Source organism: Pseudomonas sp. Con_6, assembly GCF_059379395.1.
Map to the genome: position 1 here is coordinate 6,058,121 of NZ_CM182011.1, position 55,310 is coordinate 6,113,430.

Annotated in this window: 53 protein-coding genes and 1 pseudogene (2 of these 54 running past the window's edge); 19 read left to right on the forward strand and 35 right to left on the reverse strand. The window is 63.9% G+C overall.

Annotation, left to right across the window (positions count from 1 at the left end):
• Positions 1–842, reverse strand: the 5' portion of a protein-coding gene (locus AC5QPF_RS27385; RefSeq protein WP_494960755.1) for an AEC family transporter. The gene continues 85 nt to the left of window position 1, outside the view; the window shows 842 of its 927 coding nt (coding positions 1–842); the start codon lies at positions 840–842; the stop codon falls past the left edge of the window.
• Positions 843–931: 89 nt separating this feature from the next.
• Positions 932–1,816, reverse strand: coding sequence for a LysR substrate-binding domain-containing protein (locus tag AC5QPF_RS27390; RefSeq protein ID WP_494960756.1), 885 nt, complete (start codon positions 1,814–1,816; stop codon positions 932–934).
• Between the two features lie 216 nt (positions 1,817–2,032).
• Here AC5QPF_RS27390 and AC5QPF_RS27395 point away from each other — a divergent pair, with 216 nt between their 5' ends.
• Positions 2,033–2,422, forward strand: a complete 390-nt coding sequence (locus AC5QPF_RS27395) for an NUDIX domain-containing protein (protein ID WP_494960757.1) — start codon at positions 2,033–2,035, stop codon at positions 2,420–2,422.
• A 253-nt stretch (positions 2,423–2,675) separates the two neighbouring features.
• A complete protein-coding gene (locus tag AC5QPF_RS27400) occupies positions 2,676–2,954 on the forward strand; it encodes a DUF6555 family protein (protein WP_494960758.1) in 279 nt (92 codons plus the stop codon).
• 39 nt (positions 2,955–2,993) lie between these two features.
• On the opposite strand, the gene AC5QPF_RS27405 is transcribed toward AC5QPF_RS27400, so the two are convergent.
• Positions 2,994–3,485, reverse strand: a complete 492-nt coding sequence (locus AC5QPF_RS27405; protein WP_494960759.1) for a GNAT family N-acetyltransferase — start codon at positions 3,483–3,485, stop codon at positions 2,994–2,996.
• 278 nt (positions 3,486–3,763) lie between these two features.
• Here AC5QPF_RS27405 and AC5QPF_RS27410 point away from each other — a divergent pair, with 278 nt between their 5' ends.
• Positions 3,764–4,648, forward strand: a complete 885-nt coding sequence (locus tag AC5QPF_RS27410) for an EamA family transporter (protein ID WP_494964260.1) — start codon at positions 3,764–3,766, stop codon at positions 4,646–4,648.
• A gap of 198 nt (positions 4,649–4,846) precedes the next feature.
• On the opposite strand, the gene AC5QPF_RS27415 is transcribed toward AC5QPF_RS27410, so the two are convergent.
• Positions 4,847–5,941, reverse strand: coding sequence for a hypothetical protein (locus AC5QPF_RS27415; RefSeq protein WP_494960760.1), 1,095 nt, complete (start codon positions 5,939–5,941; stop codon positions 4,847–4,849).
• Between the two features lie 63 nt (positions 5,942–6,004).
• A complete protein-coding gene (locus tag AC5QPF_RS27420) occupies positions 6,005–6,880 on the reverse strand; it encodes a LysR substrate-binding domain-containing protein (RefSeq protein ID WP_494960761.1) in 876 nt (291 codons plus the stop codon).
• A 107-nt stretch (positions 6,881–6,987) separates the two neighbouring features.
• Between AC5QPF_RS27420 and AC5QPF_RS27425 the strand changes: the two genes are divergently transcribed.
• Positions 6,988–7,431: a PACE efflux transporter gene (locus AC5QPF_RS27425; RefSeq protein ID WP_494960762.1), complete on the forward strand. Its 444-nt coding sequence runs from the start codon at positions 6,988–6,990 to the stop codon at positions 7,429–7,431.
• 487 nt (positions 7,432–7,918) lie between these two features.
• Here the strand turns inward: AC5QPF_RS27425 and AC5QPF_RS27430 are convergent, their stop codons facing one another.
• The 4 genes from AC5QPF_RS27430 to AC5QPF_RS27445 form a co-directional block, all read right to left on the reverse strand.
• Entirely contained in the window at positions 7,919–8,614 is a 696-nt protein-coding gene (locus AC5QPF_RS27430; RefSeq protein ID WP_494960763.1) for an ATP-binding protein, read from the reverse strand.
• On the reverse strand, positions 8,614–10,221 hold the full coding sequence (locus AC5QPF_RS27435; protein ID WP_494960764.1) for a response regulator: 1,608 nt from the start codon (positions 10,219–10,221) through the stop codon (positions 8,614–8,616). The genes AC5QPF_RS27430 and AC5QPF_RS27435 overlap by 1 nt, the downstream gene beginning before the upstream one ends.
• Positions 10,222–10,302: 81 nt before the next feature.
• Complete coding sequence (locus tag AC5QPF_RS27440; protein WP_494960765.1) at positions 10,303–11,388, reverse strand: diguanylate cyclase domain-containing protein; 1,086 nt, start codon at positions 11,386–11,388, stop codon at positions 10,303–10,305.
• An 86-nt stretch (positions 11,389–11,474) separates the two neighbouring features.
• Positions 11,475–12,677, reverse strand: a complete 1,203-nt coding sequence (locus tag AC5QPF_RS27445; RefSeq protein WP_494960766.1) for a benzoate/H(+) symporter BenE family transporter — start codon at positions 12,675–12,677, stop codon at positions 11,475–11,477.
• 199 nt (positions 12,678–12,876) lie between these two features.
• Between AC5QPF_RS27445 and AC5QPF_RS27450 the strand changes: the two genes are divergently transcribed.
• Positions 12,877–14,274: an aminotransferase class I/II-fold pyridoxal phosphate-dependent enzyme gene (locus AC5QPF_RS27450; protein ID WP_494960767.1), complete on the forward strand. Its 1,398-nt coding sequence runs from the start codon at positions 12,877–12,879 to the stop codon at positions 14,272–14,274.
• Between the two features lie 18 nt (positions 14,275–14,292).
• On the opposite strand, the gene AC5QPF_RS27455 is transcribed toward AC5QPF_RS27450, so the two are convergent.
• The 6 genes from AC5QPF_RS27455 to peaA form a co-directional block, all read right to left on the reverse strand.
• Positions 14,293–14,733 (reverse strand): type II toxin-antitoxin system YafO family toxin, encoded by a 441-nt coding sequence (locus tag AC5QPF_RS27455; RefSeq protein WP_494960768.1) that lies wholly within the window; start codon positions 14,731–14,733, stop codon positions 14,293–14,295.
• Positions 14,734–14,741: 8 nt separating this feature from the next.
• Positions 14,742–15,254 (reverse strand): hypothetical protein, encoded by a 513-nt coding sequence (locus AC5QPF_RS27460; RefSeq protein ID WP_494960769.1) that lies wholly within the window; start codon positions 15,252–15,254, stop codon positions 14,742–14,744.
• A 259-nt stretch (positions 15,255–15,513) separates the two neighbouring features.
• Entirely contained in the window at positions 15,514–16,635 is a 1,122-nt protein-coding gene (gene peaD, locus AC5QPF_RS27465) for a quinohemoprotein amine dehydrogenase subunit beta (protein ID WP_494960770.1), read from the reverse strand.
• Positions 16,636–16,667: 32 nt separating this feature from the next.
• Positions 16,668–16,991, reverse strand: coding sequence for a quinohemoprotein amine dehydrogenase subunit gamma (qhpC, locus tag AC5QPF_RS27470; RefSeq protein WP_494960771.1), 324 nt, complete (start codon positions 16,989–16,991; stop codon positions 16,668–16,670).
• A 1-nt stretch (position 16,992) separates the two neighbouring features.
• Positions 16,993–18,423 (reverse strand): quinohemoprotein amine dehydrogenase maturation protein, encoded by a 1,431-nt coding sequence (peaB, locus tag AC5QPF_RS27475; RefSeq protein WP_494960772.1) that lies wholly within the window; start codon positions 18,421–18,423, stop codon positions 16,993–16,995.
• Between the two features lie 46 nt (positions 18,424–18,469).
• Positions 18,470–20,047, reverse strand: a complete 1,578-nt coding sequence (gene peaA, locus AC5QPF_RS27480) for a quinohemoprotein amine dehydrogenase subunit alpha (RefSeq protein WP_494960773.1) — start codon at positions 20,045–20,047, stop codon at positions 18,470–18,472.
• Positions 20,048–20,447: 400 nt separating this feature from the next.
• Between peaA and AC5QPF_RS27485 the strand changes: the two genes are divergently transcribed.
• The gene (locus AC5QPF_RS27485) at positions 20,448–21,941 is read left to right on the forward strand and encodes an aldehyde dehydrogenase family protein (protein WP_494960774.1); all 1,494 of its coding nucleotides are present in this window, start codon (positions 20,448–20,450) and stop codon (positions 21,939–21,941) included.
• Between the two features lie 108 nt (positions 21,942–22,049).
• Here AC5QPF_RS27485 and qhpG read toward each other — a convergent pair whose 3' ends face one another.
• The 9 genes from qhpG to AC5QPF_RS27530 all read right to left on the reverse strand — a co-directional run bounded on the left by qhpG (position 22,050) and on the right by AC5QPF_RS27530 (position 36,813).
• On the reverse strand, positions 22,050–23,357 hold the full coding sequence (gene qhpG / locus AC5QPF_RS27490) for a flavin-dependent monooxygenase QhpG (protein ID WP_494960775.1): 1,308 nt from the start codon (positions 23,355–23,357) through the stop codon (positions 22,050–22,052).
• Complete coding sequence (gene qhpE / locus AC5QPF_RS27495) at positions 23,354–24,019, reverse strand: subtilisin-like serine protease QhpE (RefSeq protein ID WP_494960776.1); 666 nt, start codon at positions 24,017–24,019, stop codon at positions 23,354–23,356. The genes qhpG and qhpE overlap by 4 nt, the downstream gene beginning before the upstream one ends.
• Positions 24,012–25,727: an ABC transporter transmembrane domain-containing protein gene (locus AC5QPF_RS27500; protein ID WP_494964261.1), complete on the reverse strand. Its 1,716-nt coding sequence runs from the start codon at positions 25,725–25,727 to the stop codon at positions 24,012–24,014. The genes qhpE and AC5QPF_RS27500 overlap by 8 nt, the downstream gene beginning before the upstream one ends.
• Complete coding sequence (locus AC5QPF_RS27505) at positions 25,727–27,628, reverse strand: sigma 54-interacting transcriptional regulator (RefSeq protein WP_494960777.1); 1,902 nt, start codon at positions 27,626–27,628, stop codon at positions 25,727–25,729. Before AC5QPF_RS27505 ends, AC5QPF_RS27500 begins: the two co-directional genes overlap by 1 nt.
• A 163-nt stretch (positions 27,629–27,791) precedes the next feature.
• Positions 27,792–30,497, reverse strand: coding sequence for a winged helix-turn-helix domain-containing protein (locus tag AC5QPF_RS27510; RefSeq protein ID WP_494960778.1), 2,706 nt, complete (start codon positions 30,495–30,497; stop codon positions 27,792–27,794).
• 270 nt (positions 30,498–30,767) lie between these two features.
• Complete coding sequence (locus tag AC5QPF_RS27515) at positions 30,768–32,132, reverse strand: DUF1329 domain-containing protein (protein WP_494964262.1); 1,365 nt, start codon at positions 32,130–32,132, stop codon at positions 30,768–30,770.
• A gap of 29 nt (positions 32,133–32,161) precedes the next feature.
• Positions 32,162–34,039: a DUF1302 family protein gene (locus tag AC5QPF_RS27520; RefSeq protein ID WP_494960779.1), complete on the reverse strand. Its 1,878-nt coding sequence runs from the start codon at positions 34,037–34,039 to the stop codon at positions 32,162–32,164.
• A gap of 323 nt (positions 34,040–34,362) precedes the next feature.
• Positions 34,363–36,045: a long-chain-fatty-acid--CoA ligase gene (locus tag AC5QPF_RS27525; protein WP_494960780.1), complete on the reverse strand. Its 1,683-nt coding sequence runs from the start codon at positions 36,043–36,045 to the stop codon at positions 34,363–34,365.
• A 138-nt stretch (positions 36,046–36,183) separates the two neighbouring features.
• Positions 36,184–36,813 (reverse strand): LysE family transporter, encoded by a 630-nt coding sequence (locus AC5QPF_RS27530; RefSeq protein WP_494960781.1) that lies wholly within the window; start codon positions 36,811–36,813, stop codon positions 36,184–36,186.
• A 167-nt stretch (positions 36,814–36,980) separates the two neighbouring features.
• Here AC5QPF_RS27530 and AC5QPF_RS27535 point away from each other — a divergent pair, with 167 nt between their 5' ends.
• From AC5QPF_RS27535 to AC5QPF_RS27555, 5 genes are all read left to right on the forward strand, one after another.
• Positions 36,981–37,556 carry an NAD(P)H-dependent oxidoreductase gene (locus tag AC5QPF_RS27535; protein WP_494960782.1) on the forward strand — a complete coding sequence of 192 codons (576 nt, stop codon included), beginning with the start codon at positions 36,981–36,983 and terminating at the stop codon, positions 37,554–37,556.
• 12 nt (positions 37,557–37,568) lie between these two features.
• Positions 37,569–37,925, forward strand: coding sequence for a MerR family transcriptional regulator (locus tag AC5QPF_RS27540; RefSeq protein WP_494960783.1), 357 nt, complete (start codon positions 37,569–37,571; stop codon positions 37,923–37,925).
• A 19-nt stretch (positions 37,926–37,944) separates the two neighbouring features.
• Complete coding sequence (locus AC5QPF_RS27545; protein ID WP_494960784.1) at positions 37,945–38,901, forward strand: 2-hydroxyacid dehydrogenase; 957 nt, start codon at positions 37,945–37,947, stop codon at positions 38,899–38,901.
• A 53-nt stretch (positions 38,902–38,954) separates the two neighbouring features.
• Entirely contained in the window at positions 38,955–39,953 is a 999-nt protein-coding gene (locus tag AC5QPF_RS27550; protein WP_494960785.1) for a methyltransferase, read from the forward strand.
• 253 nt (positions 39,954–40,206) lie between these two features.
• Positions 40,207–40,791, forward strand: a complete 585-nt coding sequence (locus AC5QPF_RS27555) for a TMEM165/GDT1 family protein (protein WP_494964263.1) — start codon at positions 40,207–40,209, stop codon at positions 40,789–40,791.
• Between the two features lie 77 nt (positions 40,792–40,868).
• On the opposite strand, the gene AC5QPF_RS27560 is transcribed toward AC5QPF_RS27555, so the two are convergent.
• Positions 40,869–41,687: a M48 family metalloprotease gene (locus AC5QPF_RS27560; protein ID WP_494960786.1), complete on the reverse strand. Its 819-nt coding sequence runs from the start codon at positions 41,685–41,687 to the stop codon at positions 40,869–40,871.
• A gap of 1,337 nt (positions 41,688–43,024) precedes the next feature.
• Here AC5QPF_RS27560 and AC5QPF_RS27565 point away from each other — a divergent pair.
• Positions 43,025–43,081, forward strand: a pseudogene (locus AC5QPF_RS27565) (hypothetical protein); the annotation flags it as partial.
• Positions 43,082–43,282: 201 nt separating this feature from the next.
• Complete coding sequence (locus tag AC5QPF_RS27570) at positions 43,283–43,987, forward strand: methyl-accepting chemotaxis protein (protein WP_494964264.1); 705 nt, start codon at positions 43,283–43,285, stop codon at positions 43,985–43,987.
• A gap of 29 nt (positions 43,988–44,016) precedes the next feature.
• On the opposite strand, the gene AC5QPF_RS27575 is transcribed toward AC5QPF_RS27570, so the two are convergent.
• From AC5QPF_RS27575 to AC5QPF_RS27585, 3 genes are read right to left on the reverse strand one after another with little or no spacing between them, the layout of a single operon-like run.
• Entirely contained in the window at positions 44,017–44,637 is a 621-nt protein-coding gene (locus AC5QPF_RS27575; RefSeq protein WP_494960787.1) for an SOS response-associated peptidase family protein, read from the reverse strand.
• 10 nt (positions 44,638–44,647) lie between these two features.
• Positions 44,648–44,908 carry a putative signal transducing protein gene (locus AC5QPF_RS27580; RefSeq protein WP_494960788.1) on the reverse strand — a complete coding sequence of 87 codons (261 nt, stop codon included), beginning with the start codon at positions 44,906–44,908 and terminating at the stop codon, positions 44,648–44,650.
• Positions 44,908–45,090 (reverse strand): CPXCG motif-containing cysteine-rich protein, encoded by a 183-nt coding sequence (locus AC5QPF_RS27585; RefSeq protein ID WP_489016154.1) that lies wholly within the window; start codon positions 45,088–45,090, stop codon positions 44,908–44,910. Before AC5QPF_RS27585 ends, AC5QPF_RS27580 begins: the two co-directional genes overlap by 1 nt.
• 110 nt (positions 45,091–45,200) lie before the next feature.
• Here AC5QPF_RS27585 and AC5QPF_RS27590 point away from each other — a divergent pair, with 110 nt between their 5' ends.
• Entirely contained in the window at positions 45,201–46,367 is a 1,167-nt protein-coding gene (locus AC5QPF_RS27590) for a 1-acyl-sn-glycerol-3-phosphate acyltransferase (RefSeq protein WP_494960789.1), read from the forward strand.
• A 51-nt stretch (positions 46,368–46,418) separates the two neighbouring features.
• On the opposite strand, the gene AC5QPF_RS27595 is transcribed toward AC5QPF_RS27590, so the two are convergent.
• Positions 46,419–46,679: a hypothetical protein gene (locus AC5QPF_RS27595; RefSeq protein ID WP_494960790.1), complete on the reverse strand. Its 261-nt coding sequence runs from the start codon at positions 46,677–46,679 to the stop codon at positions 46,419–46,421.
• A gap of 153 nt (positions 46,680–46,832) precedes the next feature.
• Between AC5QPF_RS27595 and AC5QPF_RS27600 the strand changes: the two genes are divergently transcribed.
• Positions 46,833–47,039, forward strand: coding sequence for a hypothetical protein (locus AC5QPF_RS27600; RefSeq protein WP_494960791.1), 207 nt, complete (start codon positions 46,833–46,835; stop codon positions 47,037–47,039).
• 92 nt (positions 47,040–47,131) lie between these two features.
• Here the strand turns inward: AC5QPF_RS27600 and AC5QPF_RS27605 are convergent, their stop codons facing one another.
• Positions 47,132–47,716: a YajG family lipoprotein gene (locus AC5QPF_RS27605; RefSeq protein WP_494960792.1), complete on the reverse strand. Its 585-nt coding sequence runs from the start codon at positions 47,714–47,716 to the stop codon at positions 47,132–47,134.
• A gap of 174 nt (positions 47,717–47,890) precedes the next feature.
• On the opposite strand from AC5QPF_RS27605, the gene AC5QPF_RS27610 reads away from it, so the two are divergent.
• Positions 47,891–48,121 carry a hypothetical protein gene (locus AC5QPF_RS27610; RefSeq protein WP_494960793.1) on the forward strand — a complete coding sequence of 77 codons (231 nt, stop codon included), beginning with the start codon at positions 47,891–47,893 and terminating at the stop codon, positions 48,119–48,121.
• Positions 48,122–48,726: 605 nt separating this feature from the next.
• Positions 48,727–50,232: a malate dehydrogenase (quinone) gene (gene mqo / locus AC5QPF_RS27615; RefSeq protein ID WP_494960794.1), complete on the forward strand. Its 1,506-nt coding sequence runs from the start codon at positions 48,727–48,729 to the stop codon at positions 50,230–50,232.
• 97 nt (positions 50,233–50,329) lie between these two features.
• On the opposite strand, the gene AC5QPF_RS27620 is transcribed toward mqo, so the two are convergent.
• The 4 genes from AC5QPF_RS27620 to AC5QPF_RS27635 form a co-directional block, all read right to left on the reverse strand.
• Entirely contained in the window at positions 50,330–50,620 is a 291-nt protein-coding gene (locus AC5QPF_RS27620) for a PA4642 family protein (RefSeq protein WP_494960795.1), read from the reverse strand.
• Between the two features lie 72 nt (positions 50,621–50,692).
• Positions 50,693–51,160 carry a hypothetical protein gene (locus tag AC5QPF_RS27625; RefSeq protein ID WP_494960796.1) on the reverse strand — a complete coding sequence of 156 codons (468 nt, stop codon included), beginning with the start codon at positions 51,158–51,160 and terminating at the stop codon, positions 50,693–50,695.
• 78 nt (positions 51,161–51,238) lie between these two features.
• A complete protein-coding gene (locus tag AC5QPF_RS27630; protein ID WP_494960797.1) occupies positions 51,239–51,712 on the reverse strand; it encodes a WbuC family cupin fold metalloprotein in 474 nt (157 codons plus the stop codon).
• A 3-nt stretch (positions 51,713–51,715) separates the two neighbouring features.
• Complete coding sequence (locus AC5QPF_RS27635) at positions 51,716–52,273, reverse strand: hypoxanthine-guanine phosphoribosyltransferase (RefSeq protein WP_458979091.1); 558 nt, start codon at positions 52,271–52,273, stop codon at positions 51,716–51,718.
• Between the two features lie 167 nt (positions 52,274–52,440).
• Here AC5QPF_RS27635 and upp point away from each other — a divergent pair, with 167 nt between their 5' ends.
• Both upp and AC5QPF_RS27645 read left to right on the forward strand, forming a co-directional pair.
• Complete coding sequence (gene upp, locus AC5QPF_RS27640; RefSeq protein WP_330073818.1) at positions 52,441–53,079, forward strand: uracil phosphoribosyltransferase; 639 nt, start codon at positions 52,441–52,443, stop codon at positions 53,077–53,079.
• 2 nt (positions 53,080–53,081) lie between these two features.
• Positions 53,082–54,356 (forward strand): solute carrier family 23 protein, encoded by a 1,275-nt coding sequence (locus AC5QPF_RS27645; protein WP_494960798.1) that lies wholly within the window; start codon positions 53,082–53,084, stop codon positions 54,354–54,356.
• A gap of 57 nt (positions 54,357–54,413) precedes the next feature.
• Here the strand turns inward: AC5QPF_RS27645 and hemH are convergent, their stop codons facing one another.
• On the reverse strand, positions 54,414–55,310 hold the 3' portion of the coding sequence (hemH, locus tag AC5QPF_RS27650; protein WP_494960799.1) for a ferrochelatase. 117 nt of this gene lie beyond the right edge of the window; the window shows 897 of its 1,014 coding nt (coding positions 118–1,014); its start codon lies beyond the right edge, outside the window — the gene reads right to left on this strand; the stop codon is at positions 54,414–54,416.

Genomic DNA, 55,310 nt, shown 5'->3' on the forward strand with positions numbered 1-55,310 from the left:
AACGGCGCATCCCCACCCAGCTGCCGGGCCATGATGTAGGACGACGACGCGGTGGGCAGCGCCTGGAACAACAGCGCAGCAATCGCCGCCTCGCCCTTGAGGCCGAACAGGTGACAGGCTGCCAGGGTGATCAGCGGCATGACGACGAACTTCGCCACCGACGACAACCCGACCGGCCGCAGCCAGCTGCGCGCCGCCTTCAGGTCCAGCGCCGCCCCCACGCACAGCAGGCCCAACGGCAGCGACGCCTGCCCCAGCGCTTTCAACAACGGCTCGACTCCCGGCGGCAGCCCCAGTCCAGCAACGTGCAGCAGGATCCCGAAGGCGCAGGCCATCAACAGCGGATTGAACGCCATCTGCCGGGCCACGCCTTTCCAGGTCATGCGCCCCGCCGAGCCATAACGGGCGAACACCAGCACGCAGAGGATATTCACCGTCGGCACGATGGCCGCATTCGCCACCGCCGCCAGCGCGATGCCCTGGGCACCGAACAAGCCCGCCGCCGCCGAGACACCAACATAGTTGTTGAAGCGGACACCGCCCTGGAACACCGACGTGAACGCAGCATCGCCCACGCCGAAGCAGCGTCGTGAAAGCACCAGCAATACCGCCACCAGCACCGTGGACGACACCAGGGCCAGCGCCATGCCGAGCACCGGTACACCGTCAAGTTTCGCGGTGGCCAGGCCGTGCACGAACAGCGCCGGCAGCAGCACGTAGTAACCCAGCCGCTCGGCCTGCGGCCAGAAAGCGTCGGCGAGGAACTGGCTGTGGCGCAGCCAGGTGCCCAGGGCGATCAGCAAGGCGATGGGGACGAGGGCGAGGAGCAGGGAAAGCGTCATGACAGGTCCGGGCGGGTGACTGATGGAGGTCACGATAAAGACCCGCACGCTTGATTAAAAACGATGAATTATTGAGCCAGCCTCAAGTTTTACTCATCGGTCAGCGTCGCCTGCCGCTGTATCGCCTGGGCCAGGGCCGCCGCCAGGCGTCCTCGCGGACGGTCCTCACGTTCGATCAGCACCACCCGGCGAGTGCGCTGCGGGTCACCGAACGGCAGGTGCGCCAGTGCGCCCAAACGCTGCAGGTTGCGTGGAGACGACGGCACCACGGACACACCGAGGCCGCTGGCGACCATCTGCACGATCGCCTCCTGGCTATCCAGCTCCATGGTGGTACGGACCCGCAGGCGCATGCGCCGCAGCTCACGCTCGATGGTGCGCCCGGCCCAGGCGCGACGATCGAAGCGGATGAAGGGTTGCTCCTGCAAAAGACGGCGTGGCTCGACCCCGGCCAGAGGCTGCGGAGCAATCACCCAGAAGCCCTCCTCATACAGCACGGTGCTGACCAGGCCATAAGGGTGCGGCTTGACCGGCTCGGTGGTGACTGCCGCATCCAGCTCACCGGCCTCGACCCGGGTCGCCAGCTCCGCCGACATACCCGAGGCCACGTTGACCCGCAGGTGCGGATGCTCGGCCCCCAGCGCGGCCAGGGCGGCCGGCAGTATTCCGGCCAGTGCCGTGTGGATCGCACCGACCCGCAGGCGACCGCGCAACTCGCCATCCTCGCCCAGTTCGAGGGCGATGCCGTCGTACAGGGCGAGGATTTCACGGGCCCGCTCCAGCGCCACGTGCCCGGCCTCGGTGAGCACCGGCAGGCGCCGCGAGCGGTCGAACAGGGGGGCGTTGAATTCCTCTTCCAGGCCGCGGATATGCAGGCTCACGGCCGACTGAGTGAGATGCACGGCCTCGGCGGCACGGGCAAAGGAGCCGTGCTGGGCGATGGCGACCAGAGTGCGCAGGGCGCGTAGGGACATGGGCAAGGGTCCGGAGAAACCGTCGTTCTTCAGGACCTCATCGCTGGCAAGCCAGCGATGAGGTCCTGACATTCAGCAACTGACCAAGAGCCTAACCGATAGCCATCAAACTGCTACGTTTAATTGAACCTGACTGGAATTGCGCAAGTCTCTCGGGAGACAGGCGGTGTGTTTTAAACACGGCGTTTATGGAATCCGAACCACAGGATCTACCCGATGTCAGGAAAAAGCCGCAGATACAAGGCAAGAGCCACCATCATCTGCCTGCGCAGTGGCAAGGTACTTCTCGTGCGCAAGAAAGGCGGCAAATGGAATTTCCCCGGCGGCACCATCGAAGCTGGGGAAAACCCGGTTCAGGCCGCCGCCCGCGAACTGGAGGAGGAAACCCGCTTGCGTTGCGTGGGACTGCTGCAGCTATGCACCCTCGAAGTGGGTAATGTCGTCCACCATGTCTTCACCACCCATTGCGACGACTTCACCGACGCCATCGCGGATAACGAAATCGCCGCCTGCAAATGGGTGAAGCGCGAGCAACTGAGTGCCGACCTGCTCACCCCGACCGCTGCCGCCCTGATGACCCGCCGATTACCCGCGCTCAGCGTCTGAGGACCCCGCGCTTTGCACGGTGGCCAAGCGCCCGATCATGCAAGTTGCAATCGGCCTCGACCACCGCACATCAACATTTCCCTGATTTTGCTGGGGCAGAACAGACTCCAGGATTCGGCACGGCTTTCGCAACGAAACCCTGGACAGCCCCGCACCCGCGCGGGGCGCGAGCGTTTTCGCCGCCGACTCAATCCGAATGAATTTTTTCATACCCTCTCGCTCAATAGGCGTGGACGGAACGGAGGGGATTCCAATGGCAGGACAACAATTGTACGTAATCGAATACGAGCTTCAGGGACAGCACCGCACCTTCATCATCCGCCTCGACCGCATGGACAACACCGAGGCCTGGCACTGGGCGAGTTGCGATGCGGGGGTGGGCGTGATTCCGCGATTTGGTCAGCACAAGATCAAGAAAGTCAGCCGCCCCATGGCCGAGCGCTATGGCATCTCCAATGTGCGCTGGCGGATCTCCGGGCAGGGGCCGGAGTTCGTGCCGATGCCGATCGATACGGGCAAGTTCGCAGAGTAGCGGCGTAGTCAGGGCCTGCTTTGCAGGCCCCACTACACCTCAACCCAGCACCTTCGCCATCTCCGCCGTCGCCTTCCACCCCAACCCCGCATACACCGGCCGCCCCGCCTCGGTCGCATGCAACACCGCAAAGCCCAGTCCGCGCCGCGCAAACTCCGCCTCGCCCAGCAGCATCAATTTCGACGCCAGCCCCCGCCGCCGATACTCCGGCTCGACATACACATTCAGCACATACCCGCGCTGATCCCGCTCCGGATGAGCCGGATGCGGCGGCCAGTCGATGCTCATCAGGCCGATCGCCGCCGCCACCTGCCCGCCCTCCTCCAGCACGAAACCATAGTAACGCCCATCCACCAGACGCGGTTGCAGCCAGGGCCGAAAATGCTCGGTCATCTGTCGAAGGGTCGCCGGGTCACCGTCGGCCTCGAGAAACATCGCCTCGCGGTGGCGGCAGATCATCTCGTCATCCCCAGGTCGCAGCCTGCGCACCTTCAGCTCCGCAAAGTCCAGATCACCCGGAATATCGCTCATCGCACTCATACCTTGGTTGGAGAAGTCGATGCTAGATCCGTTGCGGATGCCACGTTAGACACAGATCCGCTTTGCGCTCGCCATACAGATGCCAGAGCCTTTTTGCATCGCTGACAGGGACTACGACCAAAGCAGCAAGCTGTCACGACAAAGAAAAACTTCTTTGCCGGCGCAGACAATGCCCTCTATGAATTGCACAAGACGCCTTGATGAGCGTAATTCGATGCAATCAGCGCAATCAAGGCCACAAAGCTTTTCTACACATGGGCAACGTTGAGATGAACAACCACAAGACGACGGGCTCTGCCTCTCTCCCCGCACCCACCACCTGGATCGGCCCTGCAGCCTTCGCCCTGCTGGCGTTCGCGGCCAACTCGATCTTCTGCCGCATGGCGTTGGTCCATGGCGATATCGATGCGCACGCCTTCACTGCGGTGCGCCTGCTGAGCGGGACGCTGTTCCTGTTCTGCCTGCTCAGGTTGCGCCAGCCCGGCAAAGATGTGGGCGGCACTTGGAAAGGCGGGCTGGCGCTGTTCCTGTATGCCTGGCTGTTTTCCATCGCTTATGTGCAGCTGGGTGCCGGTGTGGGTGCGCTGATCCTGTTCGGCGCGGTGCAGATCACCATGTTCGCCTTCTCCTGGTTCAAGGGCGATCGCATCCAGGCACGGGTGCTGGCGGGCATGCTCATCGCTTTTGCCGGACTGGTCGCCCTGCTAGTGCCCGGCGCCAATGCCCCCGCACCGCTGGGTGCGTTGTTCATGGTGATTTCCGGTATCGCCTGGGGCGCCTATTCGCTGATCGGCAAGGGCTCGGCCAATCCGCTGGCGGACACCGCCGGCAATTTCCTGCGCAGCCTGCCGCTGCTGGCGGCGCCCCTGTTGCTGGTGCTGTTCTCGGATGAGTTGCGCATCACCGGCCACGGTCTGCTCTATGCTCTCGGATCGGGCGTGCTCGCCTCCGGTGCGGGCTATGCAGTGTGGTATGGCGTGCTCGGGCAGGTCAGCGCGCAGCAGGCAGCGACGATGCAACTGAGCGTGCCGGTGATCGCCGCGCTGGGCGGCGTGCTGCTGTTGAGCGAGCCGTTGTCGCTGCGCCTGATGGTAATTTCGGCGGTGGTGCTGGGTGGGGTGGGAATGGCGCTGAGCGCACGCAAGGCGAGGTAGGCCTAGGCTTGCCTCCGTCGTTGTGGTTTGACGACCGGCTTTGACAGGCCGATCAATAGTGAATCCTCAGCGCCATCCCCGATGCCGGAGCATTTCATGTCCGGATAACGGCTTATGGCGGCTGTGCGTGGGGCGCACTCGCTGCGCGCCGGGTTCCTCTATTCTCGGTCTGTCAACCCACGTACAGCTGCCACCCGCTTACACCTGACCGAAAAGAAACAGCCTGCCAAGGATGTCCCGCTTGCCTTCCGGCATTTTCTGACTGATCCAGCCGATGGTCAGCAGTCCCCTGGACTTGTGTGATTCCAGTGACTCACTGTATTCCTCGTCATCGACCAATGCCTGCAAGTCGTTCTGATTGCGAATCTCTCCAAGATGGGAAAAGGCGCGGATCGTGAGTGCCTTGGCAAGGTCGTCATGCGCTTGGCGCCAGTCCCAGAACGACCATACCGCAGCGACGAAATAGATCTGTTCCAGACTGCGCTCGTTGCCGAGTTCGTAAGCATCCCAGGTCGGGGAGTGGCCACAGAAATAGTCGGGCAGCCCGGAAGTTTGCTGAAAGAACTTCGCCCCCAATGCCACCGCGTCCTGCACTGCCCTGGCAAAGTAAGGCTGATGCTGGCGAGCAGTTGCGCGCAGGTTTTGCATATAGGCCAGTTCTATTTTTACTTGCTCGATCTCCACTGGACTGTAACTTGCGACAAACTGCCGAATATTGCCCAGGCGGGCCTCGCCATCGACGAGCTGCACGTCGTTGACCTTGAACTCATCAAGCGTGGCAATCAGCTGACGATAGTGATTGGTCATCGACTTTGGAAAGTATCGGGCTGCGATGATGGTCCCGATCGAAGACCCCAATAGATCCGCCTCGATCATTTCCTTGGTGTAGGTCTCGACCTGAAAACCTAACTTACCTGCACTGGTGATCTGTTGCGCCAGAGTCGCAGTCGGAACGGTGGTGTAGAAGCCAATGAAGCCTTTGCAGTCCCAGGCGATGATTCGCTCGATGATCCCGGACTCCTTGTCGTGGGGCACGGGCTTGTCGCTATGCGCATAATGCTTGCAACTGACCAGCCAACGAGCCCCAGAAGCATCCACAACGCCGAGGTCGATACCTTGGTCAGGACCATTCGAAACGCTCTTGAAAATCTTCATCTTCCTCACGGAAGTAAAGAACTCCTGGGCAAATAACTCGAAGTCATCGACCGAGGTAGATTGTCCCAAAGGCAGTGCTTGTGAAGTGTTATAGGCTCTGTTCGCCGAAGCGATTTCCCGAAAATCCAACAATGGCATTACGGCTGTCCCTTGAAAAATAGTCCTTGAGCGGGATACGACGAGGGTCCCGCACACGCCCTCTCAAACTTGCGTATGCAACCAATCCAGAAACGCCCTGACACTGGCATGCCGCTCCTTCCCAGGCGCACAAAGGGCGATGTAGCACTTGCCAGGCAACAGGGTCTCGCCCCGGTACGGCGCCAGCGCTCCCTCCCTGACACTGCCGGCCGCCAGCACACGACTGGCGAGCACGTAGCCCTGCCCTGAAATCGCCGCCTGCAGCGCCAGGTGCTCGTTGTAGTAATCGAGCATCTCCTTGCCCAGCCATGCCTGCAGGCCGGTCTGGCCGCACCAGTCCGCCCAGGAGATCGGCGCGCTGGCATTGGCATTCCAGGACAGGTCGATCAACCGCGGCGGATCGTCTCCCGCCCGGGCCAGCAGCTCCGGGGCGGCGAACACGCCGAAGCGCTCGTCGAGCAATGTTTCCTGGTAGAGCTCCGGATAATCCTGGCTGGTGGCGCGAATGGCGACATGCACATCGTGGTTGCGCAGCAGGTCGACCACTTCGGTGTCGGGCACGACACGGATGCGGATGCCCGGATGGCGCCGGTAGAAATCCTCCAGGCGCGGCACCAGCCACAGGGCGGCGAACTCCGGCGTGGTGGTGACGTTGAGGGTGTCGACGTCCTTGTTCCGGCGCTGCGTGTTCAGCACGACGGACAGTTCGTACAGCATCGTGTGCGCCGACCTGAAGACGGTTTCCCCCGCAGCGGTCAGCACCAGCCCACTGGACGTTCGCTTGAAAACGGTGGTGCCCAGCCATTCCTCAAGGCTCTTCACTTGCAGCGACACCGCCGACGATGTCACCGACAGCTCCACAGCTGCACGCTTGAGGCTGCCCAGCCGGGCAACCGCTTCGAAGTACCTCAGCGCATTCAACGGCAAGTGATTGAACATGGCACCCTGTCAATTCAGCTCTGCTCAAGGGCGTTGAGTATAGGGAAATTGAGCACCGCCCCGATATGCCGTTCCATGCGCTGAACGACCCACACACAGGTGCAACCATGCAGGGCCTGAAACGCAAGATCTTCCAGGCTGCGGCCTACGAACTGGTGGCGGTGTTCTTCATCGCCCCGGCCTTCACCCTCTTCTACGACAGCGGGCTCGCACACTCCACCGCACTGTCCCTGCTCATCTCGACCATCGCGGTGAGCTGGAACATGCTCTACAACCATGTCTTCGAACGGATCGAGCGCACCCTGGCGAACCGCGAGCGTACCTTCGGCCGACGTGTGATCCATTCGGTCGGCTTCGAAGGTGGCTTGACCCTCCTCCTGGTGCCGCTGGTCAGCTACTGGCTGGACATCAGCCTGCTCCAAGGGCTGATGACCAACCTGGGGCTGTTCGTGTTCTTCTTTTTCTATGCGTTCGCCTTTCAGTGGGGCTTCGACAAACTGTTCGATGTGCCCGACTCGGCGAAACCGGTGCAGTGCCCGGATGCAGGTTGAAGGCTTCGGACCGGCTCCCTCCACTACTGTTCCGGTAGTGGAACCCGTGCGGGAGTGACGGGCGCGACAGGTTTTGGCACGTCACCACCGGCCAACATGCCGTTGCTGTTGCTCAGCTTCGACACGCTGCCCAGCGTCCAGGTGGAGGTGATCATCTCGCCACCAAGGCCCGACGTTTCGTCGCACACGGTCACCAAAGTGCAGACCCCCTTCGGTGACTGTGTCGAATCATGCAACGAACACGTGCGGTAGGCGGAAGACTCCCTCCACCTGGCGTCGCATTCCGCGTCTGCAGCGCTGGCATGGGCAGAAACCGTCAGGGCAAAGAGAACGGCGATAGCGCTGTGTTGCAGGCATGGGCCTGCGGGTAAATGGGCCATTTCGGATACTCCCGAATCAGGAAGATCGAACGTGCACCACTCACACCGCACACTGCCACGCTCACCTTGATCGCAAGCCCCGTCAATCCCCGGAAGTGATTAATACTTCAGGGCAGGTACAACCTGAACAGCCCGCCCCCCAGCGCCCCGCCATTGGCGATCTCGATACGCCCCGGTACCCCGTTGCGCGCGTGCAGTGCGGCGATGCGTGCGGCGAAATACAGCCCCAGTCCGGTACTCGCCGTACTGTGCTCGATACCCTGCACGTACTCATCCTGCTGGGCGATCATCGCTGCGGGGAAGCCGGCGCCGTCGTCGTTGACGCTGATCACCAGCGCTTCGTTTTCCTCGCACACGGTCACCAGCAAGGCATGCCCGGCATAGCGGGTGGCGTTGTTGATGATGTTGGAAATCACCGACCCCACCAGCTCGCGGTCGAAGAACCCCAGCGGCGTGGCTTCGTCGATCTCGTAGCGGGCGATGATGCCGCGGCTGTCGAGGATCTCCTGGTAGCCGGCGAGCAGGCCGCCGATGAAGTCGTCGAGGTCGTGGTAGTCGGGCAGCATCGGCAACTGGTTGATCCCCAGTTTGTACAGGCCGAGCAGTTGCACCAGCATGCCGTTGAGGTGGACGAACTCGTGCTCGATCACCACCTGCTCCGGCGCCTGCTGATGCCCCTCTGGCAGGCGCGCCAGCCATTGGCTGTGAGCCTGCATGAGCATGGCCAGCGAGTTCTTCATGTCGTGCACGGTGGAGGCGATCACCGTGGAAAAATCCAGCCCCGATTCCTTGTCCCTGGACATCATGACCCCACAGCGCGAATGCGCAGTTTGCGGTAGCGCTCATAGCGCGGATCGGTGTCGGGAATCCCGGCCACCTTGGCCAGGCACTCGCGACACTCCTGCAGCACCGCCGCCGGCGGATTCTCCCCACCCACGCGCAACAAGGCCTGGGCAGTGTTGAGGGCGATGCTGATGTTCTTCGATTGCAGCTTCAATGCCTTGCGGAACAGGCTCAACGCTTCGTCCAGGTTACCGGCCTGGTAGCTGCGCACACCCTGGCGATTGAGGTCGACGGCTTCGTTGCCGGCACCGAGGATGGCCGGGTCGTCGGTGAGCTTGGCGATGCTCTGCATCACCGCGTTGTCGTCACCGTAGACCTCGACGCAGTTCTTCAGAATGTTCTTGCCTGCGTCTTCCTGGCCCAATTGCTTGAGCTGGGCGGCGACGGCCAGGGCGGCCTCGGCGGAGAAGAACTGGTCCATGGTTTCCAGGCGCGCCATGGCCGCCTCGGTGAGCTTGGCGGCGGTCTCGGCATCGCCGGCCTGGGCCACGCCGGTGGCCTTGATCAGGCGCGCACGGACCTGCAAGCCCTGGTCCTCGGCGTACTGCTTGGCGACGTCACCAAGCACCTGGTTGATCTCGACCCGGGTGCGCGCGTCGAGACCGTTGCCGGCGTTCTTCTGGATCAGCGCCTGGGCCAGGCCGAGGTTGCTTTCCGGGTCCTTGAACCGCGAGTTCTGGCCCTGGCTGACGGCCTGGCGATAAGCCTTCGAGGCACCGTCGAAATCGGCGTTGCCCAAGGCCAGCTTGCCCAGCAGCATCTGCCGTTTCACCGCCAGCGGCGACAGGCGCACGGCGTCTTCCAGCACGTGCTGGGCGCGACGGTTTTCGCCGCTGGCCATGAGCACTTCGGCGAGGCCGTCGTACAGCCCCGGCATCATCGAGAAGGCCTTGATCGCCTGCTCGTAGATCTCCTTGGCCTGGCTGGTCTGGCCGCGCTTGAACAGCAGCTTGCCCAATGCCGAGTAGGCCCAGGGGGTCGGGCGGTTGGCGAGGATGGCCTTGAGAAAACGTTCCAGTTCTTCGTGGCGATTCAGCGCGGCCATGGCGTCGGCACGATAGCGCAGGCACAGCGGGGCGAAGCGCGGGTCTTTCTTGCACAACTGCTCGCAGGCCACCAGCACTTGCGCCGGGTTGCCACGATCGAGGGCCTGGAGAATCGGCTTGAGCAAGGTCTTGCGCTGCACCAGCTTGTCCAGGCGCTGGGTCAGGCCGAGGCGGTTGAACGGCTTGGTCAGGTAGGCGTCGGGCTCGTGTTCGAGGGCACTGAGGACCACGGCCTGGCTACTCTCGGCGGTGATCATGACGAAGATCGCTTCGTGGCTTATCAGCTTGTCCAGCATCAGGTCTTCGAGGACCTGCTGGCCATTCTTCTTGCCGTCGCCCATGTGGAAGTCGTGCAGGATGAAGTCGTAGCGCTTCTGCCCGCACATGCGGATCGCCGTCTCGCCGCTTTCGGCGGTGTCGACGTCCTTGATCCCCGCCTCGCGCAGCATCGAACGCAACGATGTGCGGAAATCGGTGAAGTCATCGACGATGAGAAAACTCTTTTGGCTGTAGACCAGCATCCGCAAAACCTGTCCTGGAAATTATTGAAACGCACACGACACACAAGAACAGGCCCGGCGCAACCCGCGAGGCCGCCCCGGTCAGGTATGACCGTCGGCCGTCGCCAGCAACCCTTGGCTTCCCAGCCGGTACTGATTGTCGCCACTGCGCTTGGCTTCATACATCGCCAGGTCAGCGGCGTGGAGCAGCGTATCCATGCCCGTGGCGTGCTGCGGAAATACCGCCACGCCCAGGCTGCTGCCCACCTGCAGGGTGCCTTCGGCCAGGCTGATCGGCTCGGCCAGGGTGTCGATCAGGCGGCGGCACAGCCCATGCAGCTCGGCCTCGCCGCCCTCCCCTTCGGGCATTCCATCAAGGACCAGAACGAACTCGTCGCCACCAATCCTCGCTACGGTATCGGCGGCACGTAGCATTTGCTTGAGCCGCCGGGCAATCAGCACCAGCACGCGGTCGCCGACGGCGTGGCCGTGCTGGTCGTTGATCGCCTTGAAGCCATTGAGGTCGAGAAACACCAGGGTTACCTGGCCGTCGCTTTCCCGGGCCTGTGCCAGCGCCTGCAACAGCCGGTGCTCGAGCACCAGGCGGTTGGGCAGGCCGGTCAGCACGTCGCTGTGGGCCAGTTGCTGGAGCTGGCTGGCCCAGGCCTTTTCCTCGGTGATCTCGCGAACCACGCCGATCATCTTCACCGCCACGCCGTCGGCGTTGCGCACGATATTGCCGGTCTCACGCAGCCAGTGAATGCTGCCGTCGGGCCAGACCACGCGGTATTCCTCGTCGTGGTTGTTGCCGGTCTCGATGCAGCGCAGTTCGCCAGCGCGGACCTGCGCGCGGTCGTCCGGGTGCACGGCATTGCAGAAGCGCTCGTAGCTCGGAGTAATCTCACCCACCTGATAGCCGAACATCCCGTAAATGGCATCGGACCAGTACAGGGTCTCGGTGTCGATGTCCCAATCCCAGGTGCCGATGCGCGCGAAGTACTGGCTGCGCTGGTAGCGCTCGCTGTCGTCGCGGGGGACGAACGTCGGCGGGCTCTGCGGCTGGTTGTCGAGGCGGATCTGGCACACCGCCAGGCGCGCGCGCAGACGCCGTTCGAGGCGACGGGCGCGCAGCAGCAGGGCCAGCAACATCAGCGATGTGCCAAGGGCGAGCCAGTCGAAGGCAGTCATGGAACAGGGGCCGGAGAGAAAGGAAAGCAGCTCTAAAATAGCTAATTGCCACTATTGCCGTCCAATCTTCCGGTCCCAGGTGTGCGCTAGTTGGCAGCAACGCCTGCGGCAGCAGCCTTGCGCTGGCGATTCCAGTTCAGCGCCGCGTGCGCCACCAGCCCGAAGATCAGACCCCAGAAGGCTGCCGCCAGGCCGAGGAAGCTCATGCCCGAGGCCGTCACCAGGAAAGTGATCAGCGCCGGCTCGCGTTGCTGCTCGTCGGCCATGGCGCCGGCCAGGCCGGTCATGATCGCGCCGAACAGGGCCAGACCGGCAAGGGCCGCGATCAGCTCGCGAGGCAAGGCGGCGAACACCGAGGCCAGGGTCGCGCCGAAGGTGCCCATGAGGATGTAGAACAGGCCGCAGGCGATCCCGGCGATATAGCGTTTGCCTGGCTGTTCATGAGCTTCACGGCCGGTGCAGATGGCGGCGGTGATGGCCGCGAGGTTGAAACCATGGGAGCCGAAGGGGGCCAGCAGCACCGAGCCGAGGGCGGTGACTGCGAGAATCGGCCGCGCCGGCGTGCCGTAGCCGGCGCTGCGCATCACCGCCATGCCCGGCACGTACTGCCCGGTCAGGCTGACCAGCGCCAGGGGCAGGCCGATGTTGATGATGGCGTGCCAGCTCCACTGCGGCGCGGTGAACTTCGGCTCGGCCAGGGCCAGGGTCAATGCCGAGGCATTCAGTTGCCCGAGCGATCCGGCGACCACGCAGCCGACGATCAGCACCGAGAGAATCGCGTAGCGCGGCGACAGGCGCTTGAACAGCAGGTAGCTGGCGAACATGGCCAAGACCAGCGCCGGTTGCAGCTTGATCGAGGTGAACAGCTCGGCGCCGAAGCGGAACAGGATGCCGGCCAGCATGGCGGCGGCGATGGCCTTGGGCAGGCGGCTCATCAGGCGGTCGAAGGCACCGCTCAAGCCGACCACGGCGATCACCAGCGCAGCGACGATGTAGGCGCCGATCGCCTCGGCCAACGACACCTGCGGCAGCATCGACACCAACAAGGCCGCGCCCGGTGTCGACCAGGCGGTAATCACCGGCGCACGCAGGAGCCAGCTCAGCAGCAGGCCGGTGACACCACTGCCGATGGAAATCGCCCAGATCCACGACGACACCTCATCCGGCGCCAGCTGTGCCTCACGTGCGGCCTGGAAGACGATGATCAGCGGGCCGGCGTAGGAAATGATCACAGCGATCAGTCCGGCGACGACCGCCGACAGCGAAAGGTCCTTTCTGAGGTGTTCCATGCAGCTCTCCCATGGCTATGCAGCAAATTGATTCGATTAATTTCAAATCTATTCGATTCAATCGAATCAATTCAATAGACTCAATTAAACAATTTGAAATATTCTCCTCACCCATACGCCGCCAGGATTGCTCCGCGGCACAGGCCGATTGCTGCGATGTGATAGGCTCGGCGCACTTGTTTCCATTGGTAGTTCGTCCATGTGGGTCCCCCTGCTCAACGCCTTCAATCAACCCGTGTACCTGTCCATCGCCGACGCGCTGGGCCGTGATATCGCCAGCGGTGCGCTCAAGCCGGGCGAGCGCCTGCCAACCCTGCGCGAGCTGGCGCAGGCGTTGCAGGTCACCCCGGGTACGGTGAGCCGCGCCTATGGCGAGGCGCAGCGGCGCGGGTTATTGCAAGGGGAAGTGGGGCGCGGCACCTATGTGCGGGCGACGCCACTGGCCGAGCCGGTCATCGTGGAGCCCGTGGTGCAACCGGCGAGCCTGTCGGTGATGCCACCGGTGCTCGACCTGTCGATCATCAAGCCTGCGGGCGACACCGCCTCCACCTGGCTGCGCGGCGCGCTGGTGGACCTGGCCAATGGCACCGACTTCGCCCAGGCCCTGGACTACGCACCGGATGGCGGCCACCCGGCGCATCGCGAGGCGGGGGCGCACTGGCTGCGGCAGTGGTTGCCGGACACGGTCTGGCAGCAGGTGGTGATCACCGCCGGTGCCCAGCATGGTTTGCTGGTGGCGATCAGTGCGCTGACCGAAAGCGGTGACCTGATCCTCTGCGAATCGCTGTGCTACCCGGGGATCATCTCTCTGGCCCACAGCCTGCAACGGCGCTTGCGCGGGGTGGAGATGGACGAAGAAGGCATCATCCCGGCCTCGTTGCGTGAAGTCTGTCAGCGCGAGCGGCCGAAGATGCTAGTGTGCGTCGCTACCTGCCAGAACCCGACCACCGCGACCATGTCGCACCAGCGCCGGGCGGAGATTGCCGCCATCGCCGAGGAATTCGATTTTCTGATCCTCGATGACGATATCTACGGGTTCCTTGCCACCGACACCACGCTGCGACCGCTGGCAAGCTATGCACCGGAGCGTTCGGTGTACCTCACCAGCCTGTCCAAGTCGGTACTGCCGGCGCTGCGTATCGGCTACCTGTACAGCCCGCCGCGCCTGCTCTCGCGCCTGACCGCCATGGTGCGCAGCAGCGTGTGGATGCCCTCTCCGCTCACCGCGCAACTGGCCAGCAACATCATCGAGCAAGGGCTGGACCAGCGGCTGGTGAAGCTGCAACGCGAGGAAGCGGCGAAGCGCCAGGCGCTGGCGAGGGAGATATTGCACGGCGTGAAGGTGAAGGCCGAACCGCACAGCTATCACCTGTGGCTGGAATTGCCGGAGCCGTGGAACGCGGATGAGTTCGCCACCCTGGCGCGGGCGCAGGGGGTGAAGGTGCTCAGTGGATCGCAGTTCCAGGCCGAGCGTAGTGGCGGGAGTCGTGGGGTTCGGGTGGTGCTGATGTCGCCGACGCGGGAGGATGAATTGAAGTTTGCGTTGACGCAGCTGGCGAGCCTGGTGGGGGTTTCGGATCCGCGGCGGTTTTACTGAGCCGGGGACTGGCGCCAATCAGTTCTGCGCTCTCCACTCACTGGCCAACCTGGACAAATAGCGCATGATTTCCCGATCACGGGCTTTTCCGTGAGCATCAGGCCAGAGAAAAGCCAATATCAGAATGCGGTTTTCGTAAAGCTCGCCAGGAACGTAGACCAGTGCGGCGTCCTCACCCGGGCGCCCGTTCCTGCATACCCGGTCTCGCTGGGGAACCCCGGTGCGAAAACGTGCAGGAGGAATGCGTACGTGGATGTGCATCAGGCAAGCCAGCAAAGCAGACGCTGGTTGGGTATAGGGTGCATCGCGACCGAAGATTGCCGGAATGTGCAAACGATCCGACTCGATATACCGGCTGAATTCCGTCTTCAAGATTTCCGACAAGCCTGGGTGCTTGGCGTCGACAGGAAGGAAGAAGGCCTCGAATGTTTCTGGATGGAAGGAGACCTCGAAAGCCATTGGTTCCCTTAGGCGATTTTCGCAATCCGTTTCGTGGTGTAGTCCGCAAGATCCCGAAGGGCTTGAGGCTCGACCTCACTCGGAAACTCATCGGGACGAACGAAGAACTGCCGGTACATCAGATCCATGGTTGCAAGACGGGTACGAACCTTTGCAACGGATCTGCGCAATTGCTCATGTTCGTTGCTCAGCGCAGAGGGAACCCGCGTATCACGCAGCGCCTCCTCAAGCTGACGGATCGCCTTGAGGAGTTCCATGTTGCGCAGGAAGTGTTCTTCGTCGAGCGAGGTCAGGGTGGCGATCTTCTCTACGCTGCGCGCGTAGTGGGTATCAAGATCGTTCCAGCCGCTGGCGAGAGCCGCGATCACTGAACGGAGCTTGAGGACTGCTGCGGATTCACTCGTGGAAGCCACTGGGGAATGACCGCTGGCACCCTGCTCGGAGAGCGCAGCGTAGTCGCTGATCAAGGCGAGGGCTGCGACAAACAGTGCAGAAGCCGGCGCATTCGCTTTGAGGGACATGGAAAGCTCCGTGTTGATGACGTTGGCTCGTGGCCAGGCAGGACCGCGATTATCGACCCCGGGTCAAAATAGTCAATTACCGTCCACGCGGCGTTCTGGTGACTGGGTATTACAAAAAACCGTGTCGTCAGTATAGGTAAGACAAATGTGGATTTTCACAGCTCATCCAGGAACGGTATTTACGACGAACGGTGGTGCGATGGAATGAAAGCGGTCCCGAATTCGGGACCGCAAGGGGAATCGCGTCCTCGACCGATGCCTACCGCACGAACACCTGCGCCGTAGTAATCGCCATATCCCCACCCGGCAGCTGGATCTTGCCAAGCGGCTTCAGGCTGTCCGCATCGAAGATCGCCACGTCGTTGTACGTCCCCGCCAGGTACACCTTGCTCCCCGCCTTGTTCATCGACACGCAGTAGTACGAATGATCCAGGGTCGCGGCCTTGATCAGTTTCTTCTCCTTGATGTCGTACTTGGCCAGCCGGTTGAGCACGCCATACACCACGTTCGGATCCTTGGGCGAGCGCATGCCGCTGAAGTAGATTTCGGTCAGCGGGCCGAAGTCCACGGTCTCGCTCTTGCCGGTCTTGAGGTCGACGCTGAAGAAGCCATACAGGTTCTGCGCCGTCGCCGGATCCTGCTTCTCGTCGGTGAATTTCGCCGTGGTGTAGAGCAGCGAGAACTCATGCCGCCAGGTCTGCTGGTTCCACACGTAGAGCACGTCCGGCGCACTGTAGTTGGGGCGCTTCCAGTGACGGCTGGGGACGATGACGTCGAACTTGCCGGTCTTCACGTCGACCTTGTAGATGTCGGGACCTGCCACGTACAGCGTGCCGTCGTCGCCGCTCTGCATGATGGTCAGCTGGCGCGGCGCCGGGAAGCTGCGCAGCGGTTTGGCATTCAATCCAGCATCGGTGCCGTAGACATCCAGCCGCGGCGGCTGCACTTCGTAGTGGTCGCTGAACAGCTTGGTCGGGTTGGCGACGGTGTAGATCTCCTTGCCGTCATGGCTGACGGTGAAGGAGAACATCGAGCGCGCCTTCTCCCCCGGCAACTGGGTGATGCTGGCGTGGAACACCTGCTTGCAGCTGTCCAGTTCGACACCATAGATATCCGCGTAGTGGTTGTTGAGCACGTAGGCGATGCGCTTGTCCGGCGACATCTGTACCGAGCCCGGGCCGAAGGCGTCGGGCATGGCGCAGGTCTTGTACAGTTTGTCGCTGCCAAGATCGATGACGTGCAGGTTGTTCGGGTAGTTGGTGACGGCCATGTACTCGTGGCCAGCCTTCAGCGCCTTGCCTTCGTCGGCCGCCTGGGCCAGGCCGGTGGTCGCGCCGAGCGCCACCAGGGCGGCCAGGCCGCGGGTTGCAATGTGCAGCATGGAGATATCCCTCTTCTTGTTCGCCCGGGGGCTCATTTGTCGTCCGGGAATACGGTGCCGAGGTTGCGCCAGCCATCCCCGGAGGACTGCGCGTCCTTGTTCCAGTCGGGGAAGGTGCTCATCATGTCCGGCACCTGGGCTGGCCACCAGCAAGGGTCGGAGCAGCCGTAGAGGTCCGACTCCATCGGCTGGCACAACGACGAGACGCCGCCGAAAGCGTCGATCTCCCAGCCCGGGTCGGTGGTCGAGGCGCAACCGGCGACCGAGTTCATCGCCACCACTTCCTCGATGCGGTTCTCTTGCGCGGCCTGTTCCAGTTTCAGCGCTTTGTTGTTGATCGGTTTCAGATGCTTCATGTCAGTGGACCTTGCGCGCGGTGATGTAGCGGCTGATGAAGGCCGGATTCTCGGCCATGATCCGGCTGTAGACTTCGATGCCGAAGTCCACCCAGTCACGCATCAGTTCGCAATAGTGGTAGGTCGGATGGGCCGGGTCGCCGTAGCGGGCGTAGCTCTCGTGGTAGCAACCGCCAGAGCACAGATTGCGGATGCGACAGCTGTCGCAACCGGTGTTGGTGCGGTCCAGGCGCTGGGAGAGGAAGTCGTTGAGCTCGACCTGCTTCACCCCGCTGTGCACGTTGCCGAAGGTCGGCAGCGACGAGCCGGTGAAGCGGTGACAGAGATTCAGCTCGCCCTTGTGATCCACCGCCAGCATCTTCAGGCCGGCGCCGCAGGGCAGCGCCTTCTTATGGCCTTCGTGGATGTCGGTGAGCAGTTGGTGCAGGTTGGAAAAACCGATGTTGCGATGCTCCAGCGCCGCCTCCAGGTAACGCCGACCCAAGGCCTTCATGTTGGCGAAGACCTCCACCAGTTCCTCACTGCTGAGGTTGTAGGCACTGACATCACCGGACGTCACCGGGGCGAAACCGACCTCGGCGAAACCCATCTCGTTGAACAGGTGGTTCCAGATGGTCTCGATATCGGTGACACCCTTGGTCAGGGTCACCCGAGCGCCCACCGGGCGGCTGTCATAGCGCGACAGCAGCATGTCTGCCTTACGCCGCACCACGTCGTAGGTACCCTGCCCGCCCACGGTGATGCGGTTGCGGTCGTGCACGGTCTTCGGCCCGTCGATGCTCACCGACAGCCCGAAGCGGTGGGCATTGAGGTAGTCGACGATCTCCTCGGTCAGCAGGGTCGCGTTGGTGGTCATGACGAACTCCACGCGCTTGCCCGCCTCGCTGAAACGTCGCTCGCAGTAGTCGACCATATACTCGATAAGCTTGCGATTGCTCAGCGGCTCGCCGCCGAAGAACACCACGGTGTACACCGGCTCGTCAGGCGACTCCTTGAGCAGCATTTCCACCGAGGCCACTGCGGTCTCGATATCCATGCGCTTGCCTGCCGAGGGCTTGTCCAGGTCTTCCTTGTAGCAGTAGGTGCAACTCAGGTTGCAGCCGGTGTTGACGTTGAGCACTACGGTGTTCAGCGCCGTGCGCTCGACCCGCTTCGCCCCGACCTCCGGCGTCAGCGGCGAGCCGTCGCTGACCAGCTCCAGGGCGATCAGTTCGCGCAGGGTCTCGTTGATTTCCGCACCGTCGAACCGCGCCGCCAGGCGTTGCACCAAGGCATCGCTGGAACAGCTTTCGCGGCGCAGTGCGTCGATGATTTCCCCGGTCAGGGCGTCGCTGGCGAAAAGCGAGCTGCTGGGGATATGGAACAGCATGCGGGCATCGTCGACCCGCACTTCATGCAGATTGCGTTCTACCAGGTTCAGGATGGCACCCATCACAACCTCCTCGAAAACTCGGACATGGCCAGGTCAAACCGCCGGATCACGGGATCGGCGGGTTGTTCCAGCGCTGGATGGTCACGATCATCTGGCCCTCGCCGGTACGCGCCTTGCCCGCGTCGTCCACGGCGGCGATGACCTTGAGGTTGCCAGCGTTGTTGGTGGACATCTTGCGCGCCGGGTTCGGCCCGGCATCGCCTGGTGTGAACACGCCGCTGTCGGCCTGCATCACGCCGGCGAACTTGACGTCCTCGTCCTCGCGGGCACGCTCGTCGAAGGGCTCGACCTTCCATTTGGCCGGGAACACACCGATGCGATAGTCCTTGCCATCGGCGCCCTTGCCCCAGGCCTCGGCGTCGAAACTTCCCTGGACCTTCGGCGTGGAACCGCCGTTGTCACCCACCCGCGCCACCGAGAAGGCCGGCACCACTTTCACTTCGGCGATCTCGCGATACAACGCCAGTTGCTGGCCACCCAGTGCACCGACCTTGACCTCCTGCAGGCCGCTGACAGCATCGGCGGCGGCCTTGACCCGCACCTTGATGCGCTGCGGGGTGTTCTCGATCACCTGCAGCACTTCCACGCCCTGGCCGAACGATGGCGTGCCGCTGAGGCCGCTGCCCACCAGGGTCAGCTCGCTTTCGCTGCCGGCCTTCAGGTAGCCCGGCTGGACCGCCAGCAGGCGCGCCTTGCCCTGCTGCGCGGCGCTGAAATCGATGCCGCGTTCGTCATGGGTCTTGTCGAACATGCGGCCCACCAGTTGGCCGTCATGGGCGGCGAATACCTGGCGCATGCTCACGCCATCGACGTCCACCGTGCCGCGCCACTCATAGCCGCTGTACAGCACCGCGCTGCCCTCGCCCTTGAACGGCGAACCATCGGCGTACTGGCCGTCGACGCTAACCTTGAAGCGATCTCCATCTTCGGACGTGACCTTCATCACCCCGTTGAGCTCGCCCTTGCCAGGCAGGTGGCCGCTGAAACTCCAGTCGCCGGCCAGTATCGCGGCCCTGGGCATGGACTTCTGCCAGTCGCTCCAGGCCTTGCTGTCGAAGGGATACTTCTGCGCCAGCAGCGGGACCATGTCTTTCTTCGCCAGGTCGAACCAGTCGCGATCGCGGGACAGCGCCTGGTATTCCAGCGACGGCCACTGACCCAGGTGGAAGTTGACCAGGCGCTCCCACTCCTGAGCCGGGCGCCGCTGCAACGCGATGCGCGCGCCAGAGTGGCAGCGGGAGCACATTTGCTTGGTAGGTTCCTCGATCTGCTCGACGGTGTTCAGCCGCCGCTCCAGGGCGTAGCGCACGCCGTCAGTTTCGCTGGGCGCCAGACCCTGAGTATCGGCGAGGTACTTGACCAGGGTGCGACGGTCTTCGTCGCTGATCTGCAGTTGATGCATGGTCTGCATGCGGCCGATGGTCATCAGCCAGCCTTCCGGGGTCTTGCGCTGGTGGCTGATACGGCTGAGGGCATCGTTGCCCTCGGGCAGATGGCAACCCTGGCAGGTCTCCATCAAAATCTGCCGGCCCTCACGGGCTTCGCTGACCTGCGGTTGCAAGGCAAGGCTGACGGCCACTGCCAGCAGGCCACCGGCGCTGGCGAACCTGAGTGTTCTCTTCATCGATGACTGACCTCCCACGGCGTGCTTTTTATTGTTCGTTTTATTGTTCGTACACTTCTTATAGGTCTCTTCCGTCGGCCACAGAGGGGCAGAGCACGCACCGAAGAGCCGCTTGCAAGGGCCGATACATATTGCGTGCCAAACGCCGGAAGTGCTGTTTCACGGGGCTTGCGGCCCGCGCAGGCCGGGCCTCGCGGCGCGTTTCGCGACAGATGAGACAGGCTGAGACGGTTGTCTCAGGCACTTGAGACTGTCTCAGCCGGCGTCTCGTTTTGCGACGACCGGCACTGCCTTCGCGAGGATCGGACCCGAGCCGCGCCCCTGAATTCACCGGCTCCGGCGACCTTGGCACAGCCGTTGCGAAGCCCCCGGCATTCACTCACAAGAACGAGGTCTGCCCATGTCCACCCCTGCCCCCCTGCACCCGGCCGTCGAGGCCTTTATCCGACGCGCGCCGACCATGCTGATTGGCGGCGACTGGGTCGAGGCCGCCGACGGCGAACGCCTGACCCTGCGCAACCCGGCCACCGGCGACGTGCTGTGCCAGGTGCCGGCGGCGACGCCTGCCGATGTCGCCCGGGCCGTGGGCGCCGCGCGCCAGGCCTTCGATGACTCGGCCTGGAGCCGCACCCGTCCGCGGGAACGGCAGAACCTGCTGTGGAAACTCGCCGACCTGATGGAGCGCGATGCCGAGGTCCTGGCCCAGCTGGAATGCCTGAACAACGGCAAGAGCGCGGTGGTGGCTAGGGTGATGGACGTGCAGTTGTCCATCGACTTCCTGCGCTACATGGCCGGCTGGGCGACCAAGGTCCAGGGGCATACCGTCGATGTGTCGATGCCGTTGATGCCGACCGATGAATTCCACGGTTTCATCCGCCGCGAGGCGGTGGGCGTGGTGGGTGCCATCGTCGCCTGGAACTTCCCCCTGCTGCTGGCCTGCTGGAAACTCGGCCCGGCCCTGGCCACCGGTTGCAGCGTGGTGCTCAAGCCCGCCGACGAAACCCCGCTGAGCGCGCTGAAGCTGGCCGAGCTGGTGCTGGAAGCCGGCTACCCGGCCGGCGTGTTCAACGTGGTCACCGGTACCGGTGCCGTCGCCGGCGATGCCCTGACCCGCGACCCGCGGGTGGACAAGCTGACCTTCACCGGCTCCACCGCCGTCGGCCAGCAGATCGGCCGGATCGCCATGGACAACATGACCCGGGTGACCCTGGAGCTGGGCGGCAAGTCGCCGACCATCGTCATGGCCGACGCCGACCTGTCCACCGCCGCTGCCGGCGCTGCCCAAGCGATCTTCTTCAACCAGGGCCAGGTGTGCTGCGCCGGCTCGCGCCTGTACGTGCACCGCAAGCACTTCGACAACGTGGTGGCGGATATCGCCGGCATCGCCAACGCCATGAAGCTGGGCAACGGCCTGGACCCGAGCGTGCAGATGGGCCCGCTGATTTCCGCGCGCCAGCAGAAGCGCGTGTTCGACTATATCGAGCAGGGTCGAGGCAGCGGCGCAACCATCGCCTGTGGTGGCGAGCAGTTCGGGCCGGGGTATTTCGTCAAGCCGACGGTGATCGTCGACGTGGACCAGAAGCATCCGCTGGTGCAGGAAGAAATCTTCGGGCCGGTGCTGGTGGCCATGCCCTTCGATGACGAGGCAGAGGCGCTGCGCATGGCCAATGACAGTCCGTATGGATTGGGAGCGAGTATCTGGTCGAATGACCTGGGTGCCGTGCATCGGATGATTCCGAAGATCAGGTCCGGCTCGGTGTGGGTCAACTGCCACAGCGCGCTGGATCCGGCGCTGCCGTTCGGGGGTTACAAGATGTCCGGCGTCGGTCGCGAGATGGGGGCGGCGGCGATCGAGCATTACACCGAGGTGAAGTCGGTGTTGATCAAGCTTTGAAGCATTCAGGCAGCAGATCCTCGGTGGCTGATCGGGGCCGATCAACACGAAACGAGGGTCTGGTGCCTGATCCAAAAACCTGGGGTCCGTGTCGCACTTGCGCTTTGTCTAGGGGCGGTAGCCCTGGCTCAGCAGCCAGCTGCGCAGGTAGCGCTGCTGTTCCGGGCTAAGTGGCTCCAGTACTTGCTCCGCAGGCTCGGTGCGCAACCGGCTCACCAGCGGCGCCAGTTCCACACCATTCAGGTGCCAGATGCCCAGTGGCTGATCGGGGCTGATCACCACCTGCGCAAGGTCCACCAAACCCTCGCGCAGTACGGGCGCCTGTTCTACCCGCAGGCTGGAGAAATCCGCTTCGGCATGCACCGGCTCGGCATCCGGCCACTCCCGGCGCGCCTGCCAGAAAGGCTCATCGGCCCAGCGCCGCTCCTCCAGGTAGAAGTCCCGCCCCAGACGGGCAAAGCGCCAGAACAGGTGCCCGATCCGCTGTTGATGAAAACGCAGCGCCAGCTCGCGGCGCTCGGGATGGGTCAGCAGGGTGTTGATCACGGCCGGCGCCTGCAAGGCGGACGACAAGGACTGGAAGATGCCGTTGCCCGACAGCGGATCCACCGCCATCGCCGCATCCCCGACCCGCAGCCAGTTGTCGCCACCGCACAGCGGCGCAAGGATCGCCGTGCTGCTACGGGCATGCAGTTCAAGGTCCTGTTCCTGGTCGGTATCGAAGAAGGCCCGGGCCAAGGGCGACTGCCAGCGTTTCTCGCGGCAGAACTCCAGCAGCGCGGCCTTGTCCGGCAAGGCCGTGGCGGCGACATCCAGGGTCCACTGCCAGTAGCAACGGCCATCGGCCTGACGGGCCATCCACACCCAACCGTCAGGCTGGCTCTCCACGGCGCTGGCGCTCTTGCCTGGCGGGCCCTGCCAGCGGTTGAGCAGGCTGAGGGTTTCCGGCCCACGCGCGGCACGAGCGATGGATTTGTCATGTTGCGGCGCCTGCCGGCCCCGGGCTTCGACATGGAAATCGGCGTTGAGGGATGGCGCGCCGTCCAGTTCGATCAAGCTGCGACCCTGCTCGACGCGTACCCCGAGCACCCGTGCCTCGATCACCTCGATCCCGGCGCTGCGCAGGTCGTCACGCAAGCCCTGGTCGAACCGCGGACGATCCAGCAGGAACTCGACATTGCGGCTCTGCGCCTCACTGTTCCAGCGCGCATGCCGCCGCGAAGGCTCGCCGGCCACCGCCAGCGCCTGCTGCAGGCCGGTGCTGCGCAGCGCTTCCAGGACCCGCTGCGAGACCCCCTCCAGCGCGGCGAAGCGACGCCACTCGCTGACGACCCGAACGTCGTAGCCAAGACGTTTGAGCCCCAGGGCAACCACCGCGCCCGCCGGGCCGGCACCGAGTACGACAATGGATTTCAAGCACGACCCCGATATTCACGACCACGATAATGCGCATTGTGCAGCAGCCAGGCCATTACCAGCGCATTGGTGGCATGGGGCTGCTCACGAAGGAACGCGGCGATCTGCCCGGTCAGCGCCGCGCAACCGAAACTGGCACCGGACAGCGGACTCTCCTTGGCCCGCACGCACGCGCCGAAATCGGCCTGGGGACTGTCCAGCCAGCTCCATTCATCGCGCTGGCAACGGGCATCACCAGTAATGCGCAGCACACCCGGATAGGCGGCGGGATACACCGGCAACCCCTGGGCCGGGGTCGAGGCGCAGATCAGCACACCGGCATCCTGAGCCGCCACGCAGGCCTCGCGCAACGCCGGGCGATCTTCACGCAGACCGAGGCTGAGGTTGATCAGGCGCACACCACGCATCACCAGCCATTCGATGCCCGCGGCCACCTGCAGGGCGCTGGTTATGCCACGCTCGTCGAAGACCTGGGCGACATGGATCGGCAGGTCACCGGCACCGGCCGCGATCAGTTCGACCACCGCCGTGCCATGCCCCAGCGCATCCTCCCGCGCCGGCTGTTCGCTGACGCCGACCGCCGCCAACTGGAAACGCTGGGCTCCGGCCAGACGGTCGAGAGGACCACCGCTGTCCACCACGCCGATGCTCACCTCAGACATGCCCGGCCTCCCGCTCCCGCAACTGGCCGTCCCGCAGCACCAGGTGCAGGTCGGCATTGGCGAGGGTCGAAGGGCGGTGGCTGACCAGGATCCGGGTCCGCTCGGCAAACAATCGGTCTATCGCGGCAATCACTTCTCGCTCCGTGTCTTCGTCGACTTGTGAGGTGGCTTCGTCCAGCACCAGCAGCAGGGGATTCTGGAGCAATGCGCGAGCAATGGCGATACGTTGTTTCTGTCCGCCGGACAATTGTTGGCCGCGCTCGCCCAGCGGGCTGTCCAGGCCCTCCGGCAGACTGGCGATGAGGCCGTCGAGCTGTGCCAGGCGGGCGACCTCGGCGATGGCCTCACGGCTGGCGTCCGGCGCGCTGTAGGCCAGGTTGTCGGCCAGGCTGCCGCGGAACAGCACGATATCCTGGCTGACCACCGCCACGCGCTGACGCAGGGCCTGCAAATCGAGCTCACGCAGGTCGACGCCGCCCAGCAGGATCTGCCCCGCCTGGGGATCGTAGAAGCGTTGCAGGAGGTCGATCAGGGTCGACTTGCCGGCGCCGGACATGCCGCTCAGGGCCACCTTGCAGCCGTGGGGGATATGCGCATCGACCTGCTGCAACAGCGGTGGTCGCCCCGGATGGGCGAAGCACAGGCCGCGCAGTTCCAGGTCGCCGCGCCCCGGCATCGGCGCAGCCTGGACAGGGCTTTCCACCTCCGGAGCGACACCACGCAACTCCATGACCCGCCCCAGGCTGACGCTCATCCGCTGCACCGCCACATACAGGCCGAGCAGGCTCTGCACCGGCCCTACTGCCATGCCCAGGTAGGTGGAAAAGGCAATCAACGCCCCCAGTTGCCACGTGCCCTGCACCACCCAGTAACCGCCCACCAGAAAGGCACATGCGCGGGATAGCGAGGTCAGCGTCCCGGGCACCGCCTGGGTGAAGAACTCGGTGACCTGCAGGCGCAGCAACTGACTCATGTAGCCCTGCCCCAGGCCGTCGAGACGCCGCGCCTCGCGTTGCTGCTGGCCCGCGGACTGGATGAACTTCATTGCCGGCAGGGTTTCCACCAGGAATGACGAGACATCGGCCGAGCGCTCGCGCAACTGGCGCACTTCGCGCTCCACCTTGCGCCGCATCCAGCGTAGCCAGAGCACATCCAGCGGGATCAGCAGCAGCGCCAGCAGCGACAGCTGCCACGACAGCATCAGCAGCATGCCCAGGGCACAGACCAGGCCGATCACGCTGGACACCGCGGAGAACAGCGAATCCACGGCAAAGCGCTGGATCTCCGCAACGTCGCCGTCCAGCCGCGACATCAGGTCACCCAGGCGGCGCTGCCCGTAGAAGCTCGGCGACAACCGTTGCAGATGGCGATACAGGGCGTCGCGCAGGGCGAAGAGGATACGCCCGGACAAGCGCGTGTGCAGGTAGCGGTTGAGGCCGGACAGCAAAGTGCCAAGAATGCCGGCGAGGACCATCAGCCCGGCGATCAGCGCCAGCTTCGGGAAGTCCTTGGCCAGCAGCCCATCGTCAATCAGCAGCTTGGTCAGCCAGGGCTGCACCAGCACCAGCGCGGTGGCGCACATCGACAGGCCGAGCAAGCCGGCGATGGCCAGCCGGTGCGGGCGGATAAAGCCGTACAGCCAGTGCAGGGCGTCCTGCACGGCGGGCCGATCCTGATGCTCGATCAGGCGACTGAGCAGACGCTGGATCACGGCGTCATCTGCTTGAGCTTGCGGTACAGCGTGGCGCGGCTGATGCCCAGTGCAGCGGCGGCGGCCGTAGCATTGCCATGATGACGGTCGAGGGCCTGGCGGATCAGGTCCAACTGGTGGTCCCGCAGGTTTTCCGCCTTCGCCTGGGGTGCGCCGCTGCGCAGTTCGTCGAGCAGGTTGTCCGGCAGATGGTCGAGGTCGAGCACCTGCTCGCCGTCCTCGCGCATCGCCAGCAGCAGGCGCAGGCTCATCTCCAGTTGGCGGATGTTGCCGGGCCAGTGATAGGCGCCGAACAGCCGCGCCAGCTCATCGGACAGGCGCACGCCCTGGCCGCCGAGGCGGGCCAGCAGGCTGCCGATCAGTGTCGGCAGGTCGTCGCGCTCGCGCAGGGCCGGCAACTTCACGCTGATGCCGTTGAGGCGGTAGTAGAGATCTTCGCGGAACTGCTGGTCGGCGACCTGCTGCTTGAGGTCGCGGTGGGTGGCGCAGATCAGAGCGATGTCCAGGTCCTGCTCCTGTGCCGCGCCCAGAGGCGCCACCTTGCGCTCCTGCAGGACTCGCAGCAGCCGGGCCTGCAACGCCAGCGGCATGTCGCCGACTTCATCGAGGAACAGCGTGCCGCCGTGGGCCTGCTGCAAGCGCCCGACCATGCCGCCGCGACGCGAACCGGTAAAGGCCCCCTCGCGGTAGCCGAACAGTTCCGACTCGATCAGGCCTTCGGGAATCGCCGCGCAGTTCACCGCGATGAACGGCTTGCCGGCGCGGGCGCTGTCCTGATGCAGGGCGCGGGCCACCACTTCCTTGCCGCTGCCGGTTTCGCCCAGCAGCACCACCGGCAGGTCACTGGCCAGGCCCTGGCGGGCCATGCGCAGGGTGCGGGCGAAACGACTGCCGGCAGCAGCGAGGGTTTCCAGCGAGGGCGTGGTCGAGGCTGGCGCGGGGCGGTTGAGGATGGCGGGCACCGACACGGCGATGGAGCGCGGTGGCAAGTGCAGCGCCTTGTAGTGGAAGGCGCCTTTGGCGGTCTCGATGCTATCGATCTGGCCCGCTTGCAGGCGCGCCAGCCACTGCTCGACGCGCAGGCCCAGCAGGCTGTCGCAGCGCTGACCGACCAGGCTGGCGCGGTCGCTGCGCAGCAATTGGCAAGCCTGGTTGCTCGCCGCGAGGATTCGCCCGTCCAGGCTCACCGCCAGCAGGCCCTGCCAGCAAGAGTCGAGGTACTGCCGACGGCTGTGGAACGCCAGGACGATCTGCTCGGGGAAACTGTTGCAAAACAACCGACTTTCGATCTGCATCACCGCCAGCGCCAGCAGCGCGGTGCGGTCGTGGAGGCGACCGAGGGGGCCCTGGCGAGTCAGGTCGAGAACCCCGAACAGCTCGCCTTGCGGGCAATGGATCGGTACCGAGGTACAGGAAAAATCGCTGAGCCGTTCGAGGAAATGTTCGCCGCAGTCGATCTGCACCGTGCGCGCCTCCACCAGCGCGGTACCCAAGGCATTGGTACCGCGGCTCGCCTCGCTCCAGCAGGTACCGGGGGCGATATCGCCGAGGCCGCGCTGCCGGAGCACGCCGGACTCGCCCTGGATGGCGAGGATGGTGGCGTCGGCGTTGGCGAGGATGATCAGGCTGTCCTGTCCCTGGCGTGCACCGAGGTAGTCGAGTTCGGCACTGGCGGCGTCGAGCAGCGGACGGTTGCTGGCCAGCAGCAGGTCGAGGCTGGCGGCGGAAGTCAGGGCGACTTCCTGGCTGGCGTTACCGGTGACCCCATGGCCGAGGCTGCGGCGCCAGGAGGCATCGATTTCGGCACGCAGGAAACCGTCGGGCAACTGGCCCTCGACGGACAGGCGTTCGCGGGCAAGGCGGGGGTTCGAGGTCGGGGCTGTTTTTATTGTGCTCATCGGCGGCTCCGGATCGGTTATCCGATACAAGCAAGACCTGCGCCAGAATCCGTTGGTAACACTTCCTTACGCGGTACTGCGCACGTGAAGACCTTGCTCGCTCCCACAGGATTGATGTCCAGCCCACTGAGGTGGGTAAACCAGGTTTCCGAGTATAACGCCGTTACAAAAGCCCCAGCGACTTGGCCCGGGCCACCGCCTGGGTGCGCCGCTCCACGCCGAGCTTGCTGTTGATATGGCTGGCGTGGGTCTTCACGGTATGCAGGGAGATAAACAGCTGCTCGCTGATTTCCTGGTTCGAGCAACCCTGGGCAATCAGCTTGAGCACCGCATGCTCGCGCACACTGAGGGTTTCCGCGCTGGCGCTCTCCTGGGCGGGCAGCAACGCCAGCAGGCTGCCCTGAATCGGGCTGGACGGCTGGGCCTGGAGCTGTTCGCGCAACCACTCGGGATGTTCGGCGAGCAGGCGCTGGAACGGTTGCAACGCCCCGCCCCGCGCGGCATCGAGTGCCAAGGCCAGTCGCTCGCGCGCCTGCGCCTGGTCGCCGAGCCCCAACGCCAGGCCGACCGCCTGGCACAAGGCGTTTACGCACAGCAACTGGCCGCCACTGGCCTGACCCCGATTGACCAGCGCCTGCAAACGCTGCCCGGCCTGGGCCGCACGCCCCTGGGCCTGCTCCAGCAGCGCCTGCTGCAATTCGATATGCAAAGGCAGCAACGGATGGAACTCCGGCGCCGCTGCGGCTTGCTGACCGCCGTAAGTCTGGCTCAGACGCAACAGCCAGGACTCGGCAAGGTCGTTGCGCCCCTGGGCCAGCCACAGCTCGCATTTCACCAGGGTGATCATGGCCAGGTAGAAGATCGGCGGTACGTCCCAGATATGCATCAGCCGCTCGGCCTCGGCCAGTTCGGCGAAGGCCTCGGCGAAACGCCCTTCGCGCCCGTCCAGGGTGGCCAGGGCGCAATGGCCGATCAGCACGCTGATATCGCGACAGGCACGGGCCTCGATCAGGCCCGCACGCAAGCGGCTGCGGCCGACGTCCGCCTGCAGGCGCCCCACCAGCAGATAACCTTCATAAAGCATCAAGCGCGCCCGCACCGCATACAGCCGCTGCGAGGACAACCCGCGCAAGCGGTGCAGCCCCTGGCGCACCTCGTCCATGGCCCGCAGCACCTCGCCACGGGCATGCAGCACCCGTGCGCGGTCGTAATGGGCCAGGGCTTCGAACAACGGATTGCCGACCCGCTGCGCCAGCTCCAGTCCCTCCCGGTTCCAGCCCCGGGCGCGCCAGAAATCGGCGTCGGCGATGGCCAGGTTGGACAGGGTCGAGAGGCACATCAGGCGCTGTCCGTAACGCTTGTGCGGCAGGCTTTGCAGAGCCTGCTCGCAGTACGAGCGGGTGCGCTCACGGTCACCGCGGCCACGGGCGATGATCCCGCTCAATGCCAGCCACTGGGCCAGCATGGACTTCTGCGCGGTGGCCGACGGCGCCGGCAGGAAACGGCTGAGATGGCTAGCCAGTTCCTGCGCCGCATCGAGCTGGCAGGCCAGGCCCAGGGCCCAGCTGTACAGCACGATCAGCCGCGGCGTGCTGATCAGCAGGCTGTCGGGCAGGTCCATCTTCCAGCGCAGCAACATGCCAACGTTCTGTTCCGCCAGCAGTTGCTCTTCGGAGAGGTTCTGCACCAGGTTGGCGGCCACGTCCAGATGCCCGGCGCGCAACGCCTGTTCCACCGCCTCGTCGAGCAGGCCCTGGCCATGGAACCAGCGGCAGGCACGCAGGTGCAGGCTGGACAGCGGCAAGCTGGCCTGGCGGGTACGCAGCAGGTCGGAGAACAGGTGGTGATAGCGGAACCAGTAGCCGTGCTCGTCCAGCGGCACGAGGAACACCTGGTGCGATTGCAGGAAACGCAGGATCTCGCCGCTGTCGTGGCTTTCCCGCAGGGCATCGCAGAGGTCGGCGCAGAAACGGTCCTGACAGGCGGTGTCGTTGAGGAAGGCCTGCACCTCGGGCGGCAGGCAGTCGATGACTTCTTCCAGCAGGTAGTCGCGGATCAGCCCTTCGCCTCCATGCAGGGCCTGGGGCAAGGCGCTGTCGGCCCCGGACTCGGTCGCCGCGAGCAGCCAGAAACGCAGGCCGGCGACCCAGCCGTCGCTGCGCTGGACCAGATTGTCCAGCGCCTGGCCACGCAGGAGCGAGGGATGCTGGCCGAGCACGGCGAAGGATTCGTCGGGGGTCAGGCGCAGGTCCTGTTCGGTCAGCTCCAGCAACTGTCGCGACAGGCGCAGGCGCGCCAGGTGCCAGTCCGGGCGCAGGCGGCTGGTGACCAGCAGTACCAGCCCGGGCGGCAAGTGATTGAGGAAGAACTGCAGGCAGCGGTCGAGTACCGGGCCCTGGGCCAGGTGGTAGTCGTCCAGCACCAGCAGGATCGGCGCACCGTTGTGCAGGTGCACCGCCAGTTCGTCGAGCAGGCCGTCGAGCCATTCCTCGAAGGCGAAAGGCTGGTGACGCTGGCGCATCTTCAGCAGGCCGAGGGCCTGGGCACCGAGGCTCGGGCAATGCTGTTGCAGGCCTTCGAGCAGGCGTTCGAGAAAACGCCCCGGGTCCGCGTCGCGCCTGCTCAGGCCAAGCCACAGGCTGCGCCACTGCGCAGGCAGGCCCTGGCAGAACTCCACCGCCAGGGAGCTCTTGCCGAATCCGGCCGGTGCGTTGACCAGCAACAGGCGACCACCGAGCCCGGCCTGCAAACGCTGGCAAAGGCGCGCCCGCGGCACATGCCCGTCGGGCAGCGGTGGCCGGTAGAAGCGTCCTTCCAGCGCGGACACGGTCTGGCTGGTGAACCCTTGCGTGCTGGACAGGTCGGTCATGGCCGGCTCTTTCCTGGGAAAATCTCGGCGACAGGGATTGCCGCAGACTAGCGGTTTAACCGGCACATTTGAAGGCGATTGCCGCAGGTAGGCAAAAAAAGACTACAACAAGAAGCAACAAGGACAACATTGATTGGCGGCAATGAATGATATGTCTCGGGAGTTAATCCGAGAGGGAGAAGGGATTTTTCTGATGAACTGTGTCACCGAAAATCAGAACGCCCCGGCAAGCCGGGGCGTTCTGGGGGATCACACGGAATAGCTCAGACCTTAACGCACACCCGCCTGACGCAGGGCGGCCGGCTGGAAGTCAGCCTTGGACGCGGTGAAGCCGAAGTCGTAGGAACTCTTCTCCTCGTTCTTCATGCCCAGCGCCAGGTAACGACCGGATTGCAGGTCATAGATGGCTTCCAGGGTGTACCACGGTACCTGGACGTTGTAGTAGTCCTGAGCGTGGGCCTCGGAAACCCGCCACAACTGATTGCGGCCGTCGTACTGGTCGATCACTGCGGCTTGCCAGGTGTCCTCGTCGATGTAGAAGTCACGCTTGGCGTAGATGTGGCGCTGGCCCGGTTTCAGGGTCGCCACCACGTGCCACACGCGACGCAGCTCGTAGCGGGTCAGGTCCTGGTTGATGTGGCCAGCCTTGATGATGTCGGCGTACTTCAGGGTTGGCGAGTCCAGCTTGTAGCTGTTGGAGGCGATGTACATCTCCTTCTTGCCTTCCAGCTTCCAGTCATAACGGTCTGGCGCGCCGTTGTACATGTCGAGGTTGTCGGAGGTACGCAGGCCGTCGGCTGCGGTACCCGGACCGTCGTAAGAGACCTGCGGCGCCAGGCGCACGCGACGCTGGCCGGCGTTGTAGACCCACGCCTTGCGCGGCTCCTTGACCTGGTCGAGGGTCTCGTGCACCAGCAGCACGCTACCGGCCAGACGTGCCGGCGCGGTCACTTCCTGCTTGAAGTAGAACAGCACGTTGCCCGGATCCTTCGGATCGAAGTCCTTCATCTGGTCGCGAAAGACGAACTGGTCCTTGAAGTACACCAGGCTGTAGCTGCCGTTCTGCTGCGGCGTGGCCTGGGTCACCAGGCGGGTCACGCTGCCACCGCGGTAGCGGGTGATGTGGTTCCAGATGACCTCGACGCCGCTTTTCGGAATCGGGAACGGCACGGCGACCTGGAAGTTGTTCAGGCCGTTGCCGCCCTCGACCAGGGTGGTCTCGGTGGCGTTCTTCTTGATCGCGGCGAAGACGTTGTCCGGCACGGTGGCGCCGCGGTGGGTCTTGTACACCGGGATCTTGAAGGTCTCGGGGTAGCGCTTGAACATCGCCACCTGGCCCGGGGACAGCTTGTCCTTGTACTGGTCGACGTTCTGCGCGGTGATGGTGAACAGCGGCTTGTCGGCCGCGTACGGGTCGGACAGGAAACCGCGGGCATCGACGGCGCCGGCGGTCTTGGACAGCGGCTCCCAGGCGCCGATGGAACCGTCGGCGTTACCGGCCTTTTCCGCGCCCATCGGGGTCAGGCTGGTGCCCAGCTTGGCCGCTTCGTCGGCGGAGACCGCCGCCATCACGCTGCTCGCCAGCAGGGACAGGCCCAGTACGCCGGCTTTGAGCAAAGTCTTGGTGCTTTTCATGGTCATGTTCTTCTTCCTGAATAATGCGCTTAGAAGTTCACGCCGAAGCTGAGGGCGACGAAGTCGCGGTCATCCACGGTGCTGTACTTGCCGTCGAAGAAGTTGGTGTACGACAGGCTGGCGGTGTAGGTGTTGAGGTAGTCGGCGTCCAGGCCGAGGCTGACGGCCTTGCGACCTTCCTCGAAGTTGCCGCCAGGGCCTGGCGAGTAGCCGTCGACGTCGTGGGACCAGGCGATGCTTGGCTTGAGGTTCACACCGGCGAACACGTCCGGGTAGTCCCAGATGGCGCGGGCACGGTAGCCCCAGGAAGTGCGCGTGGTATAGCCGTCGTCCTCGCAGTAGCGGCTGCGGTTATCGGTAGAGGCGCCTGCGCCGGCACCATTGATAGTGCCGGTGTTGAGAATCGCCGAGCACGTGTTTGCAGGACCGGTGGCAGGCAACGGACCTGGCCCGAAGATAGGGTCGCGACCGTAGCGGAGCTTGTCGCTGCTTTCCAGACCGCCAACCACGGTCATGCCGACCTCGCCCACCAGGGTCAACCTGCTAGCGCCCATCACCTGATCGAAGAAGTGCGTGAAGGTGGTTTGCAGTTGGGTGACTTCCTTGCGGCGATAACCATGGAGGTCTTCGCCCGGTACACCATTGAGCAGCGAGGCATTGCTATAAAGGCCACCCAGCCTGCGCACACCGGCGTAAAGAATGTCGGTGGTGTTGAGTTGTACCGGCGCGTTGGGGCGATAGCTGATTTCACCGCTCCATGCGGTACCGGTTGGCAACGTAGTCGAGAAGCTCAGGCCGTAAAGGCGGATATCCTCAGGATACTCGACGAAGTACTTGGAGTTGCCCGCCACGATGATCGGTGCGGCTTGCCCCGCGGCTCCTGCAGCCGTATAGGCTGCCCGGGACGCACCGGTAGCACTGAAGATCGGCGCACGGCTGTGGTAGTTCATCGCATAAAGACCGAACTCGGTATTCAGCGGCTCGAACATGTAGCGAAGTGCGACACCGAACTGACCGCTGTCACGGGCGTCACGGTCCGGACCGCGGCCAACCTTGACGCCTTCTTCGTTGATATCGATGCCCGCTGCGCGAAGACCGGCTACTTGCAATGCCGGTAGCGAACGGCTGCTGGACAGCACCCGCAGGTTGTCGGTACAGCCATCGGCAATGATGTCCGGCTGCGAGAAGAACGTACCGCAGTTATCCACTACGGTCTGGTCCCACTCCAGCTGGTAGAAGGCCTCGGCCGACAGGTTGTCGGTCAGGCTCTGGGAGATGTAGAACATGTTGACCGGGATCAGGCCTTCCTTGACCTCGGCACCCGGACGACGGAACGCGGACACGTCGATCGGGTTGATGGCGTTGATGCCGCTGCCGATGAAGGTGCTTTCACCCCAGCTCACCACCTGCTTGCCGAAACGCACGGAGCCTGGCTGGTCGGCGATGGAATAGTTGTGGTAGACGAACGCGTCGAGAATCTGCCCGCCGGAAGACTTGGCGCCTTCCTTGCGATTGGAGTCGCTGATGTCCTTGAACGGCCGGCTTTCATCCTTCAGTTCGAAGTCGTACCAGTATTTGCCGCGAACGAAGACGCCAGTGTCGCCGTACTTCAGTTCGAGGTCATGGATACCCTTGAAGATCTTCGAGAAGGTTTCACCGCGCTTGAAGTTCAGGTGACCGTCGTCGGAAGTCTGCGACAGGCCCTTGCCACCGTTGTTCACCCCGATCAGGTTCTTGTTCGGGCTTTGTGTCGACCAGCTGGCACCGACCGACAGCGACGAGTCGAAACTCCCCTCGATCTCCCCGATGTTGAAGCTGACCGCGAATGCAGGACTTGCAAGCGTAGAAGCGAGGCTGACGGCCAGGGGCAGTTTCGCCCGGCGCCAGAACAGATTTACTGATGTCATCGACGCTACTCCATGTACTTTATTTTTATGGCAGTGAGTCCTTCAAAGAAACGGGCCGATCGACGCCAGTGCTGGCAGGCCGCAAGTCGGTGTGCGCTGCATGCGCATTCCCCGTCCCCGAAATCCCCTGGCCCGACTATAGCCAGCAGGTAGTAGTGCTTGATCCCTCTAAAGTGTGATTTGCACATCCCCCTCGTTCGTGGCACCGCCCAGGCGGCGATACGAAGACTGGCCGGGCAAGGATGGCTGATATTTTTCATTTCACAAGGCCGCGAAGCCTCTGGAACGCGGCTCGCACCGGTCAAGGCGCGAGCCGGTGCGACTTACAGGGTGGAAAGAAATGCGCTGTTGCTGGCCTGCCACTCGATGATGTCGAGGCGAATGCGCTTCTTGTCGAGCTTGCCGACACTGGTCTTGGGAATTTCGGTAACAAGGGCGATCTGGCTCGGAATCGCCCACTTGTTGATGTGCCCCAGCTCCACGAACGGCTTGAGGTGTTCCTTGAGTTCCCGCGCGTCGATGCTCGCGCCTTCGCGCACCACCAGCAGGGCGAACGGGCGCTCGCCCCACTGCGGATCGGCGACGCCGACCACGGCCACTTCGCGCACTGCCGGGTGACGGCTGATGAGGTCTTCCAGATCCAGCGAGGAGATCCATTCGCCGCCGGTCTTGATCACGTCCTTGATGCGGTCGCGGATATCGATCACGCCCATGGCATCGAGGGTGGCGACGTCACCGGTGTGCAGCCAGCCGCCGGCCCACAGTTCCTTGCTCTTCTCCGGCTCGCGGAAGTAACCCATGGTCAGCCAGGGCGCACGCAGCACCAGTTCGCCCTGGGACTCGCCGTCGGCCGGGAGGAAGTTGCCGTCGCCATCGACGATCGCCGCTTCCACCAGCGGCACCGGCACCCCGGCCTTGATCCGGTAGGTGGTGCGTTCGTCCTCGCTGCCGGCCAGAAGTTCTTCGTTGAGGTGGGCACAGGAGATCAGCGGGCAGGTCTCGGACATGCCGTAGGCCGCAGTCAGCTGGATGCCGCGGGCCTTGGCCGCCTCGTACAGGGCGCGGTTCAGCGCGCTGCCGCCGATGATGATCTTCCAGCCGCCGAAGTCGACGTCCTGGGCGTTCTTGCAGTTGAGCAGCATCTGCAGGATGGTCGGCACGCAGTGGGAGAAGCTGACCTTTTCCTCGCGCCACAGGCGCACCAGCATGTCCGGCTCGTAGCGCCCGGGATAGACCTGCTTGAGCCCGAGCATGGTGGCCACGTAAGGGATGCCCCAGGCATGCACGTGGAACATCGGGGTGATCGGCATGTACACGTCGTCGGTGCCGAGCAGGCGCACGCTGTCGATGCTACCGGTAACAGTGGCCACGCCCATGGTGTGCAGCACCAACTGGCGGTGGGTGAAGTACACGCCCTTGGGATTGCCCGTGGTGCCGGTGGTGTAGAAGGTGGTGGCAACCGAGTTTTCGTCGAAATCCGGGAAGTCGTAGTGCGGGCTGGCGGCGGCCAGCAGTTGCTCGTACTCGCCGACCAGGTTGGGCAGCTCGGCGTTCTTGTCCGGGCCGTCGGTGAGCAGCAGGGTCTTCTCCACCGTGGTCAGTTGCGGGGCGATGGCCTGGTAGAGCCCGACGAAATCGCTGTTGACCAGCACGAAGCGGTCGTCGGCGTGGTTCATCGTATAGAGGATCTGCTCCGGCGACAGGCGCACGTTGATGGTGTGCACCACGGCGCCGATCATCGGGATGGCGAACATGCACTCCAGGTAGCGATGGCTGTCCCAGTCCATCACCGCCACGGTGTCGCCGGCCTTGACCCCGGCCTCGGTAAGTACGTTGGCCAGGCGCGCGATGCGCTCGTTGAGGGTCAGGTAGCTGTAGCGCAACTGGTCGCGGTAGACGATCTCGCGGGTTTTCTCGTAGCGGCTGCCGGACATCAGCAGGCGCTTGATCAGCAGCGGAAACTGATACGCACCCTCGGCGGGAGCAATGACACGAGTCTGCAACATGGGAATCCCTTTTCTGGAGTTGCACGGGGCATGGACAAAGCTGTCCTTACTCTAGAACGGGGCAACGCCGGTCAAATCAGCCAAAGGAATGATTTGACCGTCTTTCGACCGAACGGTCATGCCGTTCGGTCCCTCTGTTCAGCGGATCTCGCTGAAGGCGATCTTGATTCCGAGGGCGATCAGCACGACGCCCATGGTGCGGTCGAACCAGTGGCCCATGCGGGCGAAGCCGGCGCGTACGCGGGCCTGGCTGAACAGCAGGGCGACCAGGCAGAACCACAGGCCGGTGGCCAGGGCCAGGTAGACGCCATAACCTGCCTGGACCAGCAACGGGGTGTGCGGGTTGATGACCACAGTGAACAGGGACAGGAAAAACAGCGTGGCCTTGGGGTTGAGGCCATTGGTCATGAACCCGGCGACGAAGGCCGCACGCGGCGTGCGTTCGGCCGTGGAAACCTGCACCGACTCGGCGCCCGCCGCAGCCGGCTTGGCCCGCAGGGCCTTGAAGCCGATATAGACCAGATAGGCCGCAGCGGCCCATTTGAGAGCGTTGAACAGCATGATCGACTGCGACACGATCAGGCCGATGCCCAGCAACGAGTAGCCGACGTGGAGGAAGATCGCGGTGCCGACGCCGAAGGCGGTCCAGGTTCCCGCGCGACGGCCATGGGTAACACTTTCCCGCACGACCACGGCGAAGTCGGGGCCGGGGCTGGCGACGGCCAGCAGGTGGATCAGCGCGACGGTGAGAAATTCTGCCCAGTACATGGGGGAGCGGCTCCTGGTAACGATCGAGGGGACGTACCTTAACCGCTCACACATTGTTACAACAGGCCCGACCTGAGCTCCCACAGGGGGATGTGCCAATCACCCTATTGACTCTCCCCCAAGGGTCAACCTTTAGCCTGCCGCCCTTTCCCCCCGGATCCGGCGCCATGACCCAACGCATCCTCATCCTCCTCGGCCACCCCTCCCCCGACAGCCTCTGCGCCGCCCTCGCCCAGCACTACGCCACAGCCGCCCGCGAAGCCGGTCACGACGTCCGTCACCTGAGCCTCGGCGAACTGGACTTCGAACCCGTCCTGCACCACGGCTACCGTGTCGAGCAACCCCTTGAACCCGACCTGCTCGCCGCCCAGCAGGCGATCCTCTGGGCCGAGCGCCTGGTGCTGGTGTTCCCGATCTGGTGGGGCGGCGTACCCGCCCTGCTCAAGGGCTTTCTCGACCGCATCCTGCAACCGGGCTTCGCCTTTCGCTACAAGACCGGCTCGCCCTTCCCGGAAAAACTCCTGGCCGGCCGCCACGCCCACCTGCTGGTGACCATGGACACCCCGCCCTGGTACTACCGCTGGTTCCAGGCCATGCCCGGCCTGCACCAGATGCGCCGCACCACCCTGGCGTTCTGTGGCATCCGCACGGGAAAGACGCTAACGTTCGGGCCGGTCCTCCATTCCTCCCCGCAGCGACGCCAGTCCTGGCTGGACCAGACCCGCACGCTGGCCCTGCACTGACAAGGAAGTGCAATGTTCATCGGCGAAGCCGCCCGTCTTTCCGGCACCACCATCAAGACCATCCGCCACTACGAAAGCATCGGCCTGCTGTCCACGGCCCGGCGCCAGGGCAGCTACCGCGTCTACGACCAGCACGCCGTCGAGCTGCTGGTACTGATCAAGTGCGCGCAGAAGCTCGGCTTTACCCTCAAGGAGATGCAGGCTCTAATGGCCGACGGCCAGACCCGCCGCGACGACATCCGCGCCGCCATCGCCATGAAGAGCGTGCAGGTCCAGCAGCGGATCGACGAGTTGCAGCGCCAGCTCGGCGAATTGCAGGCCTTCGACGCCAGCCTGCAGCAGATTTCCGATAGCTGTTTCCATCTCTGAATTTCCCGGGAGCCCCGCCATGACCCACGCCGTCTTTCTCGATCACAGCTCGCTGGACCTGGGCGACCTTGACCTGGGCGGTTTGCACGCCTGCTTCGAGCGCCTCGACGTGCACCCGGCGAGTGCCCCCGACCAGGTTGTCGAACGCCTGCAAGGCGCCAGTGTGGCCATCAGCAACAAGGTCGTGCTGGACGCCGCAGTGCTCAACGCCTGCCCGGACCTCAAGCTGATCCTGGTGGCCGCCACCGGGACCAACAATATCGATCTGCAAGCCGCCCGCGAGCAAGGCATCGTGGTCAGCAACTGCCAGGGCTACGGCACGCCGTCGGTGGCGCAACACACCCTCGCCCTGCTACTGGCCCTGGCCACGCGCCTGGCGGACTACCAGCAGGCGGTCGCCGCCGGCAAATGGAACCAGGCCAAGCAGTTCTGCCTGCTGGACTTCCCCATCGTCGAACTGGAAGGCAAGACCCTCGGCCTGCTCGGCCATGGCGAACTGGGCGGCGCGGTGGCGCGCCTGGCGCAGGCCTTCGGCATGCGTGTGCTGCTTGGCCAGTTGCCCGGCCGCCCACCCCGTGAAGACCGTCTGAGCCTCGAAGAACTGCTGCCCCAGGTCGACGCCCTGACCCTGCACTGCCCGCTCAACGACAACACCCGCAACATGATCGGCGCAGCGCAACTGGCCCTGCTCAAGCCCGGCGCCTTCATCGTCAACACCGCCCGCGGCGGGCTGATCGACGAACAGGCTCTGGCCGACGCCCTGCGTGCCGGTCATCTCGGTGGCGCAGCCACCGATGTGCTGACCGTGGAGCCGCCGGTCAACGGTAACCCGCTGCTGGCCGGCGACATCCCACGCCTGATCGTCACCCCGCACAGCGCCTGGGGCGCGGTAGAAGCACGGCAGCGCATCGTCGACCAGCTCGCCGAAAACGCCCGCGCCTTCCTCGCCGGCACCCCGCGCCGCATGGTCAGCTGAGGCACGCCGGCTTCTGCTAGAATTCGCCCCTTTTTTCTCAGGAGCCGCCGTCCATGGACCCGCGCAGTGAAGTGTTGCTTCGTCAGGCCGATCTGTTCACCGGCCCGCTGCTGCTCGCCGGGTTGCCGGCGGACAGTCTGCCGGGCAGCTTTCCACAGGCCCATGGCTGGTGCTGGCATGCCGGCGACCAGGCACTTCTCGATGCCCGTTTCCCGGGCCGCAGCCACTTCGGCGTCGACGTACCGGAGGTACCCTTCGACGCCGCCGTGCTGTTCCTGCCCAAGTCCCGTGACCTCGCCAACTACCTGCTCAACGCCCTCGCTTCGCGCCTGGGCGGACGCCAGCTGTTCCTGGTCGGGGAAAAACGCGGCGGCATCGAGGGGGCGGCGAAACAACTGCACGCCTTCGGCAAGCCGCGCAAGCTGGACAGTGCGCGGCACTGCCAGCTGTGGCAGGTGACTGTGGATAACCCACCGGCGGCACAGTCGCTGGAAAGCCTGGCCCTGCGCTTCGAACTACCGCTGGACGATGGCCCGCTGAACATCGTCAGCCTGCCGGGCGTGTTCAGCCATGGCCGCCTGGACCGTGGCACTGCGCTGTTGCTGGAGCATCTGGACGGATTGCCGAGCGGGCATGTCCTCGACTTCGGCTGCGGTGCAGGCGTGCTCGGGGCGATCGTCAAGCGACGTTATCCACAGAACCGGGTCACCCTGCTCGATGTCGATGCCTTCGCCGTTGCCAGCAGTCGCCTGACCCTGGCGGCCAACGGTCTGGAAGGCGAGGTGATCGCCGGTGACGGGATCGACGCCGCACCCTGCGAACTCGATCTCATTTTGAGTAATCCGCCGTTCCACACCGGAGTCCACACCAACTATCAGGCGTCGGAGAACCTGCTGAAAAAATCCGCCGATCATCTGAAAAAAGGCGGTGAAATGCGCCTTGTTGCGAACAGCTTCCTGCGCTATCCACCACTGATCGAAGCAGCACTGGGCAACTGCGAAACGCGTGCCCAGGCCGACGGATTCAAGATCTACCGGGCGCTGCGCGGCTGAAAAACAGCACTTGCGCAAACGAATCCACGTAGGCAGAATCCGCTCCGTCCTAGGGGAGTAGTCTCCCGCGAGCGCCCTGCTCGCAAGGTGCGACGTCAACATACTTGGTCCACAGACCATGGCGCGCACGACCCACGGTCCGCATCAGACGGATCCAGGGTTTGACAAGACCTATGACACGCACACCTTACCCGGGGCGGGAAGGCTGTACGTGTCATAGCCGTGTCGACCCGCCCCCGTAGGAATCCTGATGCTGGAATCGTTGCTTGTCCCCACTGCAATCGTTGCGCTCGCCGAAATTGGCGACAAGACGCAGCTGCTTGCCCTCATTCTCGCCGCGCGCTTCCGCAAGCCGTGGCCGATCATCGCCGGTATCGTCGCCGCGACCCTCGCCAACCATGCCGCCGCCGGTGCCGTGGGTGCCTGGTTCGGCAGTTTCTTCAGCAATGTCACGCTGCACTGGATCCTGGCCGCGAGCTTCCTCGCCACGGCGGCGTGGACGCTGATCCCGGACAAGATGGACGATGACGAAGCCAGCACCGCGCGGCGCTTCGGGCCGTTCCTGACCACGCTGATCGCGTTCTTCCTGGCGGAGATCGGCGACAAGACCCAGGTGGCCACGGTGATGCTGGCGGCGCAGTACCCGCACCTGATCATGGTGATCATCGGTACTACCCTGGGCATGCTGATTGCCAACGTGCCGGTGGTACTGGCGGGCAACTTCGCAGCGGAGAAACTGCCGTTGACCCTGATTCGTCGCCTGGCGGCGAGTGCCTTCGTGGTGCTGGCAGTGATCGCGGTGTATTCGGCGATGCAGGCCAGCGGCTGGGTGGGCTGACGCAATAGCGAGAACTGCACAAAATCCTTTGGGAGCTGACTTGCCAGCCCCCACAGGGTCCGTGCAGTCTTGGAGATTTACTTCCTGGCCTGCTCGTACAGCGGCATCACCTTCGGAATCGCCGCCTGCAACGAAGCAATCCGGCTATCCGACGCCGGGTGGGTACTCATGAACTCCGGCTGCGACGCACCACCCGAGGCCTGGGCCATCTTGTTCCACAGGGTGATCGCGGCATTCGGGTTGTAGCCGGCGCGGGCGGCCAGTTCCAGGCCGATCAGGTCAGCTTCGTTCTCGTTGCTGCGGCTGTTGGGCAGGGTCAGGCTGTACTGGACCACGGTATCGGCCAGTTGCAGGCTGTCTTCGCCCAGACCCAGCAGGGCGCCGGCGCCGGAACGGGCCATCTGGATGCCGTAGGCCTTGGACATGGCTTCACGACCATGCTCGCGCAAGGCGTGGGCGATTTCATGGCCCATCACGGCGGCAATCTCGTCATCAGTCAGCTTCAGCTTATCGATCAGGCCGGTATAGAAAATGATCTTGCCGCCAGGACCGCAGTTGGCATTGAGCTCGTCGCTCTTGATCAGGTTGACCTCCCACTGCCATTGCGCCGAGTCCGGACGGAACTGCGGAGCCTGGGCGATCAGGCGGTCGGCGATGGCCTGGACGCGCTTGGCGTTGGTGCTGGTCTTGTCCAGCACGCCCTTACTGGTCGCTTCGCCCAGGGTCTGCTGGTAGGACTGGGCATACATCTGGTTGACCTGGTCGGTCGACAGCATGCTGAACATATATTGCTTGCGCTCGACACCGACCGCTCCACCACTGGTGGTGTTCACCGCCTGGCAACCGGCCAGCAGGATCGAAGCGCCCAGGGCACCGACAACAACCAATCTACGCATGTAAAAACTCCCTTCTGAGGTGGGCCGTATCCTAGGACGGCGCGCCTGATCGCGCCATAACCGTAAGCAAAGATTTCTCTCTGACCCACTAATGCTTTATCGGTTTCACGCCGATATTACGGGGGCTAGGCGACTTTTCCCCGCGCTCGGAGCCCTCAATGAAGTTCAAGTCGATCCAGTTTTCCGTTGCCGCCCTGGCGGGCGCTATCGTGTTGAGTATCGTCGCAGCCCTGGTGCTGTACGCGGTGTTTTCCGGAGCCCGGACCCAGGACCTGGTGGAGAAACGAACACAGGAGCAGTTCGGCACGATCATCGAGCAGCGCCTGACCGCCCTGGCCCAGACCCAGGCCAGCCAGATCCTGCGCCGCCTCGAAGCGCCGCTGCTGGTGGCCCGCGGTATCGCCACCACCAACGCGCAACTGGGCATGAAGGACGCCGCCGGCAATCCCGCCCTGAAAGTCGACCGCAGCCAACTGATCAGCCTGCTCAAGCAGAGCCTGGTGGACAACCCGCTGCTGCTGGGCACCTACGTCGCCTGGGAGCCGAATGCCGTCGATCATGACGACGCCAGCTACATCGGCACCGCCGTGGAGGGCATCGATCCGGCCAACGGCCGCTTCCAGCCTTGGTGGTACCGCAACACCGACGGTAGCTTTGGCCTGGAAAAACTGGTCGACCTGAACAACGACACCCTGCTCTCCACTGGCGTACGCGCCAGCGAGTACTACCTGTGCTCGAAGGAAAGCAAGCGCGCCTGCGCCATCGACCCGGCCCCTTACAAGGTGGGCGACAAGATGGTGATGCTCGCGTCCTTCATCCAGCCGATCATGATCGACGGCAAGTTTCAGGGCATCGTCGGCGCCGACCTGTCGGTGAACTTCATCCAGGACCTGCTCAAGGCCGCAGACGGCCAACTGTACAACGGCGCCGGCGAACTGGCGCTGATTGCCAACAACGGTCGCCTGGTCGCCTATACCAAGGACGAAAGCAAGTTCGGTGAGAAAGCCAGTGACGTGCTGCCCGCCGCCGACGCCGCCAGCCTCAAGAAGGTAACGGGCGACGCGCCAGTCTATGAAGTGGACAACGAGAACGGCCAGATCCGCCTGCTCCTGCCGTTCCAGATCGGAGAGACCGCATCGCGCTGGACCCTGCTGCTGGACCTGCCGTTGAACGTAGTGATGGCCGATGCCGAAAAACTGCAGAAGGACCTCAGCGACCAGCGCCGCACCGATATCACCGGCATGACCCTGGTCGGCCTGGCCATCGCAGCCCTTGGCCTGTTGGTGATCTGGCTGCTGGCCCACGGCATCGCCCGTCCGCTGCGGCAGATGGTGGCGATGCTCGACGACATCGCTCAGGGCGAAGGCGACCTTACCCGACGCCTGCACAGCGATCGCCAGGACGAACTGGGCTCCATCGCCAAAGGCTTCAACACCTTCCTGGGCAAGCTGCAAACCATGATCAGCCAGGTGGTCGCCTCGGTGCAGAAGGTCAGCGACTCGTCGGAGCACACCGCCGACATCGCCATCCGCACCAACCAGGGCGTGCATAAACAGATGGCGGAAATCGATCTGGTGGCCACGGCAGTGCACGAAATGACCGCCACCGCCCAGGACGTGGCGCGCAATGCCACCCACGCCGCCCAGGCCGCGAGCAATGCCGATCAGGCCGCCAACCAGGGCCTGTCCATCGTCCGTGATACCTCTCACTCCATCGCCGCCCTGGCCGACGAGATCGGCCGCGCGGTCGGCGTGGTGCAGACCCTGGCTCGGGACAGCGAGAACATCAATGCCATCCTCGTGGCGATCCGCGCCATTGCCGAGCAGACCAACCTGCTGGCCCTCAACGCAGCGATCGAGGCGGCCCGTGCCGGCGAGCAGGGTCGTGGATTCGCCGTGGTCGCCGACGAAGTGCGCAACCTCGCGCAGAAGACCCAGCAGGCCACCGAAGAAATCCAGCAGATGATCCAGCAGTTGCAGCAAGGCACCCGCGACGTGGTGCGGGTCATGGAGGACAGCCAGGGCAAGACCGATATCAGCGTGCAGCAGGCGGCAAAGGCCGCTGATGCGCTGGAAAGCATCACCCGCGCGGTGTCGGTGATCAACGACATGAACACCCAGATCGCCAGTGCCGCCGAGGAACAGAGCGCAGTAGCCGAGGACATCAACCGCAACGTGATCAATATCGGCCAGGTGGCCAATGAGGTGGCGGGTGGTGCCGATGAGTCGAGCAGTGCCAGTGCCGAGTTGACCAAGCTGGCGGAGCAGCAGCGGCGGTTGATCAATCAGTTCAGGGTGTAACTCTATTGGGGCCGCAAAGCGGCCCCAATTCACGCCGGAGTCAGGCACTCCGGCCCATCCAGCTTCGGATCATTGACGAAATTCGCCAGCACCCGCTCGCGCAACGCCGCAGGCGGACTCGCCAGCAGGCCATGCAGTTCGGCAATCGGCGTCTCAGGATCCAGCCACGCCGCCTGCCCCGCCGCATCGAGGATCAGCGGCCGACGCTGGTTCATCGCCGCCTGGGTCACCACCGCCACGCTCAGCCAGACCTGTTCCTGCACCGGATACGCCTCCCAGATCGCCGCAAAGAACAACGACGAACCTTCACCCGGCGTCAGCCAGTACGGGCGCTTGCGCACATTTCCGCGCCATTCGTAGAAACCGTTGGCCGGCAGCAGGCAGCGGCGCTTTACAAAGGCCTCGCGAAACATCGGCTGGTCGGTCAGGGTCTCGGCGCGGGCATGAGCGGGGGTGCGGGTAAGGTCGGTCAGCCACGGCGGGGTCAGGCCCCAGCGGGCGCGGGCCAGGGTCAACTGGTCATCCTCGCGACGCTGGATCAGCACCTGGGCACCAGGAGAAATGTTCCACTGCGCCTTCTGGCCAGCAGGAAAGCCGGGCAACGCGGCAAAGGCCGGCGACCAGCGGAACAGGGCATAACGTCCACACATCAGGAGAAACCTAGCAAATCAGCGTTCCGGGGAAACTCTCCGGCTCATCGCCAGGAAGCGGCAGGGCAGCATTGTACGCGGCGATCAGTTGTCGTGCGTACTCGGCCTGGTCATCGGCAACGGCGACACCCAGCAACCCCTGCAACGGCAACTCGCCGATGCCGCCCAGCAGGTCGCGGCCGACGAGGTGCGCCTCGACGCCCTCGTTGCCGAGCATGCCGATCAGCACTTCGGCCTCCAGCAGGTTTTCCGGTTCGTAGATCCGCCGCATCAATCGTCCTCGCGCTTCACGTCGAGCATCCATTCGTCACCATGCACCTGCAGAATGAAGACAATCGGACGACAACATACCGCGCAATCCTCGATATAGGTCTGGTCGCCGCCGGAGAGATCGAGGGTCGTCTCCACCTCTTCGCCACAATAAGGACAATCGTAGAACGCAGTTTCCAGCATCGCGGCCTCCGCGGTTACTTGTGCGTATAATTGCCGGTCCTGCGCCACCGATCCCGGTTCTTTTCGGCGCGGCCCCACCCTTTACCCTAGTCGTTTCACAACAAGAGAGCATGATGGGCGAATTCGATGCCATCCGACCGTATGACGACGCTGAGGTCCCTGCCGTTCTGGCACGCCTGCTCAGCGATCCGGCATTCCTCGATATCCTGACCCGGTTCCGCTTCCCGCGGATGGCAACGAGCTTCGGCTGGCTGCTCAAGCCGCTGATCGCCCGCCGCCTGCGCAAGGAATTCGCCGGGGTGACCTGTGTCGCAACCCTGCAGGACAAGGTCGAGTTCTACGTCGATCACACCATCGAGCGCGCCACCGACGGGGTTACCTACACCGGCGTCGAGCAGTTCAAGTCGGGCACCGCCTATCTGTTCCTGGCCAACCACCGCGACATCGTCATGGACCCGGCCTTCGTCAACTACGCCGTGTACCACGCCGGCCTGCCGACCCCGCGCATCGCCATCGGCGACAACCTGCTGCAGAAGCCGTTCGTCAGCGACATGATGCGCCTGAACAAAAGCTTCATCGTGCACCGCTCCATCAGCGGTCGGCGCGAGAAGCTGGCCGCGTACCAGTTGCTCTCCGCCTACATCAATCACTCGATCCGCAACGATGGCGCATCGATCTGGATCGCCCAGGCCGAAGGTCGCGCCAAGGACGGCGACGACCGTACCGATTCGGCGATCCTCAAGATGTTCCACATGAGCCGCAAGGACGAGCCATTCGGCGAAGTGATCCAGTCGCTGAACCTGAGTCCGGTGTCGATCAGCTACGAATACGACCCGTGCGACGCGGCCAAGGCGCGGGAGCTGTACATCCGCGCCACCACCGGCAGCTACAGCAAGGCGCCGGGCGAGGATGACCTGAGCATCGGCCTTGGCATCACTGGCTATAAAGGTCGGGTGCATATCAACTTCACGCCGCCGGTGACCGCGTCCTTCGAGGACACCAAGCAATTGGCGGCGCATATCGACAAGCAGATTCTCGGTGGCTATCGCCTGTTCCCGGTGCATTACCTGGCGTATGCGCAGTGGGCTGATGCCGATCCGCAGTTGCAGGTACCGAAGGCCAGCGAGGTGTTTGGCACCGAAGAACTGGCCAAGGCCGAGGCAGAGTGGCAGCGCCGGCTGGAGGCGTGCCCCGAGGAGCACCGGCCGTACCTGGTGCTGCAGTATGCGACGCCGGTGCGCAATCAGTATCGGGTCAAGGCCGGGCTGCCTTTGTAAACCCTGAGGGTCTCCATCGCTGGCAAGCCAGCGATGGAGACCCAGCAGGTATCAGATCCAGGTGCTGACCCAGGACAGCAACAGGGCCATCGCCAGGAATGCCCCACCCAGGCTGTAGTAGAACCGGTTGACCCGCTGCGTCAGCAGGTCGATCGCCGCCTCGCCCGACGGCAGGCTGGCCATGGCCCGCGATGCGCGGCGGCGGGCGTTGTGCAGGAGCAGGCCGCCCGGACAGGTGAGCAGCAGCGCGAACAGATTGATCAGTTTGGCCGGGTGACCGGCGAACAGCCCCCAGAGCATTTGCAGCGACATCACCTAACCTCGAAAAACGAACCGCGCGCATTCTACCCAAGCCGGTCGCGTTCGCCCGCCCTTTGCGACCAAATGACCAACAGCAGGTCGCCGTCACACGCCCGTCATCATCACAGGCCACCCTGTCGCCCTCGCAACGCACCGGAGCTTGTCATGCTGCACGCCGAAAACCAGGATCGCCTCTATCTGATTGCCCAGAGCGAGGAGCAGGAAGCGCTGATCGACGGTTTCGCCATCAACGTCCAGGACCGCCAGTGGCTGGTCTACTGCGCCTTGGGCGGCCATCCCCACGATCACTTGCCGGAGGTCGACAGCCAGACCGGCATCAGCGTGCTCGACTTTCATATCGAAGCGGCCTGACACCCAGCCACAAGGGTTTTGTGCACCGTCCAGAAATCAAGAAGCCCGCGTCCTGATGACAGGACGCGGGCTTCTTGTTTACGCGGTAAGGCTTATTCGCCCAGAACCTGACCGATGGTCGGATCCTTGAACAGGCGAGTCAGCGCATCGCTGAGCACGTCGCTGACCAGCTTGGTGTTGGTTTCCTGGTTCGGCGCCATGCCGAAACGCTGGTCCAGGGACGCGCCGTAGCGGCCGCTGTAGCGACGGTTGGCGTTGTTCACGTCAGCCTTGAAGGTCGCGCCAATGGTGGCTTCGGTCACGTACAGACCTTCCTTCGGCGACTGGTACTTCAGCTCGGCCAGCGTCACGGTCAACTGCGGCGCATTGTAGGCGTTCGGCGTCGGGGTGAAGCCGAGCAGGCGCACCGCGGCTTCGGCCTGGGCCTGCAGCTTGGGCAGGACATCATTGCCCGTAACGGTGATCGCGCTGGTTTCCGGGTACAGACCGCCGCGGGTGCCGAGGGTCTGGGTGCCACGTCCATCGACCACCCGTACCACCACCGGCTGGCCGTGGCCAACGGGGGCGAGCTGGGCGGTGAGTTTCGGTTGCGGGCTGAGTTGTTGCGGACTATGGGCGCAACCCACCAGGGTCAGGCTGGTCACAGCGATCAAACCGAACAACAAACGTTGCAACATGCTCATCTCTCCTGGAATAGCGGCAAAGGCCGCCAGTATACCCAGCGCCCCATGCGCCAGTCATCGGCCCGTACAGAGATGGGACAGCACTTTCACATTACTGATTCCCGCCTGTCACAAGGACTTCATCATCCCACTCTTATCCTTGCGCCAATCCCCATCAGGTACGTCGCCATGTCCAGCCTCTGGTCCCTGTTCAAGCGCCAGCCACAACGCCACTTCGCCCGCCTCGATGCCCAGGGCCTGTGCCAGGCCTTCAAGTGCTGCGAACAACCGCCCGCCGGTACCGGCTGGGTCGAAGTCGGCGAGTCCGACCTGCGCTGGCTGAACCGTCCGCTGCCTGCCAGCGCCCGGGCCGTACCGCGTCGGCGTGGCAATCTGCTGCAACGCGCCCTCGCCGCCTGACCGGTCAGCAAGAAAAGTCTGTAATAAAGGCCATTTCTGCCCGCGACATCGTTATAATCTGCCCCCGATTATAAGGACGTCTCCTGATCGGGCCCCGCAGTACCGCCAATGCCATGCATCGGCATCCCCCCAAAACGCCCACAGAGAGCCGTTCACACAGGTCTTGCTAAGCCGGTGTGCCCGCTTTTTCTCGGCCCCACGCTCTGCCTGAACCTGACGAGCCTGCCCTGCACGGCTCCTTTTTGAGGTTCACGACTCCAAAAGAGCGTGAAAAAACGGGTTTTCACAACTTCACGAGAGTGTGGCGAGCATGAACAGTCTGGTATGTGCAAGAGCATCATCAGTGTCCCGAACAGCCCCGATCAGCTGGTGTCAGTCCTCATCCCGAGTGGGTGACTGAGGCCGGTGCACAGCGCGCTGCGGGCGCCTCGACCATAAGTCGAATTGCCACGCCGGCCCTCGGATGCGTTCATATGCACTATCGAGAGCCCGGTTGGCGGTGTCCGTGAACGTTGGAAAAACTGTGAAGTAGCGGATATGGCGATCCCGCGTGACCGGGATCCTATGCTGTCAATTAGGTGCTGAAGATTTTGGAGATGCGTTAAATGGCGCAGAACGAAACAGTCGATGTGGTACTGGTAGGGGCAGGCATCATGAGTGCCACCCTGGCCGTGCTGCTCAAGGAACTCGATCCGGCGATCAAGCTGGAAGTCGTCGAGTTGATGGATTCGGGTGCCGCGGAAAGTTCCAATCCGTGGAACAACGCGGGTACCGGCCATGCCGGGCTGTGTGAACTGAACTACACGCCTCAGGCAGCCGATGGCAGCATCGACATCAAGAAAGCGGTGCACATCAACACTCAGTTCGAGGTCTCCCGGCAGTTCTGGGCGTACCTGAGCAAGAAAGGCGCGTTCAGCTCGCCACGGGCGTTCATCAACCCCGTGCCGCACCTGAGCTACGTCGAGGGTGAGAAAGGCATCGCCTTCCTCAAGAAGCGCTTCGAGCTGCTCAAGCAGCACCACGCCTTCGCCGAGATGGAATACACCGAAGACCAGGCGGTGATGAAGGACTGGATGCCGCTGATGATGCCGGGCCGCCCGGCGGACCAGAAGATCGCCGCGACCCGCGTCATGAAAGGCACCGACGTCAACTTCGGGGCCCTGACCAACAAGCTGCTCAAGCACCTGGGCAACAGCGCCGATGCGCAGGTCAAGTACAGCAAGCGCGTCACCGGCCTGCGCCGTAACGGCAGCGGCTGGACCGTGAGCATCAAGGATGTCAACAGCGGCGGCAGCCGTGATGTCGACGCCCGCTTCGTCTTCCTCGGCGCCGGTGGCGCGGCCCTGCCGCTGCTGCAAGCCTCGGGCATCCCGGAAAGCAAGGGCTTCGGCGGCTTCCCGGTGAGCGGCCAGTGGCTGCGTTGCGACAATCCGGAAATCGTCAAGCAGCACCAGGCCAAGGTCTACAGCCAGGCCGCGGTGGGCGCGCCGCCAATGTCGGTACCGCACCTCGACACCCGTGTCGTCGACGGCAAGAAATCCCTGCTGTTCGGGCCATACGCCGGCTTCACCACCAAGTTCCTCAAGCACGGTTCGTTCCTCGACCTGCCGCTGTCGGTCCGCATGGGCAACATCGGCCCGATGCTGGCCGTGGCCCGCGACAACATGGACCTGACCAAGTACCTGGTCAGCGAAGTGATGCAGTCGATGGAGCAGCGCCTGGATTCCCTGCGCCGCTTCTACCCCGAGGCGAAAGCCGAGGACTGGCGCCTGGAAGTGGCTGGTCAGCGCGTGCAGATCATCAAGAAGGACCCGAAGAAAGGCGGCATCCTGCAGTTCGGTACCGAACTGGTCGCCGCCCAGGACGGCTCGCTGGCCGCCCTGCTGGGCGCTTCGCCAGGCGCTTCGGTGACCGTGTCGATCATGCTGGAACTGATCGAGCGCTGCTTCGCCGACAAGGCCAAGGGCGAGTGGGCTGCCAAGCTCAAGGAAATCTTCCCGGCGCGGGAGAAAGTACTGGCCGCCGACGCTGATCTGTACCACAAGATCGCGGCGTACAACGACGAGGCCCTGGGCCTGGTCGAAAGCAGTCCGACGCCAAGTTACGCCTGATCTGCTCCCATGAAAAAACGCCCTTCTGGGCGTTTTTTCATGGCCTTGCGACCGGTATTGTCTTCATCGCTGGCAAGCCCGCGATGAGGGCATCAGATCAACCGCGAGCTTTGTCGATGATCTCGATGTATTCCGGCGCATTGCGCTGGTCGGCGATCACCTCGACAAAGGTCTTGCCCTGCTCGTCCTTGCCATCCAGGTCATAGCCGGCCTCGACGAAGAACCCGACGAAACGCTCGAAGTCGTCGATGCGCAGGCCGCGGTAGCCCTTGATCAGCTTGTGGTGCGAAGGCGAGGTCAGGCCATCGGCCGGCTCGAAAATGAGGAACGATTTGACGTAGTCGTCGCTGATCTCGTCGCCAATCACCTGCTTCTTGTCTTTACGCATTTCCGACTCCAACTGAACCATCAAGGACATTTTCCAGAGGGCACGCAGTGTACCCCCCGGCACGCCCGCCGCTCAACGCGCGCGAAGGGTTCCGGTGTGCACATCGGCCCAGATATGCCCGTTCGGGTAGCTGAGGAACTGCACATAGACGGTGTCGTTGCGCAGCAGATCGAGGATCACCTGGTACTGCGCCGGCGGATAGTTGAGGGTCAGGGTGCGGCTGGCACTGTCATAGACCGGCTTGCGCAGGCTCTTGCCTTCGCCGTCGAAGCTGATCAGCACCTGGCTGATCGACGCCCCCTGGCTCAGCGGCTTGCCCTTCAGGCGCATCACTTGCGACGAGGTGATCGGCAATGGCTGCTGGTTGGACTGGCGCTGGTTTCCCACCACTACCGAATAGCTGGTGACCTGCAGCAACTGCTGGGTTTCCGGGGTTTCCTGGCGGACCGCCTGTTCGTCCGGCGGCAGGAACTGACTGTGCATCGGCGCTGCGGCCAACGGGAGGCTGATTAACAGGAGAAGCGGGAGGATCGCACGCATGACAGGCTCCTTGTAGGCGGCCTGGCACTCTAGCATGACAGACGGGGCCAAAGCGTTGCACCTGGGCCCCTGCCGTGTTCAATCGAAGTGCGCGCGCATCCAGGCCTGGTAGGCGGCTACTTCCGGCTCGCCTTCCTTCGGCGCCCAGGGCGCCATGTCGCCGTCGGCCACCGGGCGGTAAGGACCCGCCTTGCACTCGAACATCACGCTGTCGCGCTCCAGCACCACCAGGCCATGGAAGGTGCCGGGCGGCATATCTACACCCAGGCATTCGCCCCCGGCCTGCAGGACCCGCTTGTCGATGACCTGGCCGGCCTCATCGAAGATCAGCAGGCCCAACTGGCCCTTGAGCACGATCAGGGTCTCTGCCTTGTCCAGCGCTTGATGGCGGTGGGGCGGAATGTAGGTTTCCGGCTGAAGGCCAACCGCCATGCGATGACACGGGTCGTCCATCTCGTGGAAGTTGTGGTGCTGGCGCCCGCGCGGGCTTTGTCCGGCCTTCTCGGCGATGGCGGTAAACAGCGTCTGGTCCAGATAGGACGATTGGCTCATGACTCAGAGTCCTTTGACGGCATAGATGCCATTAGCATTGCGCCAGTAGCCCTTGTAGTCCATGCCATAACCGAAGACATACCGGTCGACGCAGCTCAGGCCGCAGAAGTCGGCCTTGAGGTCGGCACTGGCCTTGCGGTCATGGTCCTTGTCGATCAACACGGCGGTATAAACGTTGCGGGCACCGGCATGGCGGCAGAAATCGAGGATGGCGCTCAGGGTGTGCCCCTCGTCGAGGATGTCATCGATGATCAGCACGTCGCGGTCGATGAACGAGACTTCCGGCTTGGCCTTCCAGAACAGGTCGCCGCCGCTGGTCTGGTTGCGGTAGCGGGTGGCGTGCAGGTAGGACGACTCCAGCGGGAACTGCAGGTGGGTCAGCAACTTGCCGGCGAAGATCAGGCCACCGTTCATCACGCAGAAGACCACCGGGTTGCTCTCGGCGAGCTTTTCGCTGATCTGCGCGCCAACGCGGGCGATGGCTGCCTCGACTTCGGCCTCGTTGTAGAGGCAGTCGGCCTCGCGCATGACTTGGCGGATGTGCTCGAGATCGGCGGACATGGATGCTCTCCAGGTGGTCAGGATTTGGAAAAGCGGGCAAAGGTACGCATCCGTTGGCACCAGATCAAGCATTTCTGGACTAACGTCCAGTATGCCCCTAGGACACGCGTGACCGAATAGATTAATCTAGCGCGGTTTTTTTGCCCGCATTCCGGAGCCCTCCCCCTATGCCCATCCGTGAGATCCGCCATCCGCTGATCCGCCACAAGCTCGGCCTGATGCGCCGCGCCGATATCAGCACCAAGAATTTTCGCGAACTCGCCCAGGAAGTCGGCGCGCTCCTGACCTATGAAGCCACCCAGGACCTGCCGCTGGAAAGCTACGAAATCGATGGCTGGTGCGGCAAGGTCCAGGCCGAGAAGATCGCCGGCAAGAAGATCACCGTGGTGCCGATCCTGCGTGCCGGCATCGGCATGCTCGACGGCGTCCTCAGCCTGATCCCGGGCGCCAAGGTCAGCGCCGTCGGCGTGGCGCGCAATGAGGAAACCCTAGAAGCCCACACCTACCTGGAAAAGCTCGCCCCGGAAATCGACCAGCGCCTGGCCCTGATCATCGACCCGATGCTGGCCACCGGCGGCTCCATGGTCGCCACCATCGACCTGCTCAAGCGCGCCGGCTGCAAGGACATCCGCGCCATGGTCCTGGTCGCCGCACCGGAAGGCATCGCCGTGGTCGAGAAGGCCCACCCGGACGTCAAGCTGTACACCGCCTCGATCGACGAGCGCCTGAACGAACACGGCTACATCATCCCTGGCCTGGGCGATGCCGGTGACAAGATCTTCGGCACCAAGCAGAAGGACACCTGAGCATGCGGGACGAGTTCAACGACCCGCTGTGGCGCCAGGTCCTCTCCGGCGCGCAGATGCTCTTCGTGGCCTTCGGCGCCCTGGTGCTGATGCCGCTGATCACCGGCCTGGACCCCAACGTCGCGCTGTTCACCGCAGGCCTTGGCACCATCCTGTTCCAGATTGTCACCGGCCGTCAGGTCCCGGTGTTCCTGGCCTCGAGCTTCGCCTTCATCACCCCCATCATCCTCGCCAAGGGCCAGTTCGGCCTGGCCGAGACCATGGGCGGCGTGATGGCCGCGGGCTTCGTCTACACCTTCCTTGGCCTGGCCGTGAAGATCAAGGGCACCGGCTTCATCGACCGCCTGCTGCCGCCGGTGGTGATCGGTCCGGTGATCATCTCCATCGGCCTGGCCATGGCCCCGATCGCCGCCAACATGGCGATGGGCAAGGCCGGTGACGGCAGCGTGCTGATGCCCTACTCCACAGCCATGATGATTTCCATGCCGGCGCTGCTGACCACCCTGATCGTCGCCGTGTTCGGCAAGGGCATCTTCCGCCTGGTGCCGATCATTGCCGGCGTGCTGGTGGGCTTCGCCCTGTCGTTCGCCTTCGGCGTGGTCGACGTGGCCAAGATCGCCGCCGCACCGTGGCTGGAACTGCCGAAGTTCACCGCCCCGGCGTTCAACTGGCAGGCCATTCTGTTCATCGTCCCCGTGGCCCTGGCTCCGGCCATCGAGCACATCGGCGGCGTGATCGCGGTCGGCAGCGTGACCGGTCGCGACTACCTCAAGACCCCGGGCCTGCACCGTACCCTGCTCGGTGACGGCATCGCCACCACCACTGCCGGCCTGTTCGGTGGCCCGCCCAACACCACCTACGCCGAAGTGACCGGCGCGGTGATGCTGACCAAGAACTACAACCCGAAGATCATGACCTGGGCGGCGATCTTCGCCATCACCCTGGCCTTCATCGGCAAGTTCGGCGCGCTGCTGCAGAGCATCCCGGTACCGGTGATGGGCGGCATCCTCTGCCTGCTGTTCGGCTCCATCGCCGCGGTGGGCATGAACACCATGATCCGCCACAAGATCGACCTCGGCGAAGCCCGCAACCTGGTGATCGTCTCGGTGACCCTGGTGTTCGGCATCGGCGGCGTGCTGGTGGGTAGCGGTGACGGCCCGGATGACTGGGGCCTGAAAGGCATCGCCCTGTGCGCAGTGGTAGCGATTGCGCTGAACCTGCTGCTGCCGGGAAATGATGGCTGGAAGAAGAAGGTGATGGACGATCATCTGCCGTGAGCGGATCGACCAACACTTGAACGAAGAAGGGGCTGCAATCGCAGCCCCTTCTGTTTTTCACGCCCGTTCGCAGAGCGTGGTCAGCGCCTCGACCCATTGCGGGTGATCGTTCAGGCATGGCACCAGCACCAGTTCCGCCCCCCCCGCCTCGATGAACTGCTCGCGACCGCGGTCGCCGATTTCTTCCAGGGTCTCGATACAGTCGGCGACGAAGGCCGGGCACATCACCAGCAGCTTCTTCGCCCCGGCCTTGGCCAGCTCATCAAGGCGCGCCTCGGTGTAGGGTTCGATCCACTTGGCCTTGCCCAGGCGCGACTGGAAGGACACCGACCACTTGCCGTCCGGCAGTCCCATCTTTTTCGCGAAGGCCTGGGCCGTGCGCAGGCACTGGCCACGGTAGCAGACGGCGAGCATCTGCGCCGAGGCATCGTGGCAACAGTCGGCTTGCTGGAAGTCGTGCTTGCCAGTGGGGTCGAGCTTCTTCAGATGCCGCTCCGGCAGGCCGTGGAAGCTCAGCAGCAGGTGATCGAAATCCTGCTCCAGGTATGGCTTGGCACTGGCCACCAGGGCGTCGATGTACTCCGGCTGATCATAGAACGGACGCAGCACGCGCATTTCCAGCGGCAGCTTCTGCTCGGCGATGGTCGCTTTCGCCAGTTCTACAACGGTGGTCACTGTACTGTCGGCGAACTGTGGATAAAGCGGCGCCAGGGTGACCTTGCGCACGCCTTGGGCAGCGAGGCGCTGCAGTACCGATGGCAGCGCCGGCTCACCGTAGCGCATGGCGATTTCCACCGGACCGTGGGGCCAGTGCGGCACCATGGCCTCCTGCAGTTTCCGTGTCAGCACTACCAACGGAGACCCCTCCGGCCACCAGATCGAGGCGTAGGCATGGGCGGATTGTTCCGGGCGCTTGATGAGGATCAGCGACACCAGCAGGCGACGCACCGGCCA

What these genes read in the sequence shown, in the direction of transcription:
- AC5QPF_RS27390 (WP_494960756.1), bottom strand. Translation starts at nt 1,816, where the DNA reads ATGTCCCTACGCGCCCTGCGCACTCTGGTCGCCATCGCCCAGCACGGC.
- AC5QPF_RS27395 (WP_494960757.1), top strand. Translation starts at nt 2,033, where the DNA reads ATGTCAGGAAAAAGCCGCAGATACAAGGCAAGAGCCACCATCATCTGC.
- AC5QPF_RS27400 (WP_494960758.1), top strand. Translation starts at nt 2,676, where the DNA reads ATGGCAGGACAACAATTGTACGTAATCGAATACGAGCTTCAGGGACAG.
- AC5QPF_RS27405 (WP_494960759.1), bottom strand. Translation starts at nt 3,485, where the DNA reads ATGAGCGATATTCCGGGTGATCTGGACTTTGCGGAGCTGAAGGTGCGC.
- AC5QPF_RS27410 (WP_494964260.1), top strand. Translation starts at nt 3,764, where the DNA reads ATGAACAACCACAAGACGACGGGCTCTGCCTCTCTCCCCGCACCCACC.
- AC5QPF_RS27415 (WP_494960760.1), bottom strand. Translation starts at nt 5,941, where the DNA reads ATGCCATTGTTGGATTTTCGGGAAATCGCTTCGGCGAACAGAGCCTAT.
- AC5QPF_RS27420 (WP_494960761.1), bottom strand. Translation starts at nt 6,880, where the DNA reads ATGTTCAATCACTTGCCGTTGAATGCGCTGAGGTACTTCGAAGCGGTT.
- AC5QPF_RS27425 (WP_494960762.1), top strand. Translation starts at nt 6,988, where the DNA reads ATGCAGGGCCTGAAACGCAAGATCTTCCAGGCTGCGGCCTACGAACTG.
- AC5QPF_RS27430 (WP_494960763.1), bottom strand. Translation starts at nt 8,614, where the DNA reads ATGTCCAGGGACAAGGAATCGGGGCTGGATTTTTCCACGGTGATCGCC.
- AC5QPF_RS27435 (WP_494960764.1), bottom strand. Translation starts at nt 10,221, where the DNA reads ATGCTGGTCTACAGCCAAAAGAGTTTTCTCATCGTCGATGACTTCACC.
- AC5QPF_RS27440 (WP_494960765.1), bottom strand. Translation starts at nt 11,388, where the DNA reads ATGACTGCCTTCGACTGGCTCGCCCTTGGCACATCGCTGATGTTGCTG.
- AC5QPF_RS27445 (WP_494960766.1), bottom strand. Translation starts at nt 12,677, where the DNA reads ATGGAACACCTCAGAAAGGACCTTTCGCTGTCGGCGGTCGTCGCCGGA.
- AC5QPF_RS27450 (WP_494960767.1), top strand. Translation starts at nt 12,877, where the DNA reads ATGTGGGTCCCCCTGCTCAACGCCTTCAATCAACCCGTGTACCTGTCC.
- AC5QPF_RS27455 (WP_494960768.1), bottom strand. Translation starts at nt 14,733, where the DNA reads ATGGCTTTCGAGGTCTCCTTCCATCCAGAAACATTCGAGGCCTTCTTC.
- AC5QPF_RS27460 (WP_494960769.1), bottom strand. Translation starts at nt 15,254, where the DNA reads ATGTCCCTCAAAGCGAATGCGCCGGCTTCTGCACTGTTTGTCGCAGCC.
- peaD (WP_494960770.1), bottom strand. Translation starts at nt 16,635, where the DNA reads ATGCTGCACATTGCAACCCGCGGCCTGGCCGCCCTGGTGGCGCTCGGC.
- qhpC (WP_494960771.1), bottom strand. Translation starts at nt 16,991, where the DNA reads ATGAAGCATCTGAAACCGATCAACAACAAAGCGCTGAAACTGGAACAG.
- peaB (WP_494960772.1), bottom strand. Translation starts at nt 18,423, where the DNA reads ATGGGTGCCATCCTGAACCTGGTAGAACGCAATCTGCATGAAGTGCGG.
- peaA (WP_494960773.1), bottom strand. Translation starts at nt 20,047, where the DNA reads ATGAAGAGAACACTCAGGTTCGCCAGCGCCGGTGGCCTGCTGGCAGTG.
- AC5QPF_RS27485 (WP_494960774.1), top strand. Translation starts at nt 20,448, where the DNA reads ATGTCCACCCCTGCCCCCCTGCACCCGGCCGTCGAGGCCTTTATCCGA.
- qhpE (WP_494960776.1), bottom strand. Translation starts at nt 24,019, where the DNA reads ATGTCTGAGGTGAGCATCGGCGTGGTGGACAGCGGTGGTCCTCTCGAC.
- AC5QPF_RS27505 (WP_494960777.1), bottom strand. Translation starts at nt 27,628, where the DNA reads ATGAGCACAATAAAAACAGCCCCGACCTCGAACCCCCGCCTTGCCCGC.
- AC5QPF_RS27510 (WP_494960778.1), bottom strand. Translation starts at nt 30,497, where the DNA reads ATGACCGACCTGTCCAGCACGCAAGGGTTCACCAGCCAGACCGTGTCC.
- AC5QPF_RS27515 (WP_494964262.1), bottom strand. Translation starts at nt 32,132, where the DNA reads ATGAAAAGCACCAAGACTTTGCTCAAAGCCGGCGTACTGGGCCTGTCC.
- AC5QPF_RS27520 (WP_494960779.1), bottom strand. Translation starts at nt 34,039, where the DNA reads ATGACATCAGTAAATCTGTTCTGGCGCCGGGCGAAACTGCCCCTGGCC.
- AC5QPF_RS27525 (WP_494960780.1), bottom strand. Translation starts at nt 36,045, where the DNA reads ATGTTGCAGACTCGTGTCATTGCTCCCGCCGAGGGTGCGTATCAGTTT.
- AC5QPF_RS27530 (WP_494960781.1), bottom strand. Translation starts at nt 36,813, where the DNA reads ATGTACTGGGCAGAATTTCTCACCGTCGCGCTGATCCACCTGCTGGCC.
- AC5QPF_RS27535 (WP_494960782.1), top strand. Translation starts at nt 36,981, where the DNA reads ATGACCCAACGCATCCTCATCCTCCTCGGCCACCCCTCCCCCGACAGC.
- AC5QPF_RS27540 (WP_494960783.1), top strand. Translation starts at nt 37,569, where the DNA reads ATGTTCATCGGCGAAGCCGCCCGTCTTTCCGGCACCACCATCAAGACC.
- AC5QPF_RS27545 (WP_494960784.1), top strand. Translation starts at nt 37,945, where the DNA reads ATGACCCACGCCGTCTTTCTCGATCACAGCTCGCTGGACCTGGGCGAC.
- AC5QPF_RS27550 (WP_494960785.1), top strand. Translation starts at nt 38,955, where the DNA reads ATGGACCCGCGCAGTGAAGTGTTGCTTCGTCAGGCCGATCTGTTCACC.
- AC5QPF_RS27560 (WP_494960786.1), bottom strand. Translation starts at nt 41,687, where the DNA reads ATGCGTAGATTGGTTGTTGTCGGTGCCCTGGGCGCTTCGATCCTGCTG.
- AC5QPF_RS27570 (WP_494964264.1), top strand. Translation starts at nt 43,283, where the DNA reads ATGACCGCCACCGCCCAGGACGTGGCGCGCAATGCCACCCACGCCGCC.
- AC5QPF_RS27575 (WP_494960787.1), bottom strand. Translation starts at nt 44,637, where the DNA reads ATGTGTGGACGTTATGCCCTGTTCCGCTGGTCGCCGGCCTTTGCCGCG.
- AC5QPF_RS27580 (WP_494960788.1), bottom strand. Translation starts at nt 44,908, where the DNA reads ATGCGGCGGATCTACGAACCGGAAAACCTGCTGGAGGCCGAAGTGCTG.
- AC5QPF_RS27585 (WP_489016154.1), bottom strand. Translation starts at nt 45,090, where the DNA reads ATGCTGGAAACTGCGTTCTACGATTGTCCTTATTGTGGCGAAGAGGTG.
- AC5QPF_RS27590 (WP_494960789.1), top strand. Translation starts at nt 45,201, where the DNA reads ATGATGGGCGAATTCGATGCCATCCGACCGTATGACGACGCTGAGGTC.
- AC5QPF_RS27595 (WP_494960790.1), bottom strand. Translation starts at nt 46,679, where the DNA reads ATGTCGCTGCAAATGCTCTGGGGGCTGTTCGCCGGTCACCCGGCCAAA.
- AC5QPF_RS27600 (WP_494960791.1), top strand. Translation starts at nt 46,833, where the DNA reads ATGCTGCACGCCGAAAACCAGGATCGCCTCTATCTGATTGCCCAGAGC.
- AC5QPF_RS27605 (WP_494960792.1), bottom strand. Translation starts at nt 47,716, where the DNA reads ATGTTGCAACGTTTGTTGTTCGGTTTGATCGCTGTGACCAGCCTGACC.
- AC5QPF_RS27610 (WP_494960793.1), top strand. Translation starts at nt 47,891, where the DNA reads ATGTCCAGCCTCTGGTCCCTGTTCAAGCGCCAGCCACAACGCCACTTC.
- mqo (WP_494960794.1), top strand. Translation starts at nt 48,727, where the DNA reads ATGGCGCAGAACGAAACAGTCGATGTGGTACTGGTAGGGGCAGGCATC.
- AC5QPF_RS27620 (WP_494960795.1), bottom strand. Translation starts at nt 50,620, where the DNA reads ATGCGTAAAGACAAGAAGCAGGTGATTGGCGACGAGATCAGCGACGAC.
- AC5QPF_RS27625 (WP_494960796.1), bottom strand. Translation starts at nt 51,160, where the DNA reads ATGCGTGCGATCCTCCCGCTTCTCCTGTTAATCAGCCTCCCGTTGGCC.
- AC5QPF_RS27630 (WP_494960797.1), bottom strand. Translation starts at nt 51,712, where the DNA reads ATGAGCCAATCGTCCTATCTGGACCAGACGCTGTTTACCGCCATCGCC.
- AC5QPF_RS27635 (WP_458979091.1), bottom strand. Translation starts at nt 52,273, where the DNA reads ATGTCCGCCGATCTCGAGCACATCCGCCAAGTCATGCGCGAGGCCGAC.
- upp (WP_330073818.1), top strand. Translation starts at nt 52,441, where the DNA reads ATGCCCATCCGTGAGATCCGCCATCCGCTGATCCGCCACAAGCTCGGC.
- AC5QPF_RS27645 (WP_494960798.1), top strand. Translation starts at nt 53,082, where the DNA reads ATGCGGGACGAGTTCAACGACCCGCTGTGGCGCCAGGTCCTCTCCGGC.